57 protein-coding genes and 1 riboswitch (1 of these 58 cut by a window edge) are annotated in these 55,402 nt (G+C 67.4%); of the genes, 21 read left to right on the top strand and 36 right to left on the bottom strand.

The window, feature by feature from the left end; genetic code table 11:
• Together mnmA and ACR4XW_RS10330 are read left to right on the top strand one after the other, a co-directional pair.
• Positions 1 to 670, top strand: partial view of a tRNA 2-thiouridine(34) synthase MnmA gene (mnmA, locus tag ACR4XW_RS10335; protein WP_434760481.1) — the 3' portion only. The gene continues 437 nt to the left of window position 1, outside the view; only the last 670 of its 1,107 coding nucleotides appear in the window; its start codon lies beyond the left edge, outside the window; the stop codon is at positions 668 to 670.
• Positions 671 to 681: 11 nt separating this feature from the next.
• The gene (locus ACR4XW_RS10330; RefSeq protein ID WP_434760480.1) at positions 682 to 1,647 is read left to right on the top strand and encodes a uroporphyrinogen decarboxylase/cobalamine-independent methonine synthase family protein; all 966 of its coding nucleotides are present in this window, start codon (positions 682 to 684) and stop codon (positions 1,645 to 1,647) included.
• Here ACR4XW_RS10330 and ACR4XW_RS10325 read toward each other — a convergent pair.
• The gene (locus ACR4XW_RS10325) at positions 1,625 to 3,082 is read right to left on the bottom strand and encodes an MFS transporter (protein ID WP_434760479.1); all 1,458 of its coding nucleotides are present in this window, start codon (positions 3,080 to 3,082) and stop codon (positions 1,625 to 1,627) included. The genes ACR4XW_RS10330 and ACR4XW_RS10325 overlap by 23 nt on opposite strands.
• A 38-nt stretch (positions 3,083 to 3,120) precedes the next feature.
• On the opposite strand from ACR4XW_RS10325, the gene ligA reads away from it, so the two are divergent.
• Together ligA and ACR4XW_RS10315 are read left to right on the top strand one after the other, a co-directional pair.
• A complete protein-coding gene (gene ligA / locus ACR4XW_RS10320; protein WP_434760478.1) occupies positions 3,121 to 5,289 on the top strand; it encodes an NAD-dependent DNA ligase LigA in 2,169 nt (722 codons plus the stop codon).
• A gap of 149 nt (positions 5,290 to 5,438) precedes the next feature.
• Complete coding sequence (locus tag ACR4XW_RS10315; RefSeq protein ID WP_434760477.1) at positions 5,439 to 5,930, top strand: DUF3145 domain-containing protein; 492 nt, start codon at positions 5,439 to 5,441, stop codon at positions 5,928 to 5,930.
• Between the two features lie 71 nt (positions 5,931 to 6,001).
• On the opposite strand, the gene ACR4XW_RS10310 is transcribed toward ACR4XW_RS10315, so the two are convergent.
• The 7 genes from ACR4XW_RS10310 to ACR4XW_RS10280 all read right to left on the bottom strand — a co-directional run bounded on the left by ACR4XW_RS10310 (position 6,002) and on the right by ACR4XW_RS10280 (position 13,274).
• Positions 6,002 to 6,673, bottom strand: a complete 672-nt coding sequence (locus tag ACR4XW_RS10310; protein WP_434760476.1) for a hypothetical protein — start codon at positions 6,671 to 6,673, stop codon at positions 6,002 to 6,004.
• Positions 6,674 to 6,759: 86 nt separating this feature from the next.
• Entirely contained in the window at positions 6,760 to 8,169 is a 1,410-nt protein-coding gene (locus ACR4XW_RS10305) for an acyl-CoA carboxylase subunit beta (protein ID WP_434760475.1), read from the bottom strand.
• Position 8,170: 1 nt separating this feature from the next.
• Positions 8,171 to 9,424: a beta-ketoacyl-[acyl-carrier-protein] synthase family protein gene (locus ACR4XW_RS10300; protein WP_434760474.1), complete on the bottom strand. Its 1,254-nt coding sequence runs from the start codon at positions 9,422 to 9,424 to the stop codon at positions 8,171 to 8,173.
• Between the two features lie 65 nt (positions 9,425 to 9,489).
• Positions 9,490 to 9,735, bottom strand: coding sequence for an acyl carrier protein (locus tag ACR4XW_RS10295; RefSeq protein ID WP_434760473.1), 246 nt, complete (start codon positions 9,733 to 9,735; stop codon positions 9,490 to 9,492).
• 41 nt (positions 9,736 to 9,776) lie between these two features.
• Positions 9,777 to 10,772, bottom strand: a complete 996-nt coding sequence (locus ACR4XW_RS10290; protein WP_434760472.1) for a beta-ketoacyl-ACP synthase III — start codon at positions 10,770 to 10,772, stop codon at positions 9,777 to 9,779.
• Entirely contained in the window at positions 10,769 to 11,992 is a 1,224-nt protein-coding gene (locus ACR4XW_RS10285; RefSeq protein ID WP_434760471.1) for an acyltransferase domain-containing protein, read from the bottom strand. Before ACR4XW_RS10285 ends, ACR4XW_RS10290 begins: the two co-directional genes overlap by 4 nt.
• A 79-nt stretch (positions 11,993 to 12,071) precedes the next feature.
• Positions 12,072 to 13,274: a PucR family transcriptional regulator gene (locus ACR4XW_RS10280; RefSeq protein WP_434760470.1), complete on the bottom strand. Its 1,203-nt coding sequence runs from the start codon at positions 13,272 to 13,274 to the stop codon at positions 12,072 to 12,074.
• A gap of 59 nt (positions 13,275 to 13,333) precedes the next feature.
• On the opposite strand from ACR4XW_RS10280, the gene ACR4XW_RS10275 reads away from it, so the two are divergent.
• A complete protein-coding gene (locus ACR4XW_RS10275; protein ID WP_434760469.1) occupies positions 13,334 to 14,350 on the top strand; it encodes a PHP domain-containing protein in 1,017 nt (338 codons plus the stop codon).
• Between the two features lie 3 nt (positions 14,351 to 14,353).
• On the opposite strand, the gene aceE is transcribed toward ACR4XW_RS10275, so the two are convergent.
• Positions 14,354 to 17,107 carry a pyruvate dehydrogenase (acetyl-transferring), homodimeric type gene (aceE, locus tag ACR4XW_RS10270; protein ID WP_434760468.1) on the bottom strand — a complete coding sequence of 918 codons (2,754 nt, stop codon included), beginning with the start codon at positions 17,105 to 17,107 and terminating at the stop codon, positions 14,354 to 14,356.
• A 138-nt stretch (positions 17,108 to 17,245) separates the two neighbouring features.
• Here aceE and ACR4XW_RS10265 point away from each other — a divergent pair, with 138 nt between their 5' ends.
• From ACR4XW_RS10265 to ACR4XW_RS10250, 4 genes are read left to right on the top strand one after another with little or no spacing between them, the layout of a single operon-like run.
• Entirely contained in the window at positions 17,246 to 17,665 is a 420-nt protein-coding gene (locus ACR4XW_RS10265) for a DUF3052 domain-containing protein (RefSeq protein ID WP_434760835.1), read from the top strand.
• A complete protein-coding gene (locus ACR4XW_RS10260) occupies positions 17,662 to 18,156 on the top strand; it encodes a redoxin domain-containing protein (protein ID WP_434760467.1) in 495 nt (164 codons plus the stop codon). The genes ACR4XW_RS10265 and ACR4XW_RS10260 overlap by 4 nt, the downstream gene beginning before the upstream one ends.
• Positions 18,157 to 18,214: 58 nt before the next feature.
• On the top strand, positions 18,215 to 20,443 hold the full coding sequence (locus ACR4XW_RS10255; RefSeq protein WP_434760466.1) for a 6-phosphofructokinase: 2,229 nt from the start codon (positions 18,215 to 18,217) through the stop codon (positions 20,441 to 20,443).
• A gap of 4 nt (positions 20,444 to 20,447) precedes the next feature.
• Positions 20,448 to 21,254 carry a Cof-type HAD-IIB family hydrolase gene (locus ACR4XW_RS10250; RefSeq protein ID WP_434760465.1) on the top strand — a complete coding sequence of 269 codons (807 nt, stop codon included), beginning with the start codon at positions 20,448 to 20,450 and terminating at the stop codon, positions 21,252 to 21,254.
• Here ACR4XW_RS10250 and ACR4XW_RS10245 read toward each other — a convergent pair whose 3' ends face one another.
• From ACR4XW_RS10245 to ACR4XW_RS10235, 3 genes are read right to left on the bottom strand one after another with little or no spacing between them, the layout of a single operon-like run.
• Complete coding sequence (locus ACR4XW_RS10245) at positions 21,255 to 21,680, bottom strand: hypothetical protein (protein WP_434760464.1); 426 nt, start codon at positions 21,678 to 21,680, stop codon at positions 21,255 to 21,257. It abuts the gene before it with no gap.
• 29 nt (positions 21,681 to 21,709) lie between these two features.
• Positions 21,710 to 22,330 (bottom strand): response regulator transcription factor, encoded by a 621-nt coding sequence (locus tag ACR4XW_RS10240; RefSeq protein WP_434760463.1) that lies wholly within the window; start codon positions 22,328 to 22,330, stop codon positions 21,710 to 21,712.
• Entirely contained in the window at positions 22,327 to 23,520 is a 1,194-nt protein-coding gene (locus ACR4XW_RS10235; protein ID WP_434760462.1) for a sensor histidine kinase, read from the bottom strand. The genes ACR4XW_RS10240 and ACR4XW_RS10235 overlap by 4 nt, the downstream gene beginning before the upstream one ends.
• Positions 23,521 to 23,643: 123 nt before the next feature.
• On the opposite strand from ACR4XW_RS10235, the gene ACR4XW_RS10230 reads away from it, so the two are divergent.
• The 5 genes from ACR4XW_RS10230 to ACR4XW_RS10210 all read left to right on the top strand — a co-directional run bounded on the left by ACR4XW_RS10230 (position 23,644) and on the right by ACR4XW_RS10210 (position 27,241).
• On the top strand, positions 23,644 to 24,078 hold the full coding sequence (locus ACR4XW_RS10230; RefSeq protein WP_434760461.1) for a DUF2871 family protein: 435 nt from the start codon (positions 23,644 to 23,646) through the stop codon (positions 24,076 to 24,078).
• Between the two features lie 82 nt (positions 24,079 to 24,160).
• Positions 24,161 to 24,973: an ABC transporter ATP-binding protein gene (locus tag ACR4XW_RS10225; protein WP_434760460.1), complete on the top strand. Its 813-nt coding sequence runs from the start codon at positions 24,161 to 24,163 to the stop codon at positions 24,971 to 24,973.
• Positions 24,970 to 25,635, top strand: coding sequence for an ABC transporter permease (locus ACR4XW_RS10220; RefSeq protein WP_434760459.1), 666 nt, complete (start codon positions 24,970 to 24,972; stop codon positions 25,633 to 25,635). Before ACR4XW_RS10225 ends, ACR4XW_RS10220 begins: the two co-directional genes overlap by 4 nt.
• The gene (locus ACR4XW_RS10215) at positions 25,632 to 26,315 is read left to right on the top strand and encodes an ABC transporter permease (protein ID WP_434760458.1); all 684 of its coding nucleotides are present in this window, start codon (positions 25,632 to 25,634) and stop codon (positions 26,313 to 26,315) included. Before ACR4XW_RS10220 ends, ACR4XW_RS10215 begins: the two co-directional genes overlap by 4 nt.
• A gap of 20 nt (positions 26,316 to 26,335) precedes the next feature.
• Positions 26,336 to 27,241, top strand: a complete 906-nt coding sequence (locus ACR4XW_RS10210) for an ABC transporter substrate-binding protein (protein WP_434760457.1) — start codon at positions 26,336 to 26,338, stop codon at positions 27,239 to 27,241.
• 24 nt (positions 27,242 to 27,265) lie between these two features.
• Here ACR4XW_RS10210 and ACR4XW_RS10205 read toward each other — a convergent pair whose 3' ends face one another.
• The 13 genes from ACR4XW_RS10205 to ACR4XW_RS10145 form a co-directional block, all read right to left on the bottom strand.
• A complete protein-coding gene (locus tag ACR4XW_RS10205) occupies positions 27,266 to 27,706 on the bottom strand; it encodes a cation:proton antiporter (protein ID WP_434760456.1) in 441 nt (146 codons plus the stop codon).
• Positions 27,706 to 27,963 (bottom strand): MrpF/PhaF family protein, encoded by a 258-nt coding sequence (locus ACR4XW_RS10200; RefSeq protein WP_434760455.1) that lies wholly within the window; start codon positions 27,961 to 27,963, stop codon positions 27,706 to 27,708. Before ACR4XW_RS10200 ends, ACR4XW_RS10205 begins: the two co-directional genes overlap by 1 nt.
• On the bottom strand, positions 27,960 to 28,349 hold the full coding sequence (locus tag ACR4XW_RS10195) for a Na+/H+ antiporter subunit E (RefSeq protein WP_434760454.1): 390 nt from the start codon (positions 28,347 to 28,349) through the stop codon (positions 27,960 to 27,962). The genes ACR4XW_RS10200 and ACR4XW_RS10195 overlap by 4 nt, the downstream gene beginning before the upstream one ends.
• Positions 28,346 to 29,824: a monovalent cation/H+ antiporter subunit D family protein gene (locus ACR4XW_RS10190; protein WP_434760453.1), complete on the bottom strand. Its 1,479-nt coding sequence runs from the start codon at positions 29,822 to 29,824 to the stop codon at positions 28,346 to 28,348. Before ACR4XW_RS10190 ends, ACR4XW_RS10195 begins: the two co-directional genes overlap by 4 nt.
• Positions 29,821 to 30,300, bottom strand: coding sequence for a sodium:proton antiporter (locus ACR4XW_RS10185; protein WP_434760452.1), 480 nt, complete (start codon positions 30,298 to 30,300; stop codon positions 29,821 to 29,823). The genes ACR4XW_RS10190 and ACR4XW_RS10185 overlap by 4 nt, the downstream gene beginning before the upstream one ends.
• Entirely contained in the window at positions 30,297 to 33,101 is a 2,805-nt protein-coding gene (locus ACR4XW_RS10180) for a DUF4040 family protein (protein ID WP_434760451.1), read from the bottom strand. The genes ACR4XW_RS10185 and ACR4XW_RS10180 overlap by 4 nt, the downstream gene beginning before the upstream one ends.
• An 84-nt stretch (positions 33,102 to 33,185) precedes the next feature.
• Positions 33,186 to 34,073: a TIGR03619 family F420-dependent LLM class oxidoreductase gene (locus ACR4XW_RS10175; protein WP_434760450.1), complete on the bottom strand. Its 888-nt coding sequence runs from the start codon at positions 34,071 to 34,073 to the stop codon at positions 33,186 to 33,188.
• 69 nt (positions 34,074 to 34,142) lie between these two features.
• On the bottom strand, positions 34,143 to 34,352 hold the full coding sequence (locus ACR4XW_RS10170; RefSeq protein ID WP_434760449.1) for a hypothetical protein: 210 nt from the start codon (positions 34,350 to 34,352) through the stop codon (positions 34,143 to 34,145).
• On the bottom strand, positions 34,349 to 34,879 hold the full coding sequence (locus ACR4XW_RS10165; protein WP_434760448.1) for a hypothetical protein: 531 nt from the start codon (positions 34,877 to 34,879) through the stop codon (positions 34,349 to 34,351). The genes ACR4XW_RS10170 and ACR4XW_RS10165 overlap by 4 nt, the downstream gene beginning before the upstream one ends.
• 68 nt (positions 34,880 to 34,947) lie before the next feature.
• Positions 34,948 to 35,736, bottom strand: a complete 789-nt coding sequence (locus ACR4XW_RS10160) for an ABC transporter ATP-binding protein (RefSeq protein WP_434760447.1) — start codon at positions 35,734 to 35,736, stop codon at positions 34,948 to 34,950.
• 1 nt (position 35,737) lies between these two features.
• Positions 35,738 to 36,766, bottom strand: coding sequence for an ABC transporter substrate-binding protein (locus tag ACR4XW_RS10155; protein ID WP_434760446.1), 1,029 nt, complete (start codon positions 36,764 to 36,766; stop codon positions 35,738 to 35,740).
• Positions 36,767 to 36,791: 25 nt separating this feature from the next.
• On the bottom strand, positions 36,792 to 37,565 hold the full coding sequence (locus tag ACR4XW_RS10150; protein WP_434760445.1) for an ABC transporter permease: 774 nt from the start codon (positions 37,563 to 37,565) through the stop codon (positions 36,792 to 36,794).
• Between the two features lie 5 nt (positions 37,566 to 37,570).
• Positions 37,571 to 37,867, bottom strand: coding sequence for a thiamine-binding protein (locus tag ACR4XW_RS10145; RefSeq protein ID WP_434760444.1), 297 nt, complete (start codon positions 37,865 to 37,867; stop codon positions 37,571 to 37,573).
• Positions 37,861 to 37,966, bottom strand: a riboswitch (TPP riboswitch). (Overlaps the previous gene by 7 nt.)
• A gap of 132 nt (positions 37,967 to 38,098) precedes the next feature.
• Here ACR4XW_RS10145 and ACR4XW_RS10140 point away from each other — a divergent pair.
• The gene (locus ACR4XW_RS10140; RefSeq protein ID WP_434760443.1) at positions 38,099 to 40,198 is read left to right on the top strand and encodes an MMPL family transporter; all 2,100 of its coding nucleotides are present in this window, start codon (positions 38,099 to 38,101) and stop codon (positions 40,196 to 40,198) included.
• Positions 40,199 to 40,202: 4 nt separating this feature from the next.
• Here ACR4XW_RS10140 and ACR4XW_RS10135 read toward each other — a convergent pair whose 3' ends face one another.
• Both ACR4XW_RS10135 and ACR4XW_RS10130 read right to left on the bottom strand, forming a co-directional pair.
• Positions 40,203 to 41,435 (bottom strand): MFS transporter, encoded by a 1,233-nt coding sequence (locus tag ACR4XW_RS10135; RefSeq protein ID WP_434760442.1) that lies wholly within the window; start codon positions 41,433 to 41,435, stop codon positions 40,203 to 40,205.
• A gap of 26 nt (positions 41,436 to 41,461) precedes the next feature.
• Positions 41,462 to 41,821 carry an ArsR/SmtB family transcription factor gene (locus ACR4XW_RS10130; RefSeq protein WP_434760441.1) on the bottom strand — a complete coding sequence of 120 codons (360 nt, stop codon included), beginning with the start codon at positions 41,819 to 41,821 and terminating at the stop codon, positions 41,462 to 41,464.
• 168 nt (positions 41,822 to 41,989) lie between these two features.
• Here ACR4XW_RS10130 and ACR4XW_RS10125 point away from each other — a divergent pair, with 168 nt between their 5' ends.
• Both ACR4XW_RS10125 and ACR4XW_RS10120 read left to right on the top strand, forming a co-directional pair.
• A complete protein-coding gene (locus ACR4XW_RS10125) occupies positions 41,990 to 43,768 on the top strand; it encodes an ATP-binding cassette domain-containing protein (protein ID WP_434760440.1) in 1,779 nt (592 codons plus the stop codon).
• On the top strand, positions 43,765 to 45,540 hold the full coding sequence (locus ACR4XW_RS10120) for an ATP-binding cassette domain-containing protein (protein ID WP_434760439.1): 1,776 nt from the start codon (positions 43,765 to 43,767) through the stop codon (positions 45,538 to 45,540). The genes ACR4XW_RS10125 and ACR4XW_RS10120 overlap by 4 nt, the downstream gene beginning before the upstream one ends.
• Here ACR4XW_RS10120 and ACR4XW_RS10115 read toward each other — a convergent pair.
• From ACR4XW_RS10115 to ACR4XW_RS10095, 5 genes are all read right to left on the bottom strand, one after another.
• The gene (locus tag ACR4XW_RS10115; RefSeq protein WP_434760438.1) at positions 45,507 to 46,142 is read right to left on the bottom strand and encodes a class I SAM-dependent methyltransferase; all 636 of its coding nucleotides are present in this window, start codon (positions 46,140 to 46,142) and stop codon (positions 45,507 to 45,509) included. The genes ACR4XW_RS10120 and ACR4XW_RS10115 overlap by 34 nt on opposite strands.
• Positions 46,143 to 46,170: 28 nt before the next feature.
• Entirely contained in the window at positions 46,171 to 46,569 is a 399-nt protein-coding gene (locus ACR4XW_RS10110; protein ID WP_434760437.1) for a VOC family protein, read from the bottom strand.
• A 155-nt stretch (positions 46,570 to 46,724) separates the two neighbouring features.
• A complete protein-coding gene (locus ACR4XW_RS10105; protein ID WP_434760436.1) occupies positions 46,725 to 47,999 on the bottom strand; it encodes an RNA polymerase sigma factor in 1,275 nt (424 codons plus the stop codon).
• Complete coding sequence (locus tag ACR4XW_RS10100) at positions 47,999 to 48,367, bottom strand: YciI family protein (RefSeq protein WP_434760435.1); 369 nt, start codon at positions 48,365 to 48,367, stop codon at positions 47,999 to 48,001. The genes ACR4XW_RS10105 and ACR4XW_RS10100 overlap by 1 nt, the downstream gene beginning before the upstream one ends.
• Positions 48,368 to 48,414: 47 nt before the next feature.
• Positions 48,415 to 49,065 carry a DUF998 domain-containing protein gene (locus ACR4XW_RS10095; RefSeq protein ID WP_434760434.1) on the bottom strand — a complete coding sequence of 217 codons (651 nt, stop codon included), beginning with the start codon at positions 49,063 to 49,065 and terminating at the stop codon, positions 48,415 to 48,417.
• Between the two features lie 199 nt (positions 49,066 to 49,264).
• Between ACR4XW_RS10095 and ACR4XW_RS10090 the strand changes: the two genes are divergently transcribed.
• The 3 genes from ACR4XW_RS10090 (at position 49,265) to ACR4XW_RS10080 (ending at position 52,147) form a co-directional block, all read left to right on the top strand.
• Entirely contained in the window at positions 49,265 to 49,732 is a 468-nt protein-coding gene (locus tag ACR4XW_RS10090) for a hypothetical protein (protein WP_434760433.1), read from the top strand.
• Between the two features lie 341 nt (positions 49,733 to 50,073).
• Entirely contained in the window at positions 50,074 to 51,549 is a 1,476-nt protein-coding gene (locus ACR4XW_RS10085; protein WP_434760432.1) for an MFS transporter, read from the top strand.
• A gap of 37 nt (positions 51,550 to 51,586) precedes the next feature.
• On the top strand, positions 51,587 to 52,147 hold the full coding sequence (locus tag ACR4XW_RS10080; protein WP_434760431.1) for a TetR/AcrR family transcriptional regulator: 561 nt from the start codon (positions 51,587 to 51,589) through the stop codon (positions 52,145 to 52,147).
• Between the two features lie 155 nt (positions 52,148 to 52,302).
• On the opposite strand, the gene ACR4XW_RS10075 is transcribed toward ACR4XW_RS10080, so the two are convergent.
• A complete protein-coding gene (locus tag ACR4XW_RS10075; RefSeq protein WP_434760430.1) occupies positions 52,303 to 52,965 on the bottom strand; it encodes a response regulator transcription factor in 663 nt (220 codons plus the stop codon).
• Positions 52,962 to 54,161: a sensor histidine kinase gene (locus ACR4XW_RS10070; protein WP_434760429.1), complete on the bottom strand. Its 1,200-nt coding sequence runs from the start codon at positions 54,159 to 54,161 to the stop codon at positions 52,962 to 52,964. Before ACR4XW_RS10070 ends, ACR4XW_RS10075 begins: the two co-directional genes overlap by 4 nt.
• Before the next feature lie 155 nt (positions 54,162 to 54,316).
• On the opposite strand from ACR4XW_RS10070, the gene ACR4XW_RS10065 reads away from it, so the two are divergent.
• Positions 54,317 to 54,739, top strand: coding sequence for a hypothetical protein (locus ACR4XW_RS10065; protein WP_434760428.1), 423 nt, complete (start codon positions 54,317 to 54,319; stop codon positions 54,737 to 54,739).
• A gap of 78 nt (positions 54,740 to 54,817) precedes the next feature.
• On the opposite strand, the gene ACR4XW_RS10060 is transcribed toward ACR4XW_RS10065, so the two are convergent.
• Together ACR4XW_RS10060 and ACR4XW_RS10055 are read right to left on the bottom strand one after the other, a co-directional pair.
• On the bottom strand, positions 54,818 to 55,084 hold the full coding sequence (locus ACR4XW_RS10060) for a GNAT family N-acetyltransferase (protein WP_434760834.1): 267 nt from the start codon (positions 55,082 to 55,084) through the stop codon (positions 54,818 to 54,820).
• Positions 55,030 to 55,341: a hypothetical protein gene (locus ACR4XW_RS10055; RefSeq protein WP_434760850.1), complete on the bottom strand. Its 312-nt coding sequence runs from the start codon at positions 55,339 to 55,341 to the stop codon at positions 55,030 to 55,032. Before ACR4XW_RS10055 ends, ACR4XW_RS10060 begins: the two co-directional genes overlap by 55 nt.
• Between the last annotated feature and the right edge of the window lie 61 nt (positions 55,342 to 55,402).

The following is a 55,402-nucleotide window of genomic DNA, read 5'->3' as shown; positions in this document are numbered from 1 at the left end:
CAAGGACCAGTCCTATGTGCTCGGGGTACTCAGTGCCGAACAGCTCGCCCATTCGCTGTTCCCGCTGGGCGATTCCTACAAGACCGACGTTCGAGCCGAGGCCGAACGCCGTGGCCTGTCGGTGGCGGCCAAACCCGACAGCCACGACATCTGCTTCATCTCCGACGGCGATACCGGCGGATTCCTCGACCGGCACCTGGGCGAACAGCCCGGCGCCATCGTCGACACCGCCGGCAACGAGATCGGACGCCACCCGGGCACCCACCACTTCACCGTCGGCCAGCGCAAGGGCCTGCGGATCGGCACCCCGGCCGCGGACGGCAAACCCCGCTTCGTGCTGGACATCTCCCCGGTCGACCGCACCGTCACCGTCGGCTCGCGGGAAGACCTCGCGATCAACGCCCTGACCGGGATCCGACTGACCTGGACCCAGCAGCCGGTGCTCGACCCCTGGCACGGCGAAGTGCAGGTGCGCGCCCACGGCGAACCGGTACCGGCACTCATCCGGGTGGTCGACGACGAACTCCGGGTCGAGTTGGACCAGCCCCTGGTCGGCGTGGCACCGGGTCAGGCCGTGGTCTGCTACGACGGCGACCGGGTGGTCGGATCGGCAACCATCTCCGCCACCCGCAGGGCGAGCGCCGAGGCCGGGCTGGAGGCACCCCGGTGAAGGTGACCGCGATGGGATCGTGGCCCGGGGTCGACCTGCCCGCGGTGCTGCGGTTGACCATGGGGGAGTTGCCCGACCTGCCCTACCTGCCCGAACTACCCGCCCGCGGCGCGGCGGCCGGGCTGGTCGGTCGCGGAATCGGCTTGCTGCTCGGCCTGGCCGCCGACCTCCAACCGGCAGGCTGGCGGCTGACCGGGGCCGACTCCGGCTCGAGCCGGGATCAGCGGCGGGCCAAGGCCCAGATCCGCGACGACCTCGACCAACTCGAGGAACAGGCCCACGAGTGGACCGGGGATTTCAAACTGTCCTTCCCCGGCCCGTGGACGATGGCCGGCACCGTCGAACTGCCCCGCGGTGAACTCGTGCTCTCCGACACCGGAGCCCGCCGGGAACTCACCGAAGCACTCGGCCTTGGTATCGCCGACTTCATCGCCGAGGTCGAACGCCGCCTGCCGCAGGCCACCATCCGCACCCAGGTGGACGAACCCCTCCTGGCCGCAGTACTGGCCGGCACCCTCCCCACCGCCAGCGGGTACCGCCGGCACCGGGCGGTCGACCAACCGGAACTCTCCGAGGGCCTCGAGGTGGTGCGGGCCGGGCGTGCCGATGTGTTGCACTGCTGTGCGGTGGGCACCCCGTGGCGCACCGTGATCGACGCCGGCTTCATACCGGCGGCCGACCTCGACCTGCTGACCGCCGCCGACTGGGACATCTTCGGCCCGGCCCTGGACTACGGCGCCGAACTCTGGCTCGGGGTGGCGCCCACCCACGTCCCGGACGAGGTGCCCGGCCCCGATCAGCTCGCCGAACGTGCGCTGAAGGCGCTGCGCCCCCTGGAACTGGGCCCCGGTCTGGCCGATCGCATCGTGCTCACCCCGGCCTGCGGACTGGCCGGCTGGACCCAGCGGCCGGCGGTGCAGTTGCTGCGCAATCTGACCTCGGCAGCCGCCATCGTCACCGAGGAGCTCGCTCGCTGAACTGGCGCCGGTCGAGCATCGCGAAGGCGAAAGCCAACAGGGAGATCAGGGCCACCAACACGAAGCCGATCTCGAAGGCCCGGTTCCAGTCCCACCTGTCCACGGCGAGGAAGAACACCCCGGTGAGTACCGCGATACCGATCGCGGTGCCGATCCGTTCGGCGGTCTGTTTCACCCCGCCGGCGGTACCCCCGTGCTCCAACGGCACGTCCTGCATGGCCAGGGTCTGACTGGCTGCAACGAATCCGCCCATCCCGATGCCGTTGAAGAACAGCGGTACCGCCAGCCAACCGAACCCGATGCCGAGGCGCTCGACCAGAACCACCACCAGTACCGACCCCAGGGCGGAGCCGAGCATCAGCAACATCGCCGCCGGCAGCAGCCGTCGGCCATGGGTGTGGGCCTGTTGCCCGGCCCAGACCGAGACCATCGCCGAACTGATCGCACCGCTGAGACCCACCAGGGCCGTTTCCAGGGCACTGGCACCCAGACCGTTCTGCACATACAGGGCCAGCAGCACATAGACCGCCGGCTGGGCCAGGAAGACCACGCTGGCAATCCGCACCTGATTGCTGAACGAACGGAAGGAGAACAGGGCCAGATCGACCATCGGTGCCCGGCCGGAGTCGCGATAGAAGCGCTCCCACCGCACCCAGGCGAACAACAGCACCGGCGCCACCAGCAACAGCAGCAGGATCCACGGCCGGTCGTGCACCATGAACGGCAGCATCAGACTCAACACCGCCAGCATCAGCAGCACCGAGCCGAGCGGGTCGAGATCGAACTTCGGCACCCCGGCGCTGCGGGAGTTCCACAATCGGCGTTCCTGGCTGAAGGGAAACCAGCGCAGCGCCAGCACCAGCCCGATCAGGCCGATCGGCATGTTCACCAGGAAGGACGCCCGCCAACCGTTCTCGGGCCCCAACAGCGCGATCAGCGCTCCGGTGAGCACCGGCCCGATCGCCACCGACACCGAGATCACCAGCCCGAACCAGCCGAAAGCCGTACCGCGCGACCGCCCGGTGAAGTACTGCTGGATCATGCCGGTGATCTGCGGGTTCACGATGCCCGCGCCGACCCCCTGGAGCAGTCGGGCGATGTTCAACACCATCGGGGTGGGGGCCAGCCCACAGGCCAGGGAAGCGAGCAGGAAAACCACCACACCGAGCATGAAGAAGGCACCGCGGCCCACCGCGTCACCGGTGCGGCCGGCCGGCACCAGGGTGATACCGAAGACCAGGGCATAGCCCGACAGCACCCACTGCAGATCACCGCCGGTGGCACCCAGGCCGCTCTCGATCGCCGGCAGTGCGACGTTGACCGAGGACACCGCCATCATCGACATCGCCAGGAAGGACAACAACACCCCCAACACCTTGCGGCGATCGAACACCCGGGAGGATTCGGGGATTCGGATCAGGTGGGGGTTGGACATGGGCTCCTTTCTACACGCTGCCGCCGGAACCGCCCACAATGCCCGATCTGTCACCGCCGGGGCGGTATCGTCCACACGTGAGTGAAACCCCCGATGCCCAGACCGGGCCCGACGAGCAGGCCAGCGAACGCCATGCCGAGCTCAGCCAACTGATCATCGATCATCGCTGGCGCTATTACGTGCTGGACGCGCCCACGGCCTCCGATGCCGAGTTCGACGCCCTGTTGGCCGAACTGGAGGCATTGGAAGAAGCCCACCCCGGCCTGCGCACGCCCAACTCACCCACCCAACAGGTCGGTGCACCGGTGTCGACCACCTTCGCGCCGATCACCCATCGCGAACCGTTGATGAGCCTGGACAACGTGTTCAGCGCCGAGGAACTCCTGCGCTGGGAGGAGCGGATCCGGGGCGCGGCACCGAGGGCCGAGTTCGTCTGCGAGTTGAAGATCGACGGCCTGGCGGTCGACCTGGTCTACGAACACGGACGGTTGGTCTCCGGCGCGACCCGGGGTGACGGTCGGGTGGGGGAGGACATCACCGCCAATGTGCGCACGATCGCCGACGTTCCCGACCGGTTGACCACCGACGATCCGCCCGCCCTGCTCGAGGTGCGCGGGGAGGTTTTCCTCAGCCGGACTTCTTTCGACGAGATCAACGCCCGACTGGCCGATGAGGGCAAGGCACCCTTCGCCAACCCGCGCAATGCCGCAGCCGGTTCGCTGCGCCAGAAGGATCCGCGGGTGACCGCCCGCCGGGCACTGGGGTTCATCTGTCACGGGATGGGTGCGGCCGAGGGCATCGAGATCGACCGGCTGTCGCAGTTGTACCCGTTGCTGGCCTCGATGGGCCTGCCGGTATCGGAACACAACGAGCTCCACACCACCGGTGAGGGCATCGCGAGCTACATCGAGCGGGCCGCCGAAGGACGCCACGATTTCGGACACGAGATCGACGGGGTGGTGATCAAGGTCGACCAGCGTGCGGTGCAGGACGAACTCGGTTTCACCTCGCGGGCGCCGCGTTGGGCGATCGCTTACAAGTACCCGCCCGAGGAGGTCAACACCAAGCTGCTCGACATCCGGGTCAACGTCGGACGCACCGGCCGGGTCACTCCCTACGCGGTGATGGAACCGGTGTTGGTGGCCGGTTCCACGGTCTCGATGGCCACCTTGCACAACGCCTCGGAGGTGGTGCGCAAACAGGTGCTGATCGGCGACACGGTGGTGCTGCGCAAGGCCGGCGATGTGATCCCCGAGGTGCTGGGCCCGGTGGTCGATCTGCGCGACGGCACCGAATACGCCTTCGAGATGCCCACCCGGTGCCCGGCCTGCGGCACGGAGTTGGCCCACGAGAAGGAGGGCGATGCCGACATCCGTTGCCCGAACCAGCGCAGTTGCCCCGCCCAGTTGCGCGAACGGCTCTTTCACGTCGGCTCCCGCTATGCCCTGGATATCGAGAACCTCGGCTATCAGGGCGCCGATGCGTTGCTGTCGGCCGGACTGTTGAGCGATGAGGGCGACCTGTTCGACCTGACCGCCGATGACCTGCTGCGCACCGAGTTCTTCACCCGCGCCGCCAAGAAATCCGAGCAGGACGACGGCGCCGGTGACCGGGTGGTGAACGCCAATGGGCTCAAACTGCTCGCGAATCTGGACGAGGCCAAGACCCGTCCCTTCGCCCGCTTCCTGATCGCCCTGTCGATCCGGCACGTCTCGCGCGGGATCGCCCCCGACCTGGCGGCCGCCTTCGGTTCGATCGAGGCCCTCGCCGACGCGTCGGAGGAGGAGCTGCTGGCGGTGGAGGGCGTCGGGCCGCAGTTGGCAGCCGCGATCGGCGAATGGTTCGGCACCGATTGGCGCCGCGAGATCGTCCGCAAATGGCAGGCCGCCGGTTGCGTGCTGGCCGATGAACCGGCCGAGACCGGTGACACTCCGCAGACCCTGGCCGGGCTGAGCATCGTGGTCACCGGCTCGTTGCCCGGGCACACCCGCGACAGTGCCGCCGAGGCGATCACCAGCCGGGGCGGCAAAGCAGCCGGGTCGGTGTCGAAGAAGACCGATTTCGTGGTGGTCGGCGATTCGCCCGGGTCGAAGTACGACAAGGCGGTGCAACTGGGCCGGCCGATTCTGGACGCGGACGGGTTCGAGGTCTTGTTGACCGAGGGTCCGGAGGCCGCGGGGAAGGTGGCGAGAGTCGAGGAGGCCTAGGGACGTTGTTACCTGGGGACGTTGTTAACAATGTGCCTGATGGGGCCCATTGTTAACTGGGTGCCCGGTGGGGCACAATGGACATGTTCTCTCCCACCAGTCGAGGTTGTCGGGGAAGGCACGCCTCGGTGCCGAAGGAGGGAACGCAGATGAATACTCGTGGTGTCGTGTACATCCACTCCGCCCCGTCGGCATTGCGCCCCCACGTCGAGTGGGCCGTGTCCGGCGTTCTTGGCGTACCCGTCTCCTGGCAGTGGACGGCCCAGCCGGTGATTCCCGGAACCCACCGCACCGAATGGTCGTGGACCGGCCCGGTCGGTACCGCCGCGGCCATCGCGAGCTCGCTGAAGGGCTGGCAGAAGCTGCGCTTCGAGGTCACCGAGGAACCCACCGCCGGCAGTGAAGGCAGCCGTTACAGCTACACCCCGGCACTGGGGGTCTTCCACGCCACCACCGGCCTGCACGGCGACATCCTGGTGCCCGAGTTGCGGTTGAAGCAGGCGGTGCTGCAGGCGACCCTGGCCGACCGTCCGATCACCGAAGCCCTCGACGAGTTGCTCGGCACACCCTGGGACGACGAGTTGGAGGCTTTCCGGCACGCGGGGGAGGACACCCCGGTGCGCTGGTTGCACGTGGGCTGAACACACCGCATCGGCCGAAACCAGAAGTGCCCCCGACCGCGATGGACGGGGGCACTTCTTGGTGAAGCAGATCAGCCCGGGGTGTTGGAGATGGCCGCGGGCCCGGCGATCAGGAAGAAGATGACGAACACGATGATCGGGCCGAGGATGCCCAGAATCGTGGCGATGATGCCGAAGGTCCGTCCCCGCTTGGTGGCGATCGCGATGATGCCCATGATCAGGCCGGCCAGAATCGGCAGACCGCTGAACAGGTAGACCATGAAGGTCAGCCCGAAGGTCGCGTACTCACCCTGCAGGGCGGCCGGCGGGTTGTCCGGGATGTCGGTGGTACCCAGTTGATCGACCATCGTGGTGTAGGCGTTGCCGCCGACGATGGCCATGATCAGCGACAGCAGCACACCCAGGCCGCCGATGATCAGCGCCAGGGTGCCCAGCAGACCCGACTTGGGAGCCGTGGCCGTGGTGGTGTCACCGTAGGCGCCGTAGGGGCTGGATTCGTACGGGTTGGAGGCCGCCACCGGCGAACCGTAGGGATCGGCTTCGGGGGCCGACTGCGAGGAGCCGGCCGAGGTGTAACCGGTCATCTGCCCGTACAGGTCGTGCTGCTGCTGGGGATCGGTGCCGGGCTGGCCGTACTGCCCCTGGCCGTACTGACCCGGCTGACCCGGCTGGCCCGGCTGACCGTAGGGGTCGTTGCCGCTCTGCTGACCGTAAGGGTCGTTGCTGCCGTAAGGGTTCGACACGAAAAGGCTCCAATCGAAGAATCAACCGCAACAGGGTAGCGCCCCAGCGGGTCCTTCCGCTCGTTGCGTTACCAAGCTGGGATCGGTCAGAGGGGGATGTTCGTATGCGCGCCGCGCACCCCGTGGTCGGCGTCGCGAATCGCTGCTGCCAGGGCGCTGCGGGTGACGGTCGGTTCGATCATCTCGTCCACCACACCGATCTCGACGGCCTTCTCGACGCCGCCGGCGATCCGCTCGTGTTCGGCGGCCAACTGGGCCTCCAGGGCCGGACGCTGATCCTCGGGGGCTGCGGCCAGCTTGCGGCGATGCAGAATCCGCACCGCGGCCACCGGACCCATCACCGCGATCTCCGCACCGGGCCAGGCGAACACCCTGGTGGCTCCCAGCGAACGGGCGTTCATCGCGATGTAGGCGCCGCCGTAGGACTTGCGGGTGACCAGGGTGACCCGGGGGACGGTGGCCTCGGAGAAGGCGTGCAGCAGTTTCGCGCCGCGACGCACCACGCCGTCCCACTCCTGGCCGACCCCGGGCAGGTAACCCGGTACGTCGACCAACACCACCAACGGCACCCCGAAGGCGTCACACATCCGGACGAACCGGGCGGCCTTCTCCGCACTCAACGAGTCGAGGCAGCCACCCAACCGCAGCGGGTTGTTGGCGATTACGCCGACCGTGCGTCCGCCGAGACGCCCCAGGGCGATCACGATATTCGGCGCCCACCGGGCATGCAGTTCGATCATGGTGCCCTCGTCGAGCACCCCGTCGATCACCGGGTGTACGTCGTAGGCACGCTTGGGCGACTCGGGCAGCAGCTTGGCCAGGTCGGTGTCGGTGACCTCGCCGACGCGGCCCTGATCGGCCAGCAGCGAGATCAGCGTCCGGCCCCGGGCCAGCGCGTCGGCCTCGTCCTCGGCGACGATGTGCACCACACCGGAACGGCGGCCGTGGGTGTCGGGCCCGCCCAGGCGCAGCATGTCGACGTCCTCACCGGTCACCGAGCGCACCACATCGGGGCCGGTGACGAAGATCCGGCCCTTCGGGGCCAGGATCACCATGTCGGTCAGGGCCGGGCCGTAGGCGGCGCCACCGGCGGCGGCACCGAGCACGATCGAGAGCTGCGGCACCTTGCCGGAGGCCTGGGTCATCGCGTGGAAGATCTTGCCCACCCCGTCCAGGGAGAGCACCCCCTCGGCCAGCCGGGCCCCACCCGAATGCCAGATGCCGATGATCGGAATCCGGTCGGCAATCGCGCGCTCGTAGGCGTCCACGACGACCTGGCAGCCGTCGATGCCCATCGCTCCACCCATCACGGTGGCGTCGGAGCAGAACGACACGGCCTTCGAGCCGTTGATCGTGCCGACGGCGGCGAGCATGCCCGAACCGTCGTCGGGGGAGATCAACTCGACCGATCCCTCGTCGAAGAGGGCGGCCAGGCGCAGGTTGGGGTTGCGCGGATCGCTTTCGCGAGGCGGCTTGGTGGCAGTGGGGGCAGTCATCTCAGTTCTCCGGGGTCTGGTGGGCGTTGGAGATGGCGACCGCGACGTTGTGTCCGCCGAATCCGAAGGAGTTGTTGATGGCGGCGAGATCACCCTCGGGCAGTTCGCGCACCTCGGTGGCGATGTCGATGCCCAGATCCGGTTCCGGGTTCTCCAGGTTGATCGTCGGCGGCACCTTGCGCTCGTGCAGGGCGAGGATGGTGGCCAACGATTCCATCGCCCCGGCCGCACCGAGCAGGTGCCCGGTCATCGACTTGGTGCCGTTGACGATGGCAGCGGTGTCCTGGCCGAGGGCATTGCGGATCGAACCGGCCTCGGTGACGTCACCCTGCGGGGTGGAAGTGGCGTGTGCGTTGACGTGCACGATGTCGCCGGCGCTGAGGCCGGAATCGCGTAGCGCCTTGAGCATCGCCTCGGACTGGCCGCTGCCCTCGGGTTCGGGCTGCACCATGTCGTGGGAGTCGGCGGTGATGCCGGCACCGGCCAGGGTGCCGTAGATCTTGGCGCCACGGGCCTGGGCGTGTTCCAGCGATTCCAGCACCATGATCGCGGCGCCCTCACCGAGCACGAAGCCGTCCCGGTCGACATCCCAGGGACGCGAGGCGCGCTCGGGTTCGTCGTTGCGCCGGCTCAGGGCCTGCATCTGGGCGAAAGCGGCCAGCGGCAGCGGATGCACCACACCCTCGGTGCCGCCGACCACGACCACATCGGCGCGGTTCAGCCGGATCAGGTCCAGGCCCTGGGTGATCGCCTCGTTGCTGGAGGCGCAGGCCGACACCGGGGTGTGCACCCCGGCCTTGGCGCCGATCCGCAGGCCGACATTGGCTGCGGCGGCATTGGCCATCAGCATCGGGATCGCCATCGGGGAGACCCGACGGTGACCCTTCTCGCGCAGGGTGTCCCAGTTGCTGATCAGCGTCTGCAAACCGCCGATACCGGTGCCGATGCTGACCGCGAGCCGGTGGTGATCGAGTTCGGCCTCGTCCAGACCGGCATCGGTCCAGGCCTCGGTCGCCGCGACGACACCCAGTTGGGAGGCGCGGTCGAGCCGGCGGGCAACCACCCGGTCGAGAATCTCGGTGGGATCAACCGCCACCTCGGCGGCGATCTGGGAGGGCAACTCGGCGGCCCAGTCCTGGGTCAGCCGGGCCACGCCGCTGGTACCCGCCAGCAGGGCCTGCCAAGTGGTCGGCACGTCGCCGCCGAGCGGGGTGGTGGCACCCAGACCGGTGATAACCACGGTTCGCAACGTCATTGATCTCTCCTGCTGGTGGGGCTGGTGGTGCCCCGCCGCACGATGTCGGCGGGGCGTCGACGACCTCAGGCGGAGGCGCGCTCGATGTAGGCGACGGCGTCACCGACGGTCTTGAGGTTCTTGGCCTCCTCGTCGGGGATCGACACGCCGAACTTGTCCTCGGCGGCGTAGATGATCTCGACCATCGACAGCGAGTCGACGTCCAGGTCGTCGGTGAAGCTCTTGTCGAGCTGGATGTCGTCCTGCGGCAGACCGACAACCTCGTTGACGATGTCGGCCAGGTCGGCGCGGATCTGTTCAGTGGTGGCCATGGGGTTTCTCCTTCTTGTGTTGGGTGGAGTTCTTGGGGAAATCAGGGAAGCACGATGACCTGACCGGCATACACCAGTCCGGCACCGAAGCCGATGATCAGGCAGGTCTGCCCGGTGTGCACCGCACCATCGGCGTACAGGGCATCGATGCCCGCGGGGATGGAGGCGGCCGACGAGTTGCCGCAGTGGGCGATGTTCTGCGAAATCACGGTGCGATCGGTGAGCCCCATCGAGCGCTTCATCGCATCGGTGATCCGGCCGTTGGCCTGGTGGGGGACGAACACGTCGAGTTCCTCGGCGGTGATCCCGGCCTTCTCGAGGGCCTCACCGGCCTTCTTGGACAGTTCGAAGGCGGCCCACTTGAACACGGGATTGCCGTCCATCACGAAGGTGGGGTGTTCACCCGACTTGAGGGCGTCGCCCCATTCCTCCGACTGGTAGATCAGGTAGCCGCGGGCGGCATCCGAGCCCCACACCACCGGGCCGATGCCGGGGGTGTCACTGGGGCCGACGACCGCGGCTCCGGCGCCGTCGGCGAAGATGAAGGCGGTGGAGCGGTCGCTCTTGTTGGTCAGGTCGCTGAGTCGTTCCACCCCGATCGCCAGGACGTGGGTGGCCGCCCCGCTGCGCACCAGGGCATCGGCCTGGGCGATCGCGTAGCAGAAGCCGGCGCAGGCCGCGGAGATGTCGTAGGCCGGGGCGCCGACCGCACCGACGTCGAGAGCGATCTTCGGGGCGATGCCGGGGGTCTGGTGGAAGTGCGAGACGGTCGCCACGATCACCGCATCGATCTGGTCGGCGGCGATGCCGGCATGTTGCAGGGCCTTCTCGGCCGCGGCGGTGCCCATCATCGCGACGGTCTCTTCGTCGGTGGCCCAGCGTCGCTCGCTGATTCCCGATCGGGTGCGGATCCACTCGTCGGAGGAGTCGATCCAGGTGCACACCTCGGCGTTGTCGACGACCCGGCTGGGGGTGTACGACCCGACGCCCAGCACCCGGGCGAACGGAGAACCTTCGGAGGACTTGATGGTGGTCACGGGGTCACCTCGGTGGCGTCGGTGGATTCGGCGAAGGGTTGCAGGCGCAGCAGCGGCTGGCCGGGGGCGACCGGGTCGCCGTCCTCGACGAGCCATTCCACGATCTGGCCGCCGTGCGGGGCGGTGACCGGGATTTCCTCGCGCAGGTTGGCGACCGCGCCGATGGTGGCCAGTTCCGGCAGCAGGGCGCCCTCATCGGTTTCGGCGGAGCGGGTGAAGCTGCCCTTGGCCGGGGCCACGATCAACTGCCAGGTCGGGTTCAGGGCTTGGCTGGGGCCACCGTTGTTGGCCGGTTCGGCATGCCGCTGGACGAAGTCGCGGGCACCCTCGAGGTCATCGGGGGTGTTCAGGTTGAACAGTTCGACGCCCTTGAGGTTGCGCTTGGCGATACCGGTCAGGGTGCCGGCCGGGGTGACCTCCATCAGGCCGGTGACACCCAGGTCGGCCATCGTCTGCATGCACAGGTCCCAGCGCACCGGGTGCGCGACCTGGCCGACGATCCGCTTGACCATCTCGGGGCCGTGAGCCACCACCAGGCCGTCTCGGTTGGACAGCAGGCGGGTGCGCGGGTCGTGGGTGGACACCGACTTGGCCAGCGACCCCAGGTGTGAGACCGCGGGCTCCATGTGCACGGTGTGGAAGGCGCCGGCCACGCTCAGCGGCACCAGGCGGGTGCGGGCCGGCGGGTTGGCGGCGAGTTGCTCCAACTGCGCCACGGTGCCGGCCGCCACGATCTGACCCGTGCCGTTGTTGTTGGCCGCGGTGAGTCCGGCGGCCTCGATGGCGGCCATCACCTCGTCGGGCTTGCCGCCCACCACCGCGGTCATCGAGGTCGGCTGGACGGCGGAGGCCTCGGCCATCGCCCGGCCGCGTTCGCGCACCAGCACCATCGCGGCCTCGGCGCTGAACACGCCGACCGCAGCGGCTGCGGTGATCTCACCGACGGAGTGGCCGGCGGTGACCCCGATCAGGCCGAAGGCATCCGCCGGGTGGGGGAACAGCTCCAGGGCGCTGAGCAGGCCGGCGGCCACCAGCAGCGGCTGGGCCACGGCGGTGTCCCGGATGGTGTCGGCGTCGGCCTCGGTGCCGTAGTGCACCAGATCCATCCCGCTGACGGCCGACAACCACTGCAGTCGGTCGGCGAAGCTGGGCAATTCCAGCCAGGGGGTCAGGAATCCGGGAGTCTGGGAGCCCTGTCCGGGCGCAACGATTGCAAGCACGAGCCCTACTCTTCACCCTCGCGAGGCATCGAGGCGTGCGGTAAGGCGACCAAAAGATCAGATGGATTTTGTGAGAGTCCTACAACGGACCCAGCAGTGGACCCAGGGTGAGCCCCAGCCGCAGGGCATAGGCGTCGCGTGCGTCGGTGGGGGAGTAACCGGTCTCGTCCTGAATGCGGCGCAGGCGGTAGCGCACGGTATTGGCGTGGACGAACAACTCCCGGGCGGTGGCCTCGATCGAGGAGCCGTGGGCGAAGAAGCTGGTCAGGGTTTCCAGCAGGTTGTTCCCGGCTGCCACCAGCGGGGCGTGCACCCGCTGGGCCAGGGCCCGGCGGGCGTGTCCGTCGCCGTTCAGGGCCCGTTCGGGGAACAGGTCGCTGGCACCGACGGGACGGGGCGCGTCGGGCCAGGCGACCGCGGCCCGGATCCCGGCGAGGGCCGAGCGGGCGCTGCGATTGGCTTCCATCAGGTGTTCCACCACCGGGCCGACCACCACCGGGCCGGGGTCGAAATGGTCAGCCAGTTCGGCGATCCGCTCCACCGCGTGGTGTTCGCTGTCGAAGTCGGGCGAGCCCAGCACCACCACCAACCGGTCGCCGTGCAGCGCGGCCAGCACGTCCATGCCCTTCTTGCGGGCCCTCCGGCGCAGTTCGTCGGCGACCACGATCGGGTTGGATTCCGGGGCGGTGCCCATCACCACGGTGAGCGGGTTGTCCGAACTCCAGCCCATCGTGGAAGCACGTGACAGCACCGTCTCGTCGGTTTCGCCGCGGATCACCGCGTCGACCACCAGGGCTTCCATCCGGGCGTCCCAGGTGCCGCGAATCTCGGCAGCGCGGGCGTACACCTCGGCGGCGGCGAAGGCGACCTCGCGCGAGTAGCGCACGATCGCGTGCTGCAGGGCCTGGCGGTCGCCACGGGGCATCAACTGCTGGATCTGGGTCTCGACCACGTCGATCGTGGTGCGCACCAGTTCCACGGTTTGGTGCAGGGTCACCTGCCGGGTCAGCCCGCGCGGGGCGGCACCGAAGATCACCGCGCTGGTGAACTGGGACGGGTCGCGGAACCACTGCACGAACCCGTCGATACCGCTCTGGGCGACCAGCCCGACCTGGGAGCGGGCGTTGGCCGACAGTGCGCCGAACCAACTGTGCCGGGCCTCCATCTCGGCCATCGTGGCGGTGCTGATCTGCCCGGTCACCGCGCTGAGCCGTCGGCTGATCGCCGCCCGGGTGCGGGCGGACGGCAGCCCGGCCCGGCCGGCGGCATCATCGGGAGTCATGGGCGGCAGCCTAGACCTTCCGGGCGATCGATGGGTGCGGGCGTGCTAGACCTGAGCTTGTGGATGCCGTTGCAGCCCTGCGGGAGGTCGCCTACTGGCTCGACCGGGCCCGGGCCGACTCCCGCCGGGCGATCGCCTACCGGCGGGCCGCCGACGTGGTCGCCGGACTGTCGGAGGCTGAACTGCGCGACCTTCTGGCGCGGGATTGGCGGGATCTGGCTGGGGTCGGGCCGAGCACCGGCAAGGTGATCGCGGCCGCGTTGGCCGGTGAGGTGCCCGCCACCTTGGCAGAACTGCGGGCCGCCGGCGCCGAACCGCTCACCAGCGGGGGAGCCGCCTTGCGATCGGCCCAGCGAGGTGACCTGCATCTGCACACCACCTGGTCGGACGGCAGCGCATCGATGGCCGAGATGGTGGCCTGTGCCGAGGCGCTCGGCCATGAATGGCTGGCGATCACCGACCACTCACCGCGGCTGCGGGTCGCCAACGGTCTCAGCGCCGAGCGGTTGCGAGCCCAGTTGGCCGAGATCGAGGCCCTGGCAGCCGACCGGGACGGCGAGATCCGGATTCTGCGTGGGATCGAGGCCGACATCCGCGCCGATGGCAGCCTCGACCAGGATCCGGAACTGCTGGCCGACCTGGACGTGGTGGTCGCCTCGGTGCACTCCCACCTGCGTGCCGACGCCGAGTCGATGACCCACCGCATGGTGCGCGCGATCGCCAACCCACGCACCAATGTGCTCGGCCACTGCACCGGACGGCTGGTCGAGGGCGAACGCGGGCTGCGTCCACCGTCGGTATTCGATGCCGAGGTGGTCTTCGAGGCCTGCCGGCAGTTCGACGTCGCGGTGGAGATCAACTCCCGTCCGGAACGCTGCGATCCGCCCGACGAGTTGTTGCGATTGGCCGCCGAGATGGGCTGCCTGTTCGCGATCAACACCGACGCCCACGCCCCGGGGCAGCTCGAGTTCTTCCACTACGGCTGCGCCCGGGCCCAGGAAATGGGAATACCCGCCGACCGGATCATCACGACCTGGTCGGCGGGCACCCTGCTGGATTGGATTGCCGGGGGCTGAGCCTCAGGCGCCGGCGCCCTCCTGCTTCACGCCACGGGTGGCGGTCGGGTCGTCCACCCGGTACTTCTCGTAGGCTTCCTTGGCCGCCCCGGCGCGGTACTGGCCGGTCTTCTCCAACTGGGCCAAGGTGGCGACCACGATCGACTCGGCGTCGACCTGGAAGAACCGGCGAGCACCCGCGCGGGTGTCGGCGAAGCCGAACCCGTCGGTACCCAGCGAGGTCCATTCGTTGGGTACGTAGCCACGGATCTGGTCCTGTACCGAACGCATGTAGTCGCTGACCGCCACGGCCGGACCCTCGGTGCCGGCCAGCTTGCTGGTCACGTACGGCACCTTGGGTTCCTCACCCGGGTTGTCGAAGTTCCACTGGTCGGCGGCCAGGGCATCGCGGTTCAGTTCGTTCCAGCTCGTCACCGACCACACCTGGGCGTCGACATGCCATTCCTCGGCCAGCATCTTCTGGGCCTTGTGCGCCCAGGGCAGGGCGACACCCGAGGCCAACAACTGGGCCTTGGCATTGCCGTCGTTGCGGTGCGGGCCGACCAGGTGGATGCCCTTGAGGATGCCCTCGACGTCCACGTCGTCGCCCGGGATCGGCTGGGCGACCGGCTCGTTGTACATCGTCAGGTAGTAGATGATGTTCTCGCCGTTGGGGTGGTCGGGGTTGTCGTGGCCGTACATCCGGCGCAGACCGTCCTCGATGATGTAGCCGATCTCGTAGGCATAGCCCGGGTCGTAGTGCACCACGGCCGGGTTGGTCGAGGCGATCAACGGGGAATGCCCGTCGGCGTGCTGCAGACCCTCACCGGTCAGGGTGGTGCGGCCGGCGGTGGCGCCGATCAGGAAGCCGCGGGCCAACTGGTCGGCGGCCGCCCAGATGAAGTCGCCGACCCGCTGGAAGCCGAACATCGAGTAGAAGATGAACACCGGGATCATCGGCTCACCGTGGGTGGCGTACGAGCTGCCCGCCGCGGTGAAGGACCCCAGGCCACCGGCCTCGGAGATGCCCTCGTGCAGCAACTGACCGTCGACGGCTTCCTTCCACTGCAGCAGCAGCTTGCGGTCGATGCCCTCGTAGGTCTGGCCCTGCGGGTTGTAGATCTTCGCGGTCGGGAACATCGAGTCCATCCCGAAGGTGCGGAACTCGTCGGGGGCGATCGGAACGATCCGGTCGCCGATCTTCTCGTCGCGCATCAGGTCGCGCAGCAGCCGCACGAAGGCCTGGGTGGTGGCCACCGTGTGTTCCCCGGACGGCTTGGTGAGTTCCTCGTACACCTTCGGCCCGGGCAGCGAGATCTTGCGGGGCTTGACCTTGCGGATCGGCACGTAGCCGCCGAGCTTGCGACGACGCTCCTTGAGGTACTGGATCTCTTCGGAGTCGTCGCCGGGGTGGTAGTACGGCGGGTTGTTGGCGTCCTCGAGTTCCTTGTCCGAGATCGGGATGTGGATCCGGTCGCGGAAGGCCTTGAGGTCCTTGACGGTGAGCTTCTTCATCTGGTGGGTGGCATTGCGCGCCTCGAGGGCATCGATCGTCCACCCCTTCACCGTCTGGGCCAGGATCACCGTCGGCTGGCCGACGTGTTCCTTGGCGGCCTTGTAGGCGGCGTAGACCTTCCGGTAGTCGTGGCCACCGCGGGACAACTTGGTGAGGTCTTCATCGGTGTGGTTGGCCACCAACTGACGCAACCGGTGGCTGTCGAAGAAGTGCTCACGAATGTAGTCGCCACCCTCGACCGAGTAGGTCTGGAACTGCCCGTCGGGGGTGGTGTTCATCTTGTTCAGCAGCGCGCCGTGGCTGTCGGCGGCCAACAACGGGTCCCATTCGCGGCCCCACAGCACCTTGATCACATTCCAGCCCGCGCCCAGGAAGAACGACTCGAGCTCCTGGACGACCTTGCCGTTGCCGCGCACCGGGCCGTCGAGCTGCTGCAGGTTGCAGTTGATCACGAAGGTGAGGTTGTCGAGTTCCTCACGGGCCGCGACGCCGATCGCACCGAGCGACTCCGGCTCACCCATCTCACCGTCGCCGAGGAAGGCCCAGACGTGCTGGTCGGAGGTGTCCTTGATCCGGCGGTTGTGCAGGTAGCGGTTGAACCGGGCCTGGTAGATCGCGTTCAGCGGGCCGATACCCATCGACACGGTCGGGAACTCCCAGAAGTCCGGCATCGACCGGGGGTGGGGGTAGGACGACAGGGCGTTGGGCTGGTGGGTCTTCTCCTGGCGGAAGCCGTCCAGATCGGCGGCGGTGAGCCGGCCGAGCAGGTACGAACGGGCGTAGATGCCGGGTGCGGCGTGGCCCTGGACGAAGATGTGGTCACCGCCACCGGGGGAGTCCTTGCCCCGGAAGAAGTGGTTGTAGCCGACCTCGTACAGCGAGGCCGCGCTCTGATAGGTGGCGATGTGGCCACCGACCTCGAGGCCCTTGCGGTTGGCCTTCGACACCATCACCGCGGCATTCCAGCGGATCGCCCGACGGAACCGGCGCTCGATGTCCTCGTCGCCGGGGAACCAGGGTTCGTCCTCGGGCGCGATCGTATTGATGTAATCGCTGCTGCGGAAGGTGGGCAGCCCCACCTGACGTTGGCGGGCTCTTGCCATCAATTGCAGCATCACGTACCGGGCCCGGTGTTGACCACGTTCGTCAAGCATTGCATCGAAGGATTCGAGCCACTCGTGGGTCTCGTCAGGATCGATATCGGGAATCTGGCTGTAGAAGCCCTGGGCCGAGATCGGCGGGAACTCCCCGGGTGTCGCCATGTGTTTGCGTCCTCTCCACTGAACCCTCGACCGAATTGTGTCTGGCCGAGGCGAGTCGGAGACCACCTTACGCGGCTGAGGCTTCACGTAAATGCATGTGATCTGGCAGTCTGTTCGCAACAGGAGCCTACGGGTGCCATAACAGGTTGTGGAGGGGAAGTGGCTGGCGTAACCGACAGACTCGGGGTGAAAGCCGGTCTGGTCGTGCAGGAGCTCGGCTGGGATGGTGACGTGGACGAGGATCTGCGCGCCGAAATTGAGGACGCCATCGATGCGGACATGATCGAGGACGCGGTGGAAGCCGTCGACATGGTGCTGCTGTGGTGGCGCGACGACGATGGTGACCTGATCGACGGGATGGTGGATTCGCTCACCGACCTGTCGGACCAGGGAGTGATCTGGTTGATGACTCCCAAGGTGGGACGTTCCGGCTATGTCGATCCCGCCGATGTGGCCGAGGCCGCCATCACCGCGGGGCTGGCGCTCACCTCGACGGCAGCGGTGTCGTCGGACTGGGCCGCCAGCAAGTTGGTTCGGCCGAAGTCCTCTCGCCGGTGAGTATCCCGGTCGGGGCGCCGGCACCCGCCTTCACCACGCGCAACCAATTCGGGCAACCGGTCAGTTCGGCCGGGTTGCGGGGAACGCCGCTGCTGCTGGTGTTCTTCCCCTACGCCTTCACCTCGGTGTGCACCGGGGAGGTGCGCGCCCTGGGGGAGCGGCGCGAACGGATCGAAGCCCTGGGATGCCGGACGGTGGCGATCTCGACCGACACCATGTTCACCCTGCGGGTCTTCGACGAGCAGGAGGAACTGGGCCTGACACTGCTCACCGACCATTGGCCGCACGGCCGGATCGCCTCCGACTTCGGGGCTTTCGACGAAACTCTGGGCTGTGCCGGACGGGTGTCCTTCCTGATCGACGCCGAGGGCATCGTGCGCTGGCACGACAGCAGCGACCTGCCCGCGCCGCGTGACTTCGAGGCCCACCTGGCGGCCATCCGCGAACTGTTGGGCGGCCCCGGCCCCGAAAGTGGCGAGCGCCGTCCCTAGACTGAATCCCGGCCGGGTCACCCCACGCGCCAGCCGCCCGATTCAAGGAAGTGTCGCGATGTCCGAATCCTCCGACCGCAAGATCCGTATCGGTGTGCTGACCAGCGGCGGTGACGCCCAGGGGATGAACGCCGCGGTACGGGCCATCGTCCGGGCCGGCCTGCACGCCGGCGCGGAGGTCTATGCGATTCGCGAGGGCTGGCAGGGTGCGGTCGACGGCAGCGGCATCGTGCCGATGAGTTGGGACGACGTCGGCTCGATTCTGCACCGCGGGGGCACCGTGATCGGCACCGCCCGCTGCGACGAGTTCCGGGAACGCTCCGGTCTGCGCAAGGCCGCCCGCAACCTGGTGCAGCACGGCATCGACCGGCTGATCGTGATCGGTGGGGACGGGTCGTTGGCCGGGGCGAACGAGTTCCGTCAGGAATGGCCGGGGCTGTTGGACGAGTTGGTCGAGGCCGGGGAACTGACCACCGACCAGGTCGAGGAACACCGGTCACTGTTCATCGCCGGGCTGATCGGCTCGATCGACAACGACATGGTCGGCACCGACATGACGATCGGCACCGACTCGGCCCTGCACCGGATCACCGAGGCGATCGACGCGATCTCGTCCACCGCGGCCAGCCATCAGCGCAGCTTCGTGGTCGAGGTGATGGGACGCCGCTGCGGTTACCTGGCCCTGACCGCTGCCCTGGCCGGTGGAGCCGACTACGCGCTGATCCCGGAACGTCCGCCCGCCGACGGCTGGGAGGACCAGATGTCGGAGATGCTGCGCCGCGGCCGGGCGGCCGGCCGGCGCGACTCGATCATCGTGGTCGCCGAGGGAGCCAAGGATCGCCACGGCGAGCCGATCACCTCCCAGCGGGTCAAGGACGCGTTGCGCGAGCGGCTCGGTGAGGACGCCCGGATCACCATCCTCGGTCACGTCCAACGCGGCGGAACCCCCAGCGCCTATGACCGGTGGATGGCCACGATGCTGGGTGTGGCGGCCGTGGACGAGGTGCTCGCGGCCAAGTCCGACAGTGCACCCCAGGTACTCGGGGTGCGGTCGAACCGGGTGCAGCGGATGGACCTGATGGACGCCGTGGCGGCCACCCGCCGGGTCGCCGACCGGGTCAAGGCCGGCGACTACGAACAGGCGATGGAGGGCCGCTCGGCCAGCTTCGGCGAACTCGTCCGGATCATGGACGAGATCACCGAGGCCCAACCCAGCGCTCAGGACCTGGAGCGGGGCCGACGGATCGGCATCATGCACGCCGGTGGTCTGGCCCCGGGCATGAACAGCGCCGCCAAGGCCGCCGTCCGGTTGGGTCTGAACCGGGGCCACACGATGCTCGCCATCCGGGGCGGCTTCCCCGGCCTGGCCGACGACCGGGTCGAACCGGTCACCTGGGGTGAGGTCGAGGGCTGGGAGGGCACCGGCGGTGCCGAACTCGGCACCCGCCGCGAGGTGCCGGTGGACGAGCAGTTGTACCTGATCGGCCGGGCCATCGAACGTCACGAAATCGACGGCCTGCTCGTGATCGGCGGGTTCAGCGCCTATGAGGCCGTGCACCGGCTGTGGGAATCGCGCAAGCTCTACCCGGCGTTCAACATTCCGATCGTCACCCTGCCGGCCAGCATCGACAACAACCTGCCCGGGGCCTCGATGTCGGTGGGTGCCGATACCGCGTTGAACATGGACGTGATGTTGATCGATCGGCTGAAACAGTCGGCGATCGCCTCGCAGCGGTGTTTCGTGGTGGAGACGATGGGTCGCTACTGCGGCTTCCTGGCGCTGGCCAGCGGGGTGGCGGCCGGCGCCGAACGGGTGTACCTCAACGAGGTGCCGTTCAGCATCGCGGACCTGGAACGTGATGTGGCCGCGATGCGCGAATCCTTCGCCAAGGGCCGCCGTTTCTATCTGGCGGTGCGCAACGAAGAGGCCAACGAGTACTACACCACCGACTTCCTGCGCCGGCTGTTCGAGGCCGAGGGCGGCGAGAACTTCGATGTCCGCCAGGCGATCCTCGGCCACGTCCAGCAGGGCGGCACGCCGAGCCCCTTCGACCGGGTCGCCGCGATCCGCTATGCCGCCAAGGGGCTCGACGAACTCGACCGCCAGTTCGCCGCCGGCGCCCACGAGGCATGTTTCGCCGCCGAGGGCCCGGAAGGACTGCGCCACTACGTATCGTTCAAGGCGATGGACGACATGGTCGACTGGCCGAAGCGCCGCCCGGTGGAGCAATGGTGGATGCAGTTGCTGCCGATCATGAGCAAGTTGTCGAACCGACCCGAGGAGTAATTCAGTGCCCGATCTGCCGTACCGTGCAGTTGCCATCGACATCGACGGGACGCTGCTGAGCAGCCGCAAGGTGGTGTTGCCGAGCACGGTGGAATGGATCGCTCGTGCCCGGGCCGCCGGTGCCCACGTGATGATTTCGTCCGGACGGCCGATCAGCGGCATCCGCGGTCAGGTCGAACGTGGCGGGTTGACCACACCTCTGGCCCTGTCGGGGTACAACGGGGCGATCGCGCGCACCAGTGACGACGAGGTTTTCGTCGATCACCGGATGCCGGCCGAAACGGCCCGCGAGGTACTGCGCTTCGCCCACCACCGGCCCGGTTCCCGGATGGCCTGCGTGGACGACCGGCTGATCGCCGACGACCCGAACGGTTTGCTGGTGCGGCAGGAGATCGAGGGCAACCTGATGACTCCCGAGGTGATTCCCGACCTGAACGAGGTGGACGAGCCGATGCACAAACTGCTCTTCGTCGGGTCGGCCGATGACACCGTAATGACCGAACAGGCCCTGCTCGACGAGTTCGGGGATCGGCTCGCGATCACCCGCAGCGCCCCGATCTACTGTGAGGTGTCGATGCCCGAGGCCACCAAGGGCGGCTCCCTGCAGGCCTACTGCGACTACTACGACATCCCGATCGAACAGTCGATCGTGTTCGGTGATGCGCACAACGACCTGGCGATGTTGCGCGCGGCCGGGCTCGGGGTGGCGATGGGCAACGCCCACGACGACGTGAAGGCCGCCGCCGACCGGGTGACGGCCTCCCACGACGACGACGGGATCGCCCTGGTGCTGGAGGAGTTCTTCGGCTGATCAGCTGAAGCCGAACTTCTCACATTCCCGGCGCAGGTCGGCCATCCCCTTCGCGGCCACCTCGAGTTTCATTCGGTTGATGCCCTCGGAGATCGCTTCACCATGCTTGCCCATGTCGGTGAACTTCGGGTCGCTGCGGGCCGCAGCCATGGCCATCGTCGAGGTGGATTGCATCCGGAAGTAGTTGGGTTGGCTGAGGTCGGTGATCCGGTCGGCCCAGTTCTCGGGGACGCGGTCCAACATCCGACAGGTCATGCGGGCGTCGACGTCATCGGTCGCGGCGGGTTGCCGATCGGCCGTGGAATTACCGGCGAAAACCAGCCAGCCGACGGCGAGGCCCAGCAGAACTCCCACCACCGCTGCGGCCACGGCCACGATCCACGGAATGACGCTGCGGGTCTTCGGTGTTGCGCCTGGGTAGGTCATGCCAAGTCATTGTGCCGTCCGGGCGTGGGTCACAACAGCCCGCGGCGCCGGGCCACCGCGACCGCTTCGGTGCGCGAGGAGACCGACAGCTTGCCGAAGATGTGGGCCAGATGGGTCTTGACCGTGGCCCGGGAGATGAACAACCGCTCCGCGATCGCATCATTGGAAGCCCCTTCGGCGACCAGTTCCAGCACCTCCAACTCCCGCAGGCTCAACGACAGGGTCGGACGACGCATCCGGCCGAGCAGCCGACGCTGAATGGCCGGGCCGAGGGTGACCTCGCCGGCCGCGGCCGCCCGGATCGCGGCGGTCAACTCGTCGGTGGGGGAGTCCTTCAGCAGGTAACCGGTGGCGCCCGCCTCGACCGCAGTGAGGATGTCGTTGTCGGTGCCGTAGGTGGTCAGCACCAGCACCGGGGGGCCGCCGTCGGCGACGATTTCGGCGGTGGCTTCGGCGCCGGACATCCGGTCCTCGCCGAAGCGCAGGTCCAGCAACAAAACGTCGGCGGTGGTGCCCGACCGCAGCGCGGTGAGCAGGTCTTCGCAGGTGTCGTAATCGGCCACCACCGTCATATCGGGCTGGGCCTCGACCAGGGCCCGCAGCCCGGCTCGCACCACGGGGTGGTCATCGGTGAGTATCACCCGGATCACAGGTCCTCCTCGGGGTAGGGCAGGGTCACCGCGACGGTGGTGCCGTCGCCCGGGGCGGAGACGACCACCACTCGGCCACCCAATTCGGCGACCCGGGAACGGATCCCGCGCAGCCCGAAACCGTCCGGCTTGTGCTGGGAGGGGTCGAAGCCGATGCCGTCGTCGACGACATCCAAGCTCACCTCGTTCGGGCCGTAAGTGAGGGTGGCCTCCACCGTGGTGGCATCGGCATGTTGGGTCACATTGGCCAGTGCGGACTGCAGAATCCGCAACACCGCGGCCTCGGTGACCACCGGCAGCCAACGGGGCTCGCCGACGATCCGTAGCTGGGCGTGCAGTCCGTTCGAGCCGCCGGCCTGCTCGATGGCACGGCGCATCGCCTCGGGCAGGGGATGGTGCTCCAGGTCGGCCGGGGTCAGGGCATGGACGAACCGGCGGGCTTCGGTGAGGTTCTGCCGGGCGGTGTCGCCGGCCCGCTCCACCAACTCCCGTGCCGACCCCTCGCCGATCTGCGGGCCCGCCGCCCGCAACAACAGATCGATCGCCGACAGGCCCTGGGCGAGGGTGTCGTGAATCTCGCGCGCCAGCCGTTCCCGCTCACCCAGCACCGCACGTTCGCGTTCGGCCTCGGCCAACCAGCCCCGGGCCCGGCTCAGCTCGTCCAGCAACTGCTGCCGGTTCTCGGTCTCGCGGGCCAGCCCCTCCAGGCCCAGCAGCACCGTCACCGCCACCGCCGAACCCAGCAGCGGCCCGAGCACGGTTCCCAGGGTCACCTGCGGCGCCGACCAGAGCCCGTGGACGATGGCCATCGTGGTGGCGACCGCGACCGCGACGCCACCCCAGATCGGCCCGAGGGCATGCATCGCCAACAGAGCCAGCGGGAAAGCCACCCACAATCCGGACGGGCTGGTGTGCAGCAGCCCGGCCCAGAGCACGATCAGCAGCAGAATCCAGGCACCGTTGGGCCACCACTTACCGCGCGGGGCGTCCAGGGGTGCGGCATGGGTGCGGATGGTCACCCGGCCGACCACGTAGACGGTCAGGAAGGTGGCGCCCAGAACGGCCATCAGCCACGGGCTGTTACCGGCGCCGGCGCCGGTTGCCACGGCCAGCGCGACCAGGCCGATCAACATCACGTCGAGCCCGTTCAGCAGCACCTTCGTGATGCGACTGAACGATGCCGTTGCCATAGCCCTCAGTCTAGGCAGGGCACCATCGGCCGAAAGGATGATCCGGGCATCGTCCGGCAGGTGCGGGCCGAACCGGCACCGATGGTGATGTATCCGGGCGGGAATCGCAGCAAGCTGGCAGACATGAGAAAGCTCTGGATTGCCGCTTGTGTCTACGCCACCGCCGGCCTCACCGCCGGCCTGTTGTACCGCACCCTGACCCACGACGGATTCGACGGTAAGACCCAATTGTCGGTCACCCACACCCACTTCCTGGCCCTGGGCATGATGGTGATGCTGATCTGCCTGGCCCTCGAAGCCGCCCTGGGGTTCGCCGGCTCCCGGTCGTTCAACATCTTCTTCGCCACCTACAACGCCGGCCTGGTGATCACCGCCGGAGTGATGATCTGGCACGGACTGCTGCAGCTCAACGGTCAGGAAGGTGGCGCCGCGATCGCCGGTATTGCCGGTGTCGGCCACATTCTGCTCACGATCGGGATTGCCGCCCTGCTGGTCAGCCTGAGCGGGCCGACGAAGCGTCACCTCGCCCAGCGGGAGGCCACTCGCGTCGCCGCCTGAGGTGTCGCAGATGTCGACAAATGGATCGACATGGTAGGTTCCGGCGAAAGACACAGAAGTCGGTAGCCGGAGCGGGGAACCCATGATCGAGTTCAGGTCGGTGTCGAAGGCGTACCCCGACGGCACCGTGGCGGTCGAGGATTTCTCGCTCGTCGTACCGTCCCATCGCACCGTCGCCCTGGTCGGCTCGTCGGGGTGCGGTAAGACCACCCTGCTGCGGATGGTCAACCGGATGGTCGACCCCACCTCCGGGCAGGTGCTGATCGACGACACCGACGTGGGCAGCGTCGACCCGGTCAAATTGCGCCGCTCGATCGGCTACGTCCTGCAGGACGGCGGCCTGATGCCGCATCGCACGATCACCGACAATGTCGCCGCCGTCCCGATGTTGAACGGCACCCCCCGGCGCGAAGCCCGGGCCGCTGCGGCCGGGCTGCTCGAACGCGTCGGCCTGGACCCGGCGATCGGCCACCGGTACCCGCCGCAACTGTCCGGTGGACAGCAACAACGCGTCGGGGTGGCCCGGGCCCTGGCCAACGATCCGAACATCCTGTTGATGGACGAACCCTTCGGGGCAGTGGACCCCATCGTGCGCCGCGAACTGCAGGACGAACTGGTGCGGTTGCAGGCCGACCTCGGCAAAACCATCGTTTTCGTCACCCACGACATCGACGAGGCCTTCCTGCTCGGCGATGAGGTGGTGGTGCTGCGCGAACGCGGCCGGATCGCCCAACAGGGCGAACCCGCCCACATCCTGGCCGACCCGGCCGACGATTTCGTCGCCGATTTTGTCGGTCACGGCCGTGCCGAACGGACGCTCACCGTGCGCGAGATCGACGGCCGGTCGGTCGCGGTGGACGGTCAGGGCCGCCCGGTCGGGGTGGTCGAGCCATGACCTGGCTGCAGTACAACTGGCCGTGGGTGATCGAACTGCTCCGCGCACACCTGGTGTTGAGCGCGGCGGCGATCGTGTTGAGCACCCTGATCGCGGTACCGATCGGCCGGTTGTCCTTCCGCCGCCCGCTGATCGGAACCCCACTGCTGACCGCGGCCGCCCTGCTCTACGCGATTCCGGCGCTGCCGCTGCTGATCATCATCCCGGCGATCATCGGCACCCCGCTGCGCTCCTCGGCGACCATGATCACCGCCCTGACGGTGTACGGGGTGGCATTGCTGGTGCGCACCGCCGCCGATGCCTTCGGGTCGGTCGACAAACGCACCCGTGATGCCGCCTTCGCGATCGGCTATTCACCGCGCAGTGTTTTCTGGCGGGTCGACCTGCCGCTGGCGGTCCCGGTGCTGTTGTCGGGGGTGCGGGTGATGACGGTGTCCACGATCGGCCTGGTCACCATCGGGGCGCTGATCGGGGTGCCGAGCCTGGGCAACCTGCTCACCGACGGATTTCAACGCGGCATCGCCGCCGAGGTTGCCACCGGGGTGATCGTCACGGTGGTGCTCGCCCTGGTGCTGGACGGGCTGTTGCTGTTGCTCGGCCGGGCCCTCACCCCGTGGCGACGCCGTCCCCGGGCCTCGGCACATGCGCAGGTGGCGTCATGAGCCTGCTCGCCGATGCCCTGACCTGGTTGACCGACCCGGCGCACTGGTCGGGAACCAATGGCATTCCCACCCGGTTGGGCCAGCATGTGCTGCTGACCGTCGGCACGGTGGCCGCCGCCGGGGTGATCGCGCTACCGGTGGGTGTCCTGATCGGCCACACCCGCCGCGGCGCCGGCTGGGTCGGGGCGCTGACCGGCGCCGCCCGCGCCGTTCCCACCCTGGGTTTGTTGACCCTGTTCGGGTTGGCCCTGGGCATCGGTCTGCGGGCCCCGCTGCTGGCGCTGATCGTGCTCGCCCTGCCGTCCCTGCTGGCCGGTGCCTACGCCGGGGTGCAGGCGATCGATCCGGCGGTCAGCCAGGCCGCCCGGGCGATCGGGATGAGCCCGCGCCAGGTGGTCTGGGATGTCGAACTACCGCTGGCCCTGCCGGTGATCGTGGGCGGGATCCGGGCCGCGACCCTGCAGGTGGTTGCCACTGCCACCCTGGCGGCCTATATCGCCGACTACGGTTTGGGGCGGTATCTGTTCTCCGGACTGAAATCCCGCGACTATGCCGCGATGCTCGGCGGGGCCATCGTGGTGATCGCCCTGGCCCTGTTGCTCGAAGTGCTGCTGGCGATCGTCCAGCGGCTGGTGACCACCCGGATCGCCGACCCCGGCCGCGTCGCGGCCACGACCTGAACCCCACGAGAGGATCCATCATGACCCGCTTCCGAATGGCCGCGATCGGCCTGGCAGGCGCCCTGTTGCTGGCCGGGTGTGCCGGCTCCGACCCCCTGGAAGGGGGCGACAACGGGGGCGGCGGCGGTGGTGGCGAGACCATCGTGATCGGCTCCCAGGACTACTACTCCAACGAGATCGTCGCCGAGATCTACGCCCAGGCCCTGGAGGCGGAGGGCTACACCGTCGACCGGCAGTTCCGGATCGGGCAGCGGGAGGCCTACCTGCCCGAGATCGAGAACGGTGAGATCGACCTCTTCCCCGAATACACCGGCCCGCTGCTGCAGTACTGGCAGAAGGACACCGAAGCCCGCCTGTCCGACGATGTCTACACCGAACTGAAGGACGCCACGCCCGAGGGGCTGCGGGTGCTCGATCAGTCGCCGGCCACCGACCAGGACGCCTACACCGTCACCAAGCAGTTCGCCGAAAAGTGGCAGTTGGAGAAGATCTCCGACCTGTCCAAGGTCACCGACCCGATGACGATGGGTGCCAACTCCGAGGCCGAGAACCGTCCCAACGGCCCCAAGGGGTTGGCCGAGAAGTACGGCGTCAACGTGAAGTTCACCCCGATCGAGGACGGCGGCGGCCCGCTGACGGTCAAGGCCCTGAAGGACGGCGACATCCAGATCGCGATCATCTACACCGCCGACCCGACGATCGCTGCCAATGACCTGGTGTCGTTGGAGGACGACGCCGGCCTCTTCCTCGCCTCGCACCTGGTGCCGCTGGCCAGTGACAACGTCGACGAGAAGGCGGCCGAGGTGATCAACAAGATCAGCGCGACGATGAAGCCCACCGACCTGATCGAACTCAACGCCCGCAGTGTGGACGAGGGCCGGCCGGCCGCCGACATCGCCAAGGAGTGGCTCGCCACCCTGGAATGAGCGGACCGCCGGGGCGCCACTTGCTCAGTGGTGTTCGGCCTCACCCGAGGAGTCGTCGGGGCGTTCCGAATCCGGTGCGCCCCGATCGGCCTCTTCGGCCAGAGCATTCTGCTTGGTGGGGGAGTACACCGGGCTGCCGACCAGATAAGCCGCCCGGGCGATCGACATCTCGCCGACCGCAGCGGTCAGCAATTGCAGGGCCACGGCGGCAATCAGCTTCGGCAGCGTGGCCCAGCCCGGTACCAGCAGGAACACGCCGGTGATCACCAGCGAAATGCCCAGGCCCGAGGCGGTGGCGACCCCGGAGGCCTTGGAGAACAGATCGGGCAACCGAACCATGCCGAGCGCCGAGGTCGCGAACAGTCCAGCGCCCAACACCATCAGCACCTGACCCGCCATCGACATCCACCACGGGACGTCGGTCAGCCACACCCAGTCGGGCAGCGAGTTCAGCATGGCGACCATCATCGCCTCCCATTCGTCAGGGCTCGGGCCAGCGAGATGCTGGCCAGGAAGCCGACCACGGTCGCGATGATGATCAGGTCGAAGACCACCGTGCTGGCGGTGAACAATCCGATCAGACCGATCAGGCCGACCACGGAGAAGAACAACAGGTCCGACCCGATGGTGCGGTGGGCGTCGTCGGGGCCGCGGAACATCCGGTAGCTCGCCGCCACCGCGGTGGCCAGCAACAACGCCAGGGCGATCAGTGCTCCGATCATCGGGTGCCTCCTGAGGGGCGCAGCGCCCACAGCAGCATGGCCTCGTCCTTGGCCAGGTCGGTCAGAGCCCGTTCCCGGTCGCGGGCATACATCACGTGCACGTACAGCCGCGAACCACTGTGGCCCCGGCGCGGGTTGTCGCCCGGGGCGTGCGGGGCGTCGCGAACCGCCAGCATCAAGGTGCCCGGGGTGAGGCTGATCATGATCGTCAGCAGCGAGACCTCGAGGTCGCTGTCACAGCGGGTGCGGTAGGCCACGATCACCGGTGAGGACTGTTGCCGGCGGGTCAGCACGTCCTTGACCACCGCGACATTGGTCGCGATCAGCCGCCCGGAGAACCAGAAGGCGAAGGCAATGATGCGCAGGGGCCAGGTCAGCCACTTCATGTCCGGCTCACCGCCTGCACATATCCCGACGGGTCGATCAGCCCGGCGGCGGCGATCTCACACAGCGCCAGCAGGGGTTCGGCCGCCAGACCGAGAACCACCGTCACCGCGGCCAGCGCCAGACCCGGCACCACCAGCGGCACCGGGATCCGACCGGCTTCGGTGTGGGCCTGCGGGCTGCCGAGGAACATCGCGCCCCAGATCTTCAGCATCGACATGATCGTGAAGATGCTCACCACGATGGCGACGATCGCCGCGACCAACTGTCCGGCATCCAGAGCCGCGATGATCAGGGTCAGCTTGGCGACGAATCCGGAGAACGGGGGAATGCCGCCCAAGGACAGCGCGGCGACGAAGAAGGTGGCTGCCAGGACGGGTTCTCGTCGGGCCAGGCCGGTGACGGTGCCCAACCGGTGGCGTCCGTGCACCAGTTCCACCGCCCCGATCGACAGGAACAGCGAAGCCTTCACGAACATGTGGTGCAGCAGGTAGAAGATGCCGGCGGCCAGGCCCAGGGGAGTGAGCAGGGCCAGGCCCATCATGATGTAGCCGATCTGGCTGACCATGTGGAACGACAGGATGCCGCGGGCGTCCTGTTCCCCGATCGCGCCGAACACCCCGAACAGCATGGTCAGGGCGAAAACCACCACCATCACCAGTCCGTAGCGCTGGTCACCGTCGAAAACCACCGCGTACAGCCGGAAGAGGGCGAACACGCCCACCTTGGTGTGCAGGCCGGAGAACAGCGCGGTAACCGCCGGGGCCATGAAGGGGTACGTGCGCGGCAGCCAGCCGTGTACCGGAAACAGGGCGGCCTTGATCGACAACGCCACCAGCACCAGGGTCATCGCGAGCGCGGCCCGAACTGATTCGGCCGCCGCCCCCGCCAACTCGGCGAGATTCACCGTGCCGGTGACCCCGTACACCAGACCGATGCCCGCCAGCAGCAGGGTGGAGGCGAGCAGGTTCACCGTCACATAGATCCGCGACGAGGTGACCTGCATCAACTGTCCGCGTCCTCGACGTCCCATCAGCAGCAACGCGTAGGACGGCAGCAACATCACCTCGATGAACACGAACAGGTTGAACAGATCACCGGTCAGCAGGGCGCCGTTGACCCCACCGACCAGGATCAGCACCATCGCCGCGAAATAGTCGTACCGGGCCTGGTCGGAAACCACCGCGAACCAACAGGTGACCAGGGCCAGGGCCCCGGTGGCGGTGACCATCAACGCGCCGAAGAGGTCGGCCACGAAGGTGATCGACAGGGGTGCTCCCCAGCCACCGACGTGATGGGCCAGTACGGTGCCGTCGGCCAGGGTCGCCAGCAACAGCCCGCCCGCGACGAGATTGACACCCAGCAGCACCAACAGCAGGACGGGGGTGGCCCGCCGGAAGCGGTTCAACCAGATCAGCAGCCCACCACACAGGATCGGCAACGCGGGATACAGCGGCAGCAAGGACGGGTCGATCATGACTGCTCGACCTCCGCGGTGTCGGTGTCATCGCGGTCGTCGGCCCAGTCGAGGTAGGGGTGCGGGTGGGTCGGCTCCGGGCCACCGGGCTCGCGGGCGGGTGCGGGGAGGGCCTCGACCTCGTCGGGGTGGATCAACTGCGGGGTTTCGAGTTCCCGGCCCTCGAGTTCGATCAGCGTGTCGTCGTCACCCTCACCGGTGATCGCCAACACCAGCAGCAGCACGGTGATCGCGAAGGCGATCACGATGGCGGTCAGCACGAAGGCCTGGGGCAGGGGGTCGGCCACGGTGTTCGGGTCGAGGTCGGCCCCCAGCGCGGCGGCGCGACGGTCGATGCCACCGGCGGTGATGATCAGCAGGTTCACACCGTGGCTGAGCAGCACGAATCCGACGATCACCCGCATCAAACCGCGACGCAGGATCATCGCCACGCCCACGCCGACCAGAATGCCGACGCCGATCGCTGCCAAACTCATTCGCGTCCCACCTCATTGCCGGGATGGGCGCCGAAGCCGCGGGCGCGTGGGGTTCCGTGCCGCAGCGGAGGGGCGTGGTCATCGATACCGAGCTTGCTGATCGCGGCCAGGATCACCCCGATCACATTCAGATACACCCCGAGGTCGAACAGCAGCGCGGTGCTGAGTTTGATCGGCCCGAGCTCGGTGGTCATCGGCCGCAGGAAGGAACCGTCGATCAAACCGAGCAGACCGACCGCGACCGCGATCACGGTGCCCGCGGCGATGAAACCCAGGTAGGGCAGCCGCAGTTCCCGCACCCGGTTCGACGAGGCCGACAGGTACATCAGGGCCAGGGCCGTGCTGCCGATCAGGGCCGCGATGAAGCCGCCACCGGGGGCACTGTGGCCGCGCAGATAGTAGAAGGCGCTGAGGCCCAGCAGCACCGGCACCAGGAACCTGGTGGTGGTGCGTAGCGGCAGCGCGTTGTCGTACGGGTCGCGGATGGCGCTGTCGGGCTCCACCCGGATCGGATTGGGGCGCAAGGGCAGCAACCCGCGAGCGTTCAGAGCCGCCACCAGGGCCACCGCGGTGACGCCCAACACCACGGCCTCACCGAAAGTGTCCAGCGCCCGGAAGTCGACCAGGATCACGTTGACCAGATTCGTGCCGCCGGTGAGTTCGTAACTCTGAACCAGCAGGTCCCGTCCGACCTCGGAAATCTCCCGGCGACCGGTCAGGGCCATGGTGGCCAGCATCGCGATCAGGCCCACCAGCACCCCGGTGATGCCGGCGAAGACATTGCGGCGCCGTCCGGTGATGTGGAAGGTGCGCGGCAGGCGGCTCAACAGCAGCACCATGATCACCACGGTCAGGATTTCGACCAGCAACTGGGTGAGCGCGACATCGGGGGCGCCGAGGGCATAGAACCACAGGGCCACGGCGAAACCGGACACGCCAACGGTGGTGACCAGGGCGATCCGGGTGCGGGCTCGCCAGGCCAGGGCCGCCCCCACCGCGACCAGCGGCAGAATCAGGAAATCGACCCAGCGCACCACACCGGGACGAACCGGCGGAAGACCGGGCATGGTGAGCAGTGCAACAGCGCCGACCCCACCCAGCCCGACCACCACCGCCAAGGGCGGCACCAGGTGGCGAAGGGGGGTATCGGAGTCGGTGAGCCGGCCCAGCCGGTGGCCCACGGCGATGCTGCCGGTGCGGAATCCCTCGACCACATCGATCGCCCGGATCGGAAAGAGTTCGCGGTCGAGCAGCCGGTCCACCTGCCTGCGGCGGCCCACCAACACCGCCCCCAACCCCACCACGGCCAAGGTCATGTACAGCTCCGGGGCGAACCCGTGCCACAGGGAAAGATCTGCTTCGGCCGATGCCCCCACAGCGCCGACGGCGGCGTTGATCAACGGCTCGGCCACGGGGCCCGCCACGCCGAGTGCCAGCCCGGTCACCGCGACCACCCCGACCGGCACCAGCAGGTCGGCCCCACCCTCGCGGGGAGCATCGTCGAGCCGCGGGCCGTCGAAGACCGCCAGCACCATCCGCGCGCTGTAGGCGAAGGTGAAGACCGCGGCCAGTACGGCCACGGCCCCGACCGGCCAGGCCAGGGGCGCCGGCATGGCGGCCATCGCCTTGAACATCGCCTCCTTGGACACGAAGCCGAACAACGGCGGTAGCCCCGCCATCGACACCGCCCCCAGGGTGAGCAGCCCGGCCGTCCACGGCATGGTGCGATGAACCCCGCTCAACTCACCGATCCTGCGGGTACCCCACTGGTGGTCGATCACGCCCACGGCCATGAACAGGGCCGACTTGAACAGGGCATGGGCGATCACGTGCACGATCGCGCCCAGCAGGGCGTACGTCGACCCGATGCCGATCGTGGCGACCAGGAAGCCCAACTGGCTGACCGTCGAATAGGCGAGGAGTTCCTTGAGGTCACGGCGCTGCAGCGCGAGCACCGCGCCGAGCAGGGCGGTGATCAACCCGATCACGATCAGGGCGATGTTCCAGGCGGGCACCGCACCCAGCGCGGTCGAGAAGCGCAGCAGCAGGTAGATGCCGGCCTTGACCATCGCTGCGGCATGCAGATATGCGCTGACCGGGGTGGAGGCGACCATCGCATCGGGAAGCCAGGCGTGGAAGGGGAACTGGGCTGCCTTGGTGAAGGCGGCGAAGGCGATCAGCACCGCGATCGCGGTGGCGAAGCCGGGGGCCTGCTGCCAGTCGGGTGCGGCCAGGATGGTGCTCAGGCGGGTGGTGCCGAACCGCGCCCAGATCAGCGCCACCGCACTCAGCAGGGCGAGCCCACCGGCGGCGGTGACCAGGAAGGTGCGGATCGCCGGCCCCTTGCCCTTGGGCCCGGACTGGCTGATCAGCAGGAAGGAACAAACCGTGGTGAACTCCCACATCACCCACAACACGATGATGTCGTCGGCCAGCACCAGCCCGGTCATCGCGGCGGCGAAGAAGGTCAGCAAACCCAGGAAGGCCCCGTGTCGGCCACGGGGCAGGTAGCCGGCGGTGTAGGCCAGGACCACCGCGCCGATCACCAGCACGATCAGCCCGAAGACCAGCGAGATTCCGTCCAACCTCAGGCTCAGCGCCACGCCCAACGACGGAATCCAGTCGACCCCCTGGGCGACCACCCCGTCGGCGGAGCGGCCGGTCCAGCCGTACCAGAGGGTGCCGGCAGCCCCGAGCAAACCCAGGGCCGCGATCCAGCCCGCCCGGCGTCCCAGCGTGCGGCCCAGAATCAGTGTCACCACGCAGACCACGGCAGTGATCGCGAGGGTGATGAGCAGCATGGACGGGTCTCCTGGCTGGGTGGCTGGGCGTGACCGGCATGGAGAACACAATCATCCCCGTCCCGCCGCCGCAAACCGGCGTGGTCAGCCGGTGGCGGCCCGGTAGGGGCCGATCACCTCATCACCGAAGCGCTTGAGTCGGTCGATCTTGTCGGCCAGTGGTTCGGTGTCCTGGGCCGTGCCGTAGGGGTTGAAGCGGCCGAAGCCGCCCATCACCTGGGTGGCGCCGAGTTCGGCTGCGGCGTGGACGTCGTCGACGGTGCGCACGCCGGGGCCCTGGATGGTGAACGGCAGGTGCTCGCGTCCGAACTCGGCGCGCAACTGGTGGATCTGGTCGATCCGGGTGCGCATCTCGTCCGGGCCCAAGCCGGTCGGCAACCAGCCGTCGCCGATCCGCGCGGCGCGCTTGATCAGCACCTCGGAGTTTCCGCCGATCAGCATCGGGATCGGCTCGGTGGGTACCGGGTTCATCTTGACCGCGTCGAAGTCGTAGAACTCGCCGTGGAACTCGAAGTAGTCGCCGCCGGTCAGGCCCTGAATGATCTTCACGCACTCGTTGAAGCGTTTGCCGCGGGCCTCCCAGGGCAGTTCGACCAAGTCGTAGTCGTCCGGCCAGGGGCTGGTACCGATGCCGAGCTGTACCCGGTTGTTGCTGAGCACCGCCAGCGAGGTGATTTGCTTGGCGAAGATCACCGGGTGCCGGATCGGCAGCTTCAACACATACGGGCAGAAGCTGATCGTGGACGTGGCCGCAGCCATCGCCGACATCGCCACCACCGGTTCGAGGAAGGGCTTGTTCTCCAGGAACTCCCGGGTGCCGTCGGGATTGTACGGGTAGGACGTGTCCGATTCACGTGGGTAGCCGATGCTGTCGGCGAGCAGCACGACGTCGAAGCCGGCCTCTTCGGCGGCCCGTGCCAGGGGGACGTAATAGGACGGGTCGACCATGGCCACGCTGGTGCTGAACTTCATGGGCTCGTTCCTACCCGAGGATGTGTTCGCAACCGCGCGACGATCCCGGTCGGCGGAAGTGCCGGGGAGTCAGGACTCGCGGGTCAACCCCGGGCAACGCCCGGTGATCGCGCCGAACAGCACCCACACCGCACCCAGGCCGGCCACCGCGGCCAGCACCGGGCTGGACGGCACCATCGTCACCGCGAAAGCGGCGATCACCACCGCCACCAGCAACTGCACCGCCCGCACCCCCGCCTGGGGCCGGCAGGACGAACGGGTCAATCGCCAGCGACTCATCGGGCGACCGCCGGCATCGGGCAGGCCACCTGCCCCCGCAGCCGCCACACCACTGCGACACCGGTGAGCACCAATGCGATCAGCGCCAGGAAGGGCTGGACGGGGGAGAACCAGGTGATCGCTCCCGAATACCCCAGGGCGAGCAGAGCCAGCTTGTTGCACACCGGGCAACCGACCGCGAACCAGGCGAGAATGCCACCGGCCATACCGAGCTTGCTCGAGCGCCGCTCCTCGCTCGATTCGGGTTCCGGTTCGGCCGGTTTCTCGGTATCGGCACGCACATAGGTGGCGATCAGCACCCCCGACAGGGCCGAGGTGAGCAGCCAAACCGGGTAGTTCCACCACACCGGGGGAATATCGCGGGCGAAGATCGGGTTCGGGATCAGCACCGTGGCGACACCGATGATCACGCCCACAACCACCGCACCGACCAGGGCAACACCGGCTTGTCGCAGGGTCCAACCGCGCAGCGCGCTGCCGGCCAGGCGCAGGGTCTCCCCGAGCCGCGAGGCGGTGGTGCGTGCCATCTGTGAAGCCTTCCTGTTCGACCGTCCGGGAGTGGATGCCCCTTACGGTATACGGCAGGTGCGGAGTTTCAACCCTCGTTCCCCAAGGCCGCCAGCACGCGTTGGGCAGCCGCATGGTCGGTGCCCTCCTCGCGTTCCCGGCGCCGGAGGGCCACCTCGGGGCGATGTTCGACGTGCACGATCCCCGCCGGTGCCGGGCTGAGCACGACCACTTCGTCGGCCAGCAACAGAGCTTCCTCGATGTCGTGGGTGACCAGCAGGGTGGGCCGTCGTTCGGCCGCGGTGATCTCCAGCAACCAGAACTGCAATTGCCGCCGGGTCAGAGCATCCAGGGCACCGAAGGGCTCGTCCAACAACAGGGCGGGTTGGGGCATCAACGAACTGCGCAGCAACGACACCCGTTGCCGCATGCCACCGGACAGTTCGTCCGGCCAGGCCTTCTCGGTACCGGCCAGACCGAACCGGTCGAGCAGGTCGCGGGCCCGGCGTCGGGCCGCTGCCCGGGGTTGACCGGCGATCTCGGCTCCCAGGGTGGCGTTGTCCAGCGCGGTGAGCCAGGGCAGCAGCGCGTCCTGTTGTGGGTGGTAGGCCACCTGGCCCGGACGGCCGATCAGCGGCCGGCCGGCCACACTCGCCCGTCCGGAATCGGGTACCAGCAGCCCGGCCAGAATCCGCAACAGGGTCGACTTCCCGCAGCCACTCGGGCCGACGATCGCGGTCAGCGAACCGACCGGTACCGACAGGCTGACCTCGTCCAGCACGGTGCGGTACCGGCGCCGCCCGAACCGGCTGGATCCGGGCAGCGGAAACCGGTGGGTGATCTGTTCGATCACCAACCCGGCTTCGTCGGCTGTCATCTCAGTTCTTCGGCAGGTATTCGTTGGTCCAGGCGCCGTCGGCCGCCGAGGCGTCCTTGAGCATCTTGGCCTTGACCAGGAAGGCGGTGAACTCGGTCCACACCTTCTCATCCATCACCCCGAAGTGTCCGGGCTTGCCGTCGGTGGTGAACAGCGGGGCGTAGTAGTCGACGGCTGCCTTCACCAGATCGGCGTCCAACTCGGGCGCACCCTTCAGCAATGCCTCGGCACCGGCCGCGGGATCCTCGATCACCTTGTCGTAGCCCTTGCTGGTGGCGCCCAGGAAGTCGCGGGCCAGGGTCGGGTCCTTTTCCATCGCCGCACCGTTGCCGATGATCACCGGGGTGTACCAGTTCGGGATGCAGTCGAGGTGGTCGGCCATCTTGATCGTCACCACGTCCTCGCGTTCGTTCTTGGCGCGCAGCGCGTCCCAGCCGCCGAAAACCCACACCACGTCGAAACGCTTCTGTTCCAGGCCGGCCAGATAGTCGACATTGCCGATGTCGATGAACTTGACCGAGGCCGGGTCACCGCCGCCGCAGCGCACCAGTTCGGAGATGATCTCGGTCTCCAGCGCGCCGCCGTACCCGCCGTACTGCTTTCCGGCCAGGGAACCCGGCTGCTCGGACAGCCCGGAGGGGGACAGCCCCATCAGCACCGAGTCATTGACCGGCAGCAGAGTGCCGATCGCTTGGACGTCCATCCCCTCGGCACGGGCCGGCAGCACCGACTCGGCCTGCGAGATGCCGAACTCCACCTTCCCTTGGGCCACGGCCACGTCGGCGCCGACGTCGGAGCCCGGCTCGATGATCTTCAGGTCGATGCCGGCCTCTTCGTAGAAGCCGTGCTCCTTGGCGTAGTAAATGCCGGCGTGGTGGGCATTCGGTGTCCAGTTCAGCATCAGGGTGACCTGACGCCTCTCACCGTCCTTGCCCGATTCGGGGGTCTCACCCCCGCCGGCGCAGCCCGCCAGCAGAGCACCTGCGGCCAGCAGCGCCAGCCCGGCGCGGACAGTTCGTCGAATGGTCACGGAGTTTCCTTCGTTCGTTGGGTTGTCAGATGGGTTTCGGGGTGGTTCGGGCTCTGCTGCGGGCCAGGACGAGGTCCCCGATCAGGGCCGAGGTCCAGAACAGCAGCACGCCCAGTACCGCGATCACACCGACCGCGGCGAAGAGTTGGTCCATCCGGTAGCTCGCCTGGGATCGCTGCAGGTACACCCCCAGGCCTTCGGAGGAGCCCATCCACTCGGCGATGATCGCGCTGAACACCACGTAGCTGGCCGCGATCTTCGCCCCGGCGACGATGCCGGGCACCGCACCGGGCAGCCGCACCCGGCGCAGCACGGTCAGTCGTCCTGCGCCCATCGAGGTGAGCAGGTCGACCAGGATGCCGTTGGCCTCGCGCATCGCCACTGCGGCACTGATTGCCACCGGAAAGAAGGCGCCGAGGGTGACCACCAGGATCTTCGGCCAGGCACCGAAACCCATCGCCGCGATCAGAATCGGGGCGAAGATCACCGGGGGAATCGCCTGACTGGCGATCAGCAGTGGTTCGGACGCCCGGCGGAGGGTGTTCGACAGGGTCAGGCCGATCGCGACCAGCACGCCCAGGGTGGCTCCCAGGGCGAACCCGCTGACCGCGATCTTCAAGGTGGACACCAGATGGTGACCGATCAGGGCACGGTCGTCCCAGCCCACCCGCCATACCTGTTCGGGGGCGGGGAGCACATAGGCCGGCACGCCGGGCAGGCGCACCACCAGACTCCACACCACGATCACGCCGAGGACGGCGATCAGCGCGGGCAGAATCTGGCGCAGCAGCACCCGCACGCGAATCAGTGGGTGATGCGCGCGGCGATCTCGCCCATCGACGCCTCGATCGTGTCGTCGTGGGACTGCAGGATGCGCACGTGGGTCATCACCGTCTTCGCCCCGGATTCGAGGCAGGCCTCGTGCAGTTCCTGCAGTAGGGGCCAGCACTTCTCGGCCGGGCCCTGGATGGTGGTGCCGAGGGCCTCGACCTGGTATTCGAGGCCGCTGGCCTCGATCACCCGGATCGCCGCTTCGACGTGGGCGTAGGTGCCTCGTTCATCACCCAGCGGTGATGGGCCGACATGAACATGGATCAACATAGTGACCGCTTCCCTCCGCTCGTATTACCGAGATCAGGTTCTGGAGTGGTTCGCCTTGGTCGGCGAATCTCAGCCCTTCGGGCCCCCCCAGCGGATTGGTTATCCCGGCGAGCGTAGCAGAGCGTCCACGACGGTGCGTCGAACGACCGATGGGCATCATCCTTTTTGCCGATTCGTATTTCAGCCTCTGCCGTGATGTCACGCGCGCGGATGCTTGGTGGGGTTGATGGCATGGCAGATACTCGGATTCGCAGACAGTTTTCCGACCGGTTGACCTCACGTCGGGGCGCCTGGGTCGCTCTCGCCGCCGCACTGCTGGTGATGGTGGCGCTGTTCGGTGTTTTCTCCGGGGCCTCGGCGCCGCAACGCACCGGACAGGCCCCGGTCGACGCCGAAGCCACCCGGGTGGAGGAGGACTTGGCGAAGTTCCCCAATGCCGATCAGCAGGCAGTGCTGGTCGTGGCGTCGCGGGCCGACGGTGCGGCCCTGTCCGACACCGACCTGGCCCGGCTGAAGGACCTGATCCCGGTGCTGAACGGGCAGGCGTCGAATGCGTCCGAGCCGACGGTGAGTGCTGACGGCAAGGCCGCGGTACTGGTCACGCCGATCACCGTGGGTGCCGACAACACCGAGACCGCCGAGGTGATCAAGGCGCTGCGCGCCGAGGTGAGTGCGAACACCCCCGATGGGCTCGTGCTGCAGGTAACCGGTGGTCCCGCCTTCGGGGCCGATGTGGCCGCCGCCTTCGAGGGCGCCGACTTCACTCTGCTGCTGGTGACCGTCGTGATCGTCGCGGTCTTGCTGATCATCACCTACCGCTCGCCGGTGCTGTGGCTGATTCCACTGATCGTGGTGGCCCTGGCCGACGGATTGGCGGGGCGGGTCACCGCCGCGGCCGGGTCGGCGTGGGGATTCGAGTTCGACGCCGGCATCGTCAGCGTCCTGGTCTTCGGCGCGGGTACGAACTACGCCCTGTTGCTGATCTCGCGGTACCGGGAGGAACTGCAGCGCACCAATGACGACCGGGCGGCGCTGAGCACTGCTTGGCGCAAGACCGTCCCGGCGATTCTGGCCTCGAACTTCACCGTGGTGCTGGCCCTGTTCACCCTGCTGTTCGCGGCCATTCCGATGACCCGTGGCCTCGGGGTGCCGGCCGCGATCGGTCTGTTGATCGCCCTGGTCGCGGTGCTGTTCGTGCTGCCGCCGGCCCTGGCGGTGTGTGGTCGAAAGGTGTTCTGGCCGTTCATCCCGCGTCCCGGTCAGGAACGCAAACAGGGCGGTGCCTGGCGGGCGGTCGCCTCGCGGGTGTCTGCCCGTCCGCTGGTGAGCCTGGTCGCCGGCCTGGCCCTGCTCGCGGTGATGGCCTCCGGCCTGCTGGGCACCACGGTCGGGCTGGACCAACTCGAGAAGTTCCGGGTGCAGTCGGAATCTGCCACCGGCCTGGAGAAGTTGTCGCAGCACTTCCCGCCCGGTGAAGCCCAACCGATCTGGATCATCACCAACTCCGATGCCGCCGAAGAGGTGGTCTCGACCGCCAACCAGATCGAGGGCGTCGTGCGGGCCCACCCGGCCGGCCGCACCGCCGATGGTGCGTTGACCAAGGTGATGGTGACCAGCGAATACTCACCGGGCACCGATGAATCCCTGGCCCAGATCACCACCTTGCGTGAGGCCGTCCACCCGATCGAGGGTGCCGACGCCCGGGTCGGCGGCGCGGTCGCCACCGAACTGGACGCCCGGGCCGGCAACGACCACGACCTGTGGCTGATCGCACCCCTGGTGCTCGCGGTGTGTTTCATCGTGCTGGTGCTGTTGCTGCGTTCGCTGGTGGCCCCGGTGCTGCTGCTCGCGGTGAACCTCACCAGCGCCATCGCCGCGATCGGGGCGGGAGCCTGGCTGAGCCGCACCCTGCTCGACCAGCAGGCCCTCGACCTGCAGGTACCGATCCTGGCCTTCCTCTTCCTGGTGGCACTGGGCATCGACTACACGATCTTCCTGGTGCACCGGGCACGATCCGAAGCCGGCTGGCTGGGCACCCGGGCCGGAATGGTCGAAGCAGTTGCGCACACCGGCAGCGTGATCACCAGTGCGGGCATCGTGTTGGCGGCGGTGTTCGCGGCCCTGGGGGTGCTGCCACTGGTGACGCTCGGTCAGCTCGGCCTGATCGTCGGCATCGGCGTACTGGTCGACACCCTGGTCGTGCGCACCGTGATCGTTCCGGCGATCTTCAGCCTGGTGGGGGAGCGGATCTGGTGGCCGGGCCGGTTGATGACGAAGCGTGCCCGCAACGCCGTCGAGCCCGACGAGGAGCAGTTGGTGCGGGTGCGCTGAGTCGTTAGTGGCTGGCCTGTGCCGCCGTCCCCGCTGCCGGGTCGGTGCGCCAGGCCAGCAGCGCACCGGCCGTGCCGATCAGCCCGAGCACGGCCAATACCAACGACACGGTCGGTAGTCCGATGGCCGCGCCGAGGGCCCCGGCGAGTGGATAGGTGATCAGGAAACAGGCATGGGACAGCGAGAACTGGGCCGCAAACACGGCTGATCGGGTCTGCTCGGTGCTGTTGCGGCGCAGCAAACGCGCCGAGGGCGTGAGGATGACCGATGCCGCCGCGCCCAGGAGCGTCCAGACCGTCAGCAGCGCGACCCACTGCCCGTCGCCCCGCAGCCAGGTCAGCGCTGCGGCACCCGCCAACAGCAGGACGGGCAGAGCGATGCCGCCGGTGAGCATGACCCCGCGGTCGGCGACGCGATCCAGCAGGCCGGGCATGCACAGCGCGACCAGCATCGACCCGGCTCCGTAGGCGCCGAGCAGTATGGCGACATCGATCTGAGGTCGACCCAGGTCGCCCTGAACCAGCACCACGGTGTTGACGATGACCATCGCGGTCGTGGCCGCGACCACCAGATTGAGGCCCATCAGGCCACGCAGCTCATGGCTGGCCCAGAAGGCGCGGGTTCCGCGGGTGAGGCGGTCGAGAAACCCGCCGGCCGGAGGCGTCTCGATGTGGGGGAATCCGGACGCCAGCACGAGGATGGCCGAGGCCAGGAACCCGACCACGGTGCCGACGAAGAGGTAGTGATAGCTGATCAGGGTGAGCAGGGCTGCAGCCAGCAGCGGGCTGGCCAGGGATTCGAGGTCATAGGCCAACCGCGACAGCGACAGGGCCCGGGTGTACTCACCCTCGTCCGGCAGCACCGACGGGATGACCGCCTGGAAGGTCGGGGTGAACGTGGCCGAGGCCGACTGCAGCACAAAGATCAGCAGATAGATCTGCCAGGCCTCGGTGACGAACGGCAACGAGACGGCGACGGCAGCCCGCGCCAGATCGGCAGTGATCAACACCGGTTTCGGTGGCACGCGGGCGACCAGGGCGGTGGTGATGGGGGAGATAGCCACATAAGCGACCATCTTGATCATCATCGCCACGCCCAGCACGAGGCCGGCGTTGCCGCCGGCGATCTCGAAGGCCAACAGGCCCAGGGCGACCGTGAGCAGGCCGGTGCCGAGCAGGGCGATGATCTGGGCGCCGAACAGCTTTGCGTAGGTGGGGTTGCGCAGAATGGTGAGCATTCGCGTGCTCGCAATCGTGGAGTCGGCTACGACTGATCGAGGCGGTGGTGCGGTGGGATCTGTCCGTGCGCGATGGCGTGCTCGGCCTGTTTGACGGCTTCGAGCACCAGCGAGGCCGCGTGCTCATCGGTGAGCCGGTAGAGCACGCTCGTGCCGTCCTGTCGGGTGGTGACCATCCGTGCCATCCGGAGTCGGGCCAGATGCTGTGACACCCCGGACGGTTTGCGGTCGACGATCTTCGCCAGGGCATTGACCGGTAACTCCTCGGCCTGGCGCAGGGCCAGCACGATCCTGATTCGGGTCGGGTCCGACAGCAGCCCGAGTACCTCGGCCGCCAGCTCGACGAAATCGGGGGATACCCCAAGTGAATCGTTATCCGCGTACATACGCAGATAGTAAAACGCGGTCGGATGGAGAAATACGACTGATTCTTCGACGATGGCCATCTCGGCTGTGTCGGCTCCATCGAATCGGACACTTCGCATAGTGTTCGTGGCACGTCGCCGACCCTGCGCTCGGCCGACAGCACGAGAGGTGTCTTCCGCAAAGTGGCCGTGCAGCAAACAGCCTCGCCCGCCACCGGGCCCGGAATGTGGCGCAGGCTGCGCGACGGCGTCGTCCCTCAACTGCGCGTGCTGAGCCTGTTGTGGCAGATCGCGCCGACCGTCCTGCTCGGGGTCGCGGCCTGCACCGCGGCATTCGTTGCCGTGAATGTGCTCGGAGTCGTGCTGGTGCAGCCGGTGCTCGAGGCAGTGGCTCGAGCAAGGGAAACGGTCCGCCCGGCAGAGGTCTGGCCACCACTGATCGCACTGGCGCTGGTGTTCTTCCTGGCTCCGGTGCTGCAGGCCGTCAACCGCATTCTGGTGGGCAAGCTCTCGACCGGCCTCTACCTCAACTTGGTCGGTCGCTTCGCGGACACCTCCCTGGCCGGACCCACATCCACTGCCTGGCTGAAGAACCCACATCTCGCCACCAAGGGACGCAACGTCGCCGACCGGCTCCGCGACTGGAAGCTGTCGGACAGTCTGCAGGCCGGCTGGGACGTTCTGGTGCTGCGGCTCTCGGCCCTGCCGATGGTGGTCGTGGTGGCGACGTGGAACTGGGTCGCGGCGCTGGCGCTGTCGATCTCGTTGGTGGTGGCGGGCATCTACAACGGTCGGTTGATGGAGGTGGCGCTGCGTACCGCTCAGGCGGAAGGCCGTGAATCAGACATCGCCTCGTACTTCTATCGGTACGCGATGGAGCGTCGGGCCGCCAAGGAAGTCCGCACTTTCGCGATGGGGTCCTGGCTGGCCGACCGGGTGCGGGCCTGGGCGATGGCATCCCTCGCTCGCAATGAGCGTCATTTTGAAGCCGCCTCGCGCCGGGCTCTGGCCTCGTCTTTGATCTGCCTGGCTGTGCACTTGGCCACGCTTGTTGCGCTCGGATTGCAGTTGGCCGCAAATCCGGCAATTGCCCCGCAAGCGGTGGTGATCGTCTTGGCGGTGGTCGCCCTCAACGGACTCGGCCCGGTTGGCGATATCGGGGTGTTGGCCGCGACGGTGAAGGTCACCAACGAAGCTGTGCGGGAGTTCGAGCGCGAGGCCCCGGCCGAGGTGCACGACACCCGCCTGATTGCGGGGCCGGATGAGCCGGCCGTGGCCCTGGCCGGAGTCCAGTTCTCCTACGAGCACGACCACAGGGTGCTGGATGGGGTTGATCTGGAGATCGCTCGAGGTGAGCGGGTGGGCATCGTCGGCATCAACGGGGCCGGTAAATCCACTCTGGCTGCGATCATCGCCGGAGTGCTCACGCCGACGGCGGGTACCGTCAGCGTGGTCGGACCGAACGTTGATGACGAGTCACGCGTTGCCTGGGTTACCCAGAGCTTTCTGCGTTATCCCGGCACCGTAGCGGACAACGTGTGGTTGGGGCACATCGGCGAGGCCGCGGATTTGGGGGCCTTCGGCGAGCAGTTGCCGGCAATCGGGAGGCGCGAACCGGCCGATCCGGTGGTGGTCCCGGGGCTCTCGGGAGGTCAATGGCAACGCGTTGCCTTGGCCAGGGCTGCGGCGGCCACCGCGCGGGGGGCCGAAGTCGTGGTGCTGGATGAACCGACCGCAGCTCTCGACGCCGAGGCCGAGGCGGAGTTTTTCGACAAGATGGCGTCGTTACTGCCCGGCAAGACCGTCCTGCTGATTTCGCATCGACTGAGTTCGGTCAGAATGGCCGACCGGATCCTGGTGCTGGACGGCGGTGTGGTTGCCGAAGCCGGCTCCCATACCGAGCTGATGAGTCGGGAGGGCATCTACCACCGGATGTTCAGCGCTCAAGCCTCGAGGTACCGGACATGACCGGGGTGCCGGGCAGGCCGTCGTTCCGCGAGAACTGGCGGGCCATGCGGGTCGTTGTGGGAATTGCTTGGCGGGTGGACCGGGCCGCCTTGCTGGTCAGCCTGCTCGAGCTGGTCCTGTCCATCGGACGAGGCTTGGTGCCGGTGCTCCTGGGGGTGGTCGTCGCCGCAGCTGCCGGCGGGCACGCGGTGCTGCTTTTCGGTGCCCTCGGTGGCTTGGCGGTGATCACCGGTGGAGCCATGTTGATGACCGGAATCGGGTCCCGATACCGGCTGCGCTCGATGGCACAGGTCGGACTCGAGGTGGACCGGGCCGCGGTGTTGACGGTGGCGCGGTTGCCCTATCGGCACTATTTGGACGATGCCGAGGCGATGATCGGTGCGGTCGCGGCTGCTCGTGGGGCAGCCGGGCAGGCGCTGAACCGGATGCTGAACGCGTTGCGGCATGCCGCCACCCCGATAGTGCTGGTGGTCAGCTCGGCGATCGTCGAACCGCGACTGCTGCTCATCGCGGCGCTCGGTTTCGTCCGGCTGGCGTCCAACCGGTATTCGGAGCGGCAGGTGGCGACGGCCGAAGAGGAAGAAGGTCGCCTGCTACCTGCCCTGAACACCTACCTCGACATGTGCACAGATTTCGCCGCCGGGATGGAGATCCGCTCTTATGCGGCTCAGAGGTTCGTCAGCGATCGAATCGATCGGCTGGCCGGCGAAGCGCGACGCGCCCACGATCGCGCCTTGTGGCGGATGAAGCTGGTGCTGGCGCTGGTGGACGCCCTGTACTTCCTCGGGGCCGCAGTGGTGCTGGGCTGGATCGTTGTCGATGCGGTTTCCGGCAGTGTCACACTGACCGTGGTCACGGTGGCGGTGAGCTGTGTGGTCGGCCTGCATGGTGCCGTATGGCAGCTGGCCAGATCGCTCGGTCGGTTGAGGACGGTGTTCCGTGGCTTGGTTCGGATCTTCCGGATCGAGGATCGGGCGGAGCGAACCAATGTCGAGGCGACTGGTCGGCAACCCGATGCCGCACAACCCGATGAGGCGATCGTGGCCATCGACTCCGCCTCGGTGCGCTACCCGGGTGCCGCGGAGGACGCCCTGAGTGAAGTCACCGTGCGGGTCAGCCCGGGGGAGACCCTTGTGCTGGTCGGCGCCAACGGGGCGGGGAAAACGACTCTGGGTCTGTTGCTGGTGGGATTGCTCGAGGCCGACCGCGGCCTGGTGAGGCGAGGCGATGCCGGTGATGGCACCACGTCCTCGGTGGTGTTCCAGGACTACGCCCAACTCGAGGGCCCGCTCGCCGATTCGGTGAGTTCCGGGTTGTCGATGGGGGACGAGCAGGTGGTCGCGTGTTTGGAAAGGGCAGGGGCGAGAGATGTGCTCGGCCTGGTCGGGGCCGAGGTTACCCGTCCGGTCGGTGCGGTCTTTCCCGACAGCATCGGGTTGTCCGGTGGGCAATGGCAGAAGGTTGCGGTGGCGCGGTGCTTCGCCCGCAGCGATGCGCGTCTGGTGGTGTTGGACGAACACACCTCGGCACTCGACCCGCTCGCCGAGGAGGAACTGCTCGATCAATACCTGGCCGAGGCACGCCGTACGGCTGCCGATGGCGGCGCGACCGTCTTCATCACCCATCGAATGGCCCTGGCCGCTGAATGCGACCGGATCCTGGTTATTGATGGCGGCCGGGTGGTGAGCGATGGCACCCATGTCGAACTGATGCAGCGCTGCGGCATCTACTCCGGGCTCTACACCAAGCAGGCCGGCGGGTTCGCCTCCTGAGCCGGTTCTCTACGTGCCACCAGGGCACCGTGTGGGCGAGCGTCCGGATCGGTACGGGTGTGCCGCTCGGTCACGACGAAACCGGCATCTTCCACGAGTTGTGCGAGCACCTCGATCGGCCAGGTGTATGCGGTGGTCACCGCATGATCGAAGGCGGCGACTCGTGGGCCGGTGAAGAATCCGAGCACCAGTGAGCCGTCGGGGGAGAGCACTCGAGCGAACTCGTCCAGCACTGTGGGGATATCGCCGGGATCGGCGTGGATGAGTGAGTACCAGGCCAGGACGCCGCCGATGCAGGCGTCTTCGACGTCCAAGTGCTCGGCTCGTCCGACACGGAACGGGACACCCGGGTACTGGGCCCTCGCGTGGCCGATGAACGCCGGCACCGGATCGATCCCCTCGACGGTCCGTCCCTGGGCGTGCAACCAGGCCGTCCAGTGGCCCGGCCCACACCCGACGTCGAGGATGCGTCCGCGGACTCGGTCGGCCCACGATTCGATCAGGGCCCGGTCGGGTTCTGCTGTTGATTCGATGGCCCCGAGCGCGTCGATGTACTCGGCCGCACGGCCGTTGTAGTCGTCACGCGTTCGGTCCAATGGCATGGCTGACTACTACCTGAACAGCTACTCGCTAGTTCTGGCCGAGTTCGTGCTCGGCACGCAGGATGCAGAATTCGTTGCCCTCGGGATCGGCCAGGACGATCCACCCGGAACCTGGGCCATAAATGCCTCGACGGTCGGCCACCTCGGTGGCTCCCAGTTCGAGCAGGGTGCGCAGTTCCTCGTCCCGGCTCTTCTCGCGGGGCCGCAGATCGAGATGGACCCGCTTGGGGACGGTGCGGTCGAGGTCGGGCACCTGGATGAACAGCAGCGTGTGACCGGTTTCCGGGTCGTGGATCGCGCACTCCTCGTCACCGGGCTTGTTCGGGTCATCGGCGTCGTCGGCGTAACCGAGAACCTTGCTCCACCACTGCGACAGCTCATAGGCGTTCGCGCAGTCGAAGGTGGTGTGCGAAACGAAAGCTGTCATGCCGACCATGGTGCCCGACGCGGCGCGGGACGGCTATCCGCATTCTGTCCGATCCATCGGCCAGCTTCTCCTGCATCATCGGGAGTCTGTGTCAGCGGTGTTTGTCCCACGAGGGCAACGGTTCCCAGCGTGGACTGTGCATCCCACTCGGAGGTTTACGGGGTGGACTCGCCCTGACGCTTGATCTGTTCGAAGAGATAGCGACGTTCAACGTCATTGGTAGTGAGTTCGGCGGCGATGCGGTACTCGACCGCCGCTCGATCTCTGTCCCCGATGCGGTCCAAGAGGTGGGCGCGGACAGCGTGGGTGCGCCGGCGAATGAGAGGGTCCTCGGTGAGCCGATGGTCGCGATCCAACTGGTCCAGAAGGGCGAGTCCGCGGCGGGGCCCAAATGCCTCGGCAACGGCGACGACGCGGCCCAGTCGTACTGGAGCGGTGGGCAGCAAGCGTTCGAGCCAAAGGTAGAGCGCGGCGATCTGGGGCCAATCGGTGGTCTGCGCTGACACCGCTTGCGTGTGCGTGGACGCGATCGCCGCCTGGAGTTGGTAGGGGCCGATGCGTTCCCGCCCCCAGGCATCGTCGATAAGACGTCGTCCTTCGGTGATCATGCTTCGATTCCAGCGAGAACGGTCCTGCTCGGGAAGAGCGATCAACCGTTCGCGGAGGTCGGTGCGGGCGTCGCGGCGCGCCTCGGTGAGCAGCATGAGAGCGAGGAGTCCCGCTACCTCCGGTTCGTCCGGGAGAAGGTTGTGGAGCATCCGAGTGAGCCTTATGGCTTCGGTGGTGAGGTCGATTCGGGTGAGACGGTCGCCGCCCGTGGCGGTGTACCCCTCGTTGAAGATGAGGTACAGAATCCGCATCGCGACTGCGACGCGGCCCGCGAGGTCTTCATCATCGAGAATGTGGAAACGAGCACCGGACTTCTTCAGGGTCTGCTTGGCGCGACTGATCCGGGTGCCCATCGTGGTTACGGTCGAGCCGTAAGCGTTCGCGATCTCCTCGGTGGTGAGTCCACCCACCGCACGCAGTGTCAGGGCGACCTGGGAGACCTCGCTCAATGACGGGTGACAGCACAGCAGCAGCACGTACAAGCTGTCGTCGTGTTTGATGATGACTGGTGCGGGCTGGGTGGGATCGACGAGCACGGGGTCGGAGTGTGCAACATCTTGCTCCCGCCGGTGGGATGCCTGTTCGGACCGGATCAGATCGACCATCTTCCGGTAGCCGACGCGGATCAGCCAACTGCGTGGCTCATCCGGAATCCCCTCCTCGGGCCAGCGCTGGGAAGCGATCAGAAGGGCCTCTTGGACGGCATCCTCGGCAAGTTCGAAGCGGCCAAACCGTCGCACCAGCGCGCCGAGCACGTGCGGCGCCTGTTCGCGCAGCACGTCTTCTATACGCAGAAGCGTGACATGGGCCGAGTCCGCCATCAGGCGAAATCGTCGCCCATGATGGGCCTGATCTCGAAAGGCTCACCAAGTGCTTCGACCATTCGGGCGGTGATTTCGCGGGCGCGTTCAAGACTGGCGACATCAATGATCGCGAAGCTCGCGAGCACCTCTTTGAGCTCTGCGAAGGGGCCATCGGTCGCGGTGACTCCGGCGTCGGTCTTGCGGACGGTGACGGAGACCGCCGGGTGACCAAGTCCTTCGCTGAGGACGAACTCACCGGTCTCGCGCAGCTCGGCCTCGAACTTCTGGTAGGCGGAGAACGCGTCCAGAGCTTCCTGGCTGGGGGCGTCGGCCGTGTCGGCATCCCAGGTCCCGGCGGGCGTGTAGCTCAACAGCAGATACTTCATGATCGTGGCTCCTCAGCTACACAGTCGTCTGCTCAACTTAGCGGTGATCACGTCGATCGGGACAGGAAGAGGGCGTAAACCGTGATCCAGGTGTAGGCAATCATCCCGGTGATCGCGATCTGGATGCTCGATTCGGTGGGGGAGGTTGGCACCAGCAGAATGAGCGCGACCAGTCCGTTGCCGACGGCGGCCCACACGTGACGAGCCCGGATGTGACGCACCAGAAGGGTGATGCATGCTGCGGCGAGTGCGACGAATGACAGCGATGCGGCGGCGGTATGCACGATCGAGTGCCATGACATCTCCACGTTGCCGGAGGGGGCACCCTCGGGAAAGCCGTTCTGCGGGTCCATCGTGAACAGGCCTGCGACAACGAACCCCGCGCCGAAGATTGCGAGGAAGATCGGCACCACAAGCCGGCCGACTCCATGGGTGAGGAGTCGACGATGCGCGATGGCGAGAGCGATCACGCCCAAACCAGCCATGACGAAGGTGGCCTGCTGGATCCATCCGGGAGACCCGGTGGAGAGTTGGCTGAGCGGATGAATGCCGATGTCGAACCCCGGCCGAGCCAGTGCCTGCAACGTGGACGAGGCGTAGAAGAATGGCCCGGCAAGAGCCGCAACAGCGAGTAGAACCCGGGTGCGTGGGCGGTTGATCTGCCCGGCAGAAGTGCTCGTGTGGGTGGTGGTGTGCATGATGTGCTCCGCATCTGTTCGGTGCCTCCCGATAGGGCGGCGTTGCCGATACCTCGGAGCCGAACAACTCGATTCGACAGTTTTCCGGAGAAATCACCTCTGAATTACTGGTGATCGTGTCGAGAACCGTCCGACGGCGCCGAGGTACCGGTGAGCGCGACCCAAGACGCGGTCGCACCGACAGATACGGAGCACTCTCATGACCGAGAACACCAGCAACACCAGCGCCGAGGGTTACGGGCAGGACGTCCCCACCGAACCCAGTGAACGTCTCCGCGCCCTCGAACGACTCGTCGGCACCTGGACCGTCTCGGGCGGCGCCACGGGCACAGTCCGCTACGAGTCAGCGCTCGGTGGCTTCTTCATCATCCAGCACGTCGACTTGGAGCAGTACGGTCAGTCCGTCACAGGGTTCGAGGTGATCGGTCACTTGCACCCCTTCGGCGAGCCGGTCAGCCAGGAGATCGCATCCCGGTTCTATGACTCGCAGGGCAACACCTTCGACTATGTCTACGAACTTGACGGGGACACCCTCACCATCTGGGCGGGCCCTGTGGGTAGCCCCGCGTATTTCCGGGGCACCTTCACCGACGGCGGCACAGTCATGGCTGGCGAGTGGATCTACCCGGGAGGCGGGGGTTACGCCAGCACCATGACACGGCAGTAACAGACCCGCGCGTGGGCCACCATCCGGTCGACGGCTTCACGCGGTGCCCTGGGAACGCCTGCTCTGCGAGGGCGCTGACCGAGGTGGCGCGACCATGACGGTTGTGCCGCCCCGCTCAGCACCTTCTCGGGTGGGTTGTCGACGTGCTGATCCCAAGCGTCCAGCCCGTATCTCCAGCCAATCGCCGGTGCCTGTCTGCTGTGCGACGAATCAACCACGGCCCATGATGGTTAGTTGTACTAACGTCCTAGTTGGACTACCGTACAACTAGTATCAGGGAGACGGAGGCCTTCATGGGTGGACGGGCAGGGGCACCGGAAGGTGTGCGGGCGTGGGCAGGGATGGGGCTGCTCGCGCTGCCGACTTTCCTGCTCGGTATGGACGTGACGGTGCTGTACTTGGTGCTCCCGGCGATGGCGGCGGATCTGGCTCCATCTGCGACTGAGACTCTGTGGATCATGGATGCCTACGGCTTCCTGCTCGCGGGCTTCCTTGTCACGATGGGCACGCTCGGTGACCGGGTCGGCCGGCGGCGGTTGCTGATGATCGGGATCGCCGCATTCGCAGCGGTGTCGGTCTTCGCCGCGATCGCGCCGAATGCGGGCATGCTGATCTCAGCCCGGGGGCTGCTGGGGATTGCCGGGGCCACACTGATGCCCTCGACGCTGTCGCTGATCTCGAACATGTTCCCCGATTCCCGCCGGCGTGCGGTGGCGATCGGGGTGTGGGCCACGATGTTCGCCGGTGGAATGGCAGCCGGACCGATCGTGGGCGGAGTGTTGGTGGACTCGTTCTGGTGGGGAGCGGCGTTCTTGGTGTCCGTGCCAATCGCCATCGTCGTACTCGCTGTGGGAAAGGCCGTGTTACCGGAATATCGCGACCCACGGGGCGGGCGGATCGACCTGCCCAGCGTGGGTCTGTCACTGGTGGCGATCCTGCCCGTCGTCTACGCCATCAAGCACCTCGCGGGCCACGGTCCGGATATCAGTGTCGCTGTCGCGGTCATCGTGGGAGTGCTCGCGTCCTGGGTGTTCTGGAGGCGTCAGCTCCGCCTCGCCGATCCGCTGCTGGACGTCGCGCTGTTCCGCAACAAGGCGTTCAGCGTCGCGTTGACGGTGCTGCTCGTCGGGCTCGTCGGGGTGGGCGGCAGTATGTATCTGGTGACCCAGTACCTGCAACTGGTCGAGGGGCTGAGCCCGTTCATCGCGGGATTGTGGATGGGGCCACCGGCGCTGGCGATGTTCGTTGCCGCCATCGGCGCACCCTTGTTGGCCCGGAGCATTCGGCCCGGGTACATCATGGGCGGCACCTTGGCCATCTCCCTGATCGGCTACATCCTGCTGGCCGTGGTCGGCCCGGACGACGAACTCACCGTCGCGACAGGGTTCGCCTTCGTCTACCTCGGCCTGGGCGCGATCGCGGCCCTGGGTACGGACATCGTGGTCGGGGCAGCACCTGCCTCGAAGTCCGGATCGGCGGCATCCCTGTCCGAGACCGTGCAAGAACTGGGAATCGCCATCGGCGTGGCCATCCTCGGCAGCCTCACCACTGCGATCTACCGCTCCGAGTTGACCACGGCCGACAGCATGGCCGCAGACGAGGCCGCCGCGCTCACCGACAGCCTCAGCTCAGCAACGGCTATCGCCGACCAACTCCCAGCCGGGGCGCTACTCGAAGCGCAAGAGGCCTTCACCACTGGCCTGAATATCGCCTCGTCCGTCGCGGGACTCATGATCGCGGTCGTGACCGTGCTCTGTCTGCGGATGCTGCGTCACCTGCCCCGGCTCGAACAGACGCATCAGCCGGACACGAATTGAACGATGGTCCGACTATCCTGAGACGAGGAGGGGTGACGTGACCGACGAAGGTGGGCAGGTTGACGGACGACTGGCACGGGGCGCGAAACGCCGGGCCGAGATCATCGACGCCACCCTGGCGGTTGTCACCCGTGACGGCGCGGCGGGCGTCACACACCGTACCGTCGCGAAGCAGGCCGGGATCACCACTTCCCTGACCACCTACTATTTCGCCACCCTCGATGATCTCTTGGTCGCCGCCCTGACCAGCGTTGCCGACACCTACACCGCCAGGATCAGGCAGATCATCGACTCACCCGGTGACAAGCTCACCGGTTTGGCCGAACTCATCGCCGAGACCGCCGGACCCGGACGCGAACGTGCCTTGGCCGAACGCGAACTCGCCACCCTGGCCGCCCGCCGTCCCGCTTTGCGCTCCGTCGCCCGCCGCTGGCGCGACAACATCGCCGAACTCGCCACCACTCTCACCGACGACCCGACGGCCATCACCGCTGTCGTTGCCACCTCCGATGGGCTCTGCACCGCTATCCTGCTCGACAACGCACCCGCCGACCCCGGCCAACTGCGAGCGGTGTTCCAACGAGCACTCCACAGCTGATGACCACCGGGCCGTGCGGCTGGGACGATATCGCGGCACCGCGCGTGACTGATGAGGACGGGAGCCGCCGATGTCGCCTGGACAGCGATCGATTCGTCGACGCGGGCATGGGGCTACTCCTGCGTGCTATCGACGCATCGAAGATTTCCGAGGCATCAGGGGGCACCGGGGCGAACAAGTCCTGACTCGTAGCTGAGGATGACCAGCTGTGATCGGTCGCGGGCGGAGAGTTTGGACAGGAGCCGGCTGACGTAGGTGCGCGCAGTGGCTGGGCTGATGTGGAGGCTGGCGCCGATCTCGTCGTTCGACTCACCCAGGCCGATTCGGGCGAGCACTTCGCGTTCACGGTCGGTGAGCGGATCGAGCAGCGCCGGGCGAGTGCTGGTGGTGGGTCGTTCCGCCAGTGTGCTCATGACCTTGCGCGTGATGGCCGGTGACAGCAAGGCGTCGCCGGCTGCGACGGTGCGGATCGCGTTTCGCAACTCGGTAGGGGCGATGTCTTTGAGGAGGTAGCCAGCCGATCCTGCGCGGATCGCTGCAAGCACGTTCTCATCCTCGTCGAATGTGGTCAGCACCACGACGCGCACGTTCGCGAGCGAACGGTCGGCCACAATCTCCCGCGTCGCGGAGATCCCGTCCAACCGGGGCATCCTGATGTCCATGAGGACAACATCCGGCTTGCTCTGGCGGATCGCGTCGATGCCTGCCTTTCCGTTGTCAGCCTCGGCGACGACCTCGATGTCACCGTCGTACTCGGCCAGAGCACGTAGGCCGGTGCGAACTAGTTCCTGGTCATCGACCAGAACAAGGCGGATCATGGCAATCTCGCGGGGATCGTAGCTTCGACGGTGAATCCCTCTCCCGTGACGGAGTGAGTGGTCAGTGATCCCCCCAGCAGTCTGACCCGTTCGGTCATCCCCGCAATACCGTGCCCGACTCGGGTCTCATCGGTCGCCGATCGACGGCCGTTGTCGGCGATGCAGACGTGGAGACGGCCGTCGTCGATGTGAGCGGTCACCTGAGCGTTGGTTGCGTCGGCGTGGCGGAGGACATTGGTGATCGACTCCTGGATCACTCGATAGGCGGCGGTATCGACCGGGGCGGACAGCTCCGAAGGAACAACAGAGATGTCGGCGGTGACATCGATGCCTGTCCCTTTCGCCGTGTCGACCAGTTGCTGGATCTCCGAAAGGGACTGGACCCGTCGCATCTCATAGCTTTCGGACGAGGAACGCAGGATGCGCACCATAGTGCGCAGCTCTCGCAGCGACCGTGTGCTCGCCTTGCGGATGTGATCAAGCGCCTCGCCTGCTGCGTCATCGTCACGTCCGAGTGCCTCGGTGGCGGCTGCTGCGTGGAGTGAGATGACGGACATGGTATGACCCACGGTGTCGTGCAGTTCTCGGGAGATGCGCTCACGCTCTCCCTGCAGCCGCAACTCCGCCTCACGCGAGAGTTGCGCTTCGGTGAGTCTGACGATCTCGGCCTGCTGGGCGGCACGTAGACGGCGCGATCGTACGCTGACCCCGAGAGCGATCGCCGTAGCGAACAGGGCTGTGTTCGAGACTGTCTCATAGCCTATGAGAAACCCGATCGTCTCTGCTCCGTCGAGGACCCGGAAGAACATCGAGACCGCGAACACGATCAGCGCCGTGCTGACCGACCACCAGGTGAAACCGGCTTCCGCCGCAGAGAACAGTGCCGCCAGGACCGGAATGGCGACCCCGATCGGCGGGTAGTCGAGCGCGTAATACGCGAACACTCCGAGCACACTGAGCACGAGGAGAGCCCGGGGCATTCTCCGACGCAGCAACATCAGCGCACCGAACGCCGCCGCGAACAGATACGCAACCGCATCCGCGGGACGAACACCACCCTCGCTCGTGGCGATGATGAGCGCGAGCGTGAGCGCGACCGCAGTGCCGAGCAGCGCGTCGATGACCCACGGCGGCGCATGCCCCGCGGGGGGAGTGCTACCTGCCGCCCCAGCCGGGGGCGAAGCGCACTGAGTCATGGTTACCAGCCTAAGGGCGAGACCTCCGAGGGACATGAGTCTTCAGGCGATGTTCGACGTCGCTTCTTGACGTATCGAAGGTGCGACGAGGAATGACAACAAGTCGAGAGCCAGGGCCGATGTGGAGAGGCGATTGCGTTTCTAGCGTAGTTGGCATGATTGGAATCAAATCCCTGCAATGGCCCCTCATCATCGGTCTCGGAGCGCTGGCGCTGGTCAGGCCGCTCGTGAGAATCGTTGGAGGCCAGCTCGGTCTCGCAGGCTCTCCTGCGGTGCCGATCGCGATCACGGCAGTGGTCTCGGCTTTCTGGATCTTGGTCGTGGGGCTCAGCAAGACCGCGCATCCTGTCCTGACGCTGCTGTTCACAGCCCTTACCTACGCCGTACTGTCCATCATCCTCAGCGGCATCCTCTCCCCAATTCTCGACGGAGAGATGCAGGGTCCACTTGCCAACCCGATTTCGATCATCCCAGTCCTGGCGATCAACACGATGTGGGGCCTTGCCGCCGGCGCTCTGGCGCTCCTCCTCCAACACATGCGCAGCACCCGGCGAGGCGGCCGTGTCGAGCCCCGCTGATTGGAGCGCCGATCATGACGACCATGCTGCCCGACGCGGCGCGGGACGGCTATCCGCACTGGCACCGGATCGGTGGGCTCAGGGCAGGTGCTTGGTGAAGTGCACCAACGAGTAGTCACCGGCCGGGGTGCGTGCGGTCTCGACGTATCCGCAGCGCTCGTACAGCCGGATGTTCGCCACGCTGTGCTCTCCGGTGAACAGGCGCACCTCGGTGGCATCGGGAAAGACCATTTCGCTCTCGGTCAGCAGACAGGTGCCGATTCCGCGACCCTGGAGATCGGGGACCACCGTCAACCTGCCCAGCTCAACAGCCTCACCGACCCGACGCAGTCGAACCGCACCCACCAGACGCCCAGCGAGGCGGACGCCGAGCGCGACGACCTCGGGCCGGGCCACAGGTCGTCGTGCAACTCACCGAGAGTCTGCGTCAGTGGCGGAAGCGCCAAGTCCTGATGAGCGATCGCCTCGGTGATGTAGGCGGCGCGCTGGAGAGTAAGGATTTCCCCGGCGCACGACTCGTCCAGAACGCTTGCCTGGTAGGTGGCCATGGAGTAGGGCCAAAAGGGCTCTTCGTAGTTGAGCGTGGTCGTGTCGTAACGCAAGGCGGCTCGTGGCCTTGCTGAGGATGGGTGTTGCGAAGCATCCAACCTTGAAGGACACGAG

The sequence above is a fragment of the Pseudenemella bisphenolivorans genome (assembly GCF_051133435.1).
Lineage (GTDB): Bacteria > Actinomycetota > Actinomycetes > Propionibacteriales > Propionibacteriaceae > JAAYAO01.
This window is presented reverse-complemented; position numbering and strand designations above follow the sequence as displayed.

Bases quoted from the DNA above. Each gene is read 5' to 3' on its own strand.
- ACR4XW_RS10330 (WP_434760480.1), top strand. From the start codon at position 682: ATGGGATCGTGGCCCGGGGTCGACCTGCCCGCGGTGCTGCGGTTGACC.
- ACR4XW_RS10325 (WP_434760479.1), bottom strand. From the start codon at position 3,082: ATGTCCAACCCCCACCTGATCCGAATCCCCGAATCCTCCCGGGTGTTC.
- ligA (WP_434760478.1), top strand. From the start codon at position 3,121: ATGCCCGATCTGTCACCGCCGGGGCGGTATCGTCCACACGTGAGTGAA.
- ACR4XW_RS10315 (WP_434760477.1), top strand. From the start codon at position 5,439: ATGAATACTCGTGGTGTCGTGTACATCCACTCCGCCCCGTCGGCATTG.
- ACR4XW_RS10305 (WP_434760475.1), bottom strand. From the start codon at position 8,169: ATGACTGCCCCCACTGCCACCAAGCCGCCTCGCGAAAGCGATCCGCGC.
- ACR4XW_RS10300 (WP_434760474.1), bottom strand. From the start codon at position 9,424: ATGACGTTGCGAACCGTGGTTATCACCGGTCTGGGTGCCACCACCCCG.
- ACR4XW_RS10295 (WP_434760473.1), bottom strand. From the start codon at position 9,735: ATGGCCACCACTGAACAGATCCGCGCCGACCTGGCCGACATCGTCAAC.
- ACR4XW_RS10280 (WP_434760470.1), bottom strand. From the start codon at position 13,274: ATGACTCCCGATGATGCCGCCGGCCGGGCCGGGCTGCCGTCCGCCCGC.
- aceE (WP_434760468.1), bottom strand. From the start codon at position 17,107: ATGGCGACACCCGGGGAGTTCCCGCCGATCTCGGCCCAGGGCTTCTAC.
- ACR4XW_RS10255 (WP_434760466.1), top strand. From the start codon at position 18,215: ATGTCCGAATCCTCCGACCGCAAGATCCGTATCGGTGTGCTGACCAGC.
- ACR4XW_RS10245 (WP_434760464.1), bottom strand. From the start codon at position 21,680: ATGACCTACCCAGGCGCAACACCGAAGACCCGCAGCGTCATTCCGTGG.
- ACR4XW_RS10235 (WP_434760462.1), bottom strand. From the start codon at position 23,520: ATGGCAACGGCATCGTTCAGTCGCATCACGAAGGTGCTGCTGAACGGG.
- ACR4XW_RS10230 (WP_434760461.1), top strand. From the start codon at position 23,644: ATGAGAAAGCTCTGGATTGCCGCTTGTGTCTACGCCACCGCCGGCCTC.
- ACR4XW_RS10225 (WP_434760460.1), top strand. From the start codon at position 24,161: ATGATCGAGTTCAGGTCGGTGTCGAAGGCGTACCCCGACGGCACCGTG.
- ACR4XW_RS10220 (WP_434760459.1), top strand. From the start codon at position 24,970: ATGACCTGGCTGCAGTACAACTGGCCGTGGGTGATCGAACTGCTCCGC.
- ACR4XW_RS10215 (WP_434760458.1), top strand. From the start codon at position 25,632: ATGAGCCTGCTCGCCGATGCCCTGACCTGGTTGACCGACCCGGCGCAC.
- ACR4XW_RS10210 (WP_434760457.1), top strand. From the start codon at position 26,336: ATGACCCGCTTCCGAATGGCCGCGATCGGCCTGGCAGGCGCCCTGTTG.
- ACR4XW_RS10205 (WP_434760456.1), bottom strand. From the start codon at position 27,706: ATGGTCGCCATGCTGAACTCGCTGCCCGACTGGGTGTGGCTGACCGAC.
- ACR4XW_RS10200 (WP_434760455.1), bottom strand. From the start codon at position 27,963: ATGATCGGAGCACTGATCGCCCTGGCGTTGTTGCTGGCCACCGCGGTG.
- ACR4XW_RS10195 (WP_434760454.1), bottom strand. From the start codon at position 28,349: ATGAAGTGGCTGACCTGGCCCCTGCGCATCATTGCCTTCGCCTTCTGG.
- ACR4XW_RS10190 (WP_434760453.1), bottom strand. From the start codon at position 29,824: ATGATCGACCCGTCCTTGCTGCCGCTGTATCCCGCGTTGCCGATCCTG.
- ACR4XW_RS10185 (WP_434760452.1), bottom strand. From the start codon at position 30,300: ATGAGTTTGGCAGCGATCGGCGTCGGCATTCTGGTCGGCGTGGGCGTG.
- ACR4XW_RS10180 (WP_434760451.1), bottom strand. From the start codon at position 33,101: ATGCTGCTCATCACCCTCGCGATCACTGCCGTGGTCTGCGTGGTGACA.
- ACR4XW_RS10175 (WP_434760450.1), bottom strand. From the start codon at position 34,073: ATGAAGTTCAGCACCAGCGTGGCCATGGTCGACCCGTCCTATTACGTC.
- ACR4XW_RS10170 (WP_434760449.1), bottom strand. From the start codon at position 34,352: ATGAGTCGCTGGCGATTGACCCGTTCGTCCTGCCGGCCCCAGGCGGGG.
- ACR4XW_RS10165 (WP_434760448.1), bottom strand. From the start codon at position 34,879: ATGGCACGCACCACCGCCTCGCGGCTCGGGGAGACCCTGCGCCTGGCC.
- ACR4XW_RS10160 (WP_434760447.1), bottom strand. From the start codon at position 35,736: ATGACAGCCGACGAAGCCGGGTTGGTGATCGAACAGATCACCCACCGG.
- ACR4XW_RS10145 (WP_434760444.1), bottom strand. From the start codon at position 37,867: ATGTTGATCCATGTTCATGTCGGCCCATCACCGCTGGGTGATGAACGA.
- ACR4XW_RS10140 (WP_434760443.1), top strand. From the start codon at position 38,099: ATGGCAGATACTCGGATTCGCAGACAGTTTTCCGACCGGTTGACCTCA.
- ACR4XW_RS10135 (WP_434760442.1), bottom strand. From the start codon at position 41,435: ATGCTCACCATTCTGCGCAACCCCACCTACGCAAAGCTGTTCGGCGCC.
- ACR4XW_RS10130 (WP_434760441.1), bottom strand. From the start codon at position 41,821: ATGTACGCGGATAACGATTCACTTGGGGTATCCCCCGATTTCGTCGAG.
- ACR4XW_RS10120 (WP_434760439.1), top strand. From the start codon at position 43,765: ATGACCGGGGTGCCGGGCAGGCCGTCGTTCCGCGAGAACTGGCGGGCC.
- ACR4XW_RS10115 (WP_434760438.1), bottom strand. From the start codon at position 46,142: ATGCCATTGGACCGAACGCGTGACGACTACAACGGCCGTGCGGCCGAG.
- ACR4XW_RS10110 (WP_434760437.1), bottom strand. From the start codon at position 46,569: ATGACAGCTTTCGTTTCGCACACCACCTTCGACTGCGCGAACGCCTAT.
- ACR4XW_RS10105 (WP_434760436.1), bottom strand. From the start codon at position 47,999: ATGGCGGACTCGGCCCATGTCACGCTTCTGCGTATAGAAGACGTGCTG.
- ACR4XW_RS10100 (WP_434760435.1), bottom strand. From the start codon at position 48,367: ATGAAGTATCTGCTGTTGAGCTACACGCCCGCCGGGACCTGGGATGCC.
- ACR4XW_RS10095 (WP_434760434.1), bottom strand. From the start codon at position 49,065: ATGCACACCACCACCCACACGAGCACTTCTGCCGGGCAGATCAACCGC.
- ACR4XW_RS10090 (WP_434760433.1), top strand. From the start codon at position 49,265: ATGACCGAGAACACCAGCAACACCAGCGCCGAGGGTTACGGGCAGGAC.
- ACR4XW_RS10085 (WP_434760432.1), top strand. From the start codon at position 50,074: ATGGGGCTGCTCGCGCTGCCGACTTTCCTGCTCGGTATGGACGTGACG.
- ACR4XW_RS10075 (WP_434760430.1), bottom strand. From the start codon at position 52,965: ATGATCCGCCTTGTTCTGGTCGATGACCAGGAACTAGTTCGCACCGGC.
- ACR4XW_RS10070 (WP_434760429.1), bottom strand. From the start codon at position 54,161: ATGACTCAGTGCGCTTCGCCCCCGGCTGGGGCGGCAGGTAGCACTCCC.
- ACR4XW_RS10065 (WP_434760428.1), top strand. From the start codon at position 54,317: ATGATTGGAATCAAATCCCTGCAATGGCCCCTCATCATCGGTCTCGGA.